We start from the raw sequence: 57671 nt of genomic DNA, 5'->3' as shown, positions 1-57671 counted from the left end.
AACCGTCATAAAAGCAATCAAAATCATCGAACCATCTTTTTTGAAAAAAAATTCGCAAACCCAAAACAAAATAGACCCCTTAACAACAAAAAGCAAACGTTCTTTAGTGTCGCACAGCATGAAAAATATCGGTGGTTTAAACATTCTTGGTGCTAGTCATGACTTCCACCAGAAACTGCACTACGGCAAAAGGCATGCGTTGGTGATTGGCGTTAACAAGTACAATAAATACTATCCCGAACTAGATGGGCCGAATTACGATGCCGGCGAAGTGACCTCTGTTTTGACTAGTCGCTACGGGTTTGAAAATGTGGTGTATCTGTGTGATACAATACCTGAAAATGTCTACAGAAAAAGTGAGCTAAAAGAGACGCCACATAAATTTGCGGCCTATGAAAAATTTTATACCACAAAACATGGAAATGAAACGATCGTTGTTGTCCCATATATCACCAAAAAAGTCATCGAAAAACATTTAAAACGGACTTTTGCGGCGGTCTCCTCTAACGATGCTATTTTCTTGTTCTACGCAGGACATGGAGTCCCGGGGCACATTGTGGCAACGCCGCAAAACAAAAACGACAACGGTCATGTGTCCCTCACTAAAATTGCACATGATCTTTCGCAAAAAAATGCCAAGCATACTCTAATGGTACTCGACTGTTGTTTTGGTGGATCTATCCTGCAAGACAAGTACAAACCCCAACTCGAAGGTTACCATAACGCATCTTTCCAATTCGCTACCGGTGAAAATATAGATCGCGTTTTTTCACGTAGATCTTTTCAGGTAATTAGTGCGGGGACAGGAAACGAAGTCGTTGCGGATAAACTGAATACTTCGACAAAGTATGCGCAAATAACAGATACAAGTGGTCACTCGCCTTTTTCCGCTGTATTTTTGCAAGCCCTGAAAGGATTGGTCGGACGAGAAGATGGCATAATACTAACGTCGGATTTAGGCTACTACATGATGACCAATCTCACCAATGACAAACGTTTAAATGCCAAGCAAACGCCTCGCTACGGAAGTCTTGGAGGTGATGGCGATTTTATGTTTTTTCCCGCTTACAAGGTTTTAAATCCAAAACTTTTGGCCCCACTCTACCTCAGCGATAAAGTTTACGCTGACTTTCGTAGCTCGGGATGTGAGGCATTGGGAAAATTTATCGATACTTTTTCGGAACAAGACCAAATTTCCCTGACAAAAAGTGCGCTACATCACATTGCAAAACTTTTAGAAGATGATGAATCCATTCCGCGCAAAACGGCTTTGAAATTTATCCAAGAAAAAGCGCGGAAGCATATGCAAAAAATAAAGGAATTCGACGACGTTGTTCCCGCATTAACAAGGTATTTTTCTTACCAGAAAAAACAACAAAAAATAATAAATTTGGAGAGCTTCTTCTCTCTCCGTAACCAGGAGCGCAATGAAGATGATTTACATAAAGTAATTGATTGTCTTGGAACATTGCATTTGTACGCAGATGAGAAAACTGTTGATATTCTTCATGAATATCATAAAAAATTGAAATTAAAATGGGAGAAATCTGTACAAGGTAGGGCTAAACCACAAATTGTGCTTAATAAGTTACACAAGTTAAAGAAACTTCAAAACAGAATCGGTGGAACTCTCAAAAATCAAGCACGGACATATCATCAAACAATTCAAGAATATCGATGGTTGACAACTTTGGGAATACAAGAACTGAAGTTTCATGAAAATCGAATGAATTTATTTTTATCAAACACGAATAATCCCCAACGTATTAAAGCATTCCACTTATTAAAAGATGAGTTGCAAGATAGTCACTTCAAAAAATACTTCACGCTGAGAGATCAATGGATACGCAAAGAAGTTTTGGAATACCTAAAAGAAAAGAAAAAAGATATTGAAATTCTTTTCGAAGTTTTGAAGAACGGTGACTACGATACAAAAAAACAAATAGCCAACGATTTGGAAAAAATAGGCGCGAGAGCTTTTTCCGCTATTGTCGAAAAGTTGAAATCGAACAAAGAAGAATCAAAAGAACTATTATTTGCTTTTCTCCATTGGGAAAAGCATTTGTTATTTGAATTTATAAACCAGTTGGACAGACAAGATCAAGATTTCTTTATTCCTATTTTTGCCAAAGAAAATTTTGATGATCTTTATGAGACTATGACCAAAGTAAAAAGCCAAACGATACGATCTCATGCCGTTTCTATGATAAAAAGACTTGATGCAGTAGAACCCTTTATTGCAAAATTCTACCTTTCTGTAAATGAAAGAGATGAGTTTGAAAAAACAGGAGCCATAAAAATTATTAGCGGGAAAGAAAGAAAATATTCGACTGCGTTACTCCTTTCTCAGCTGCTCAAATCAGAAAACAAGCATGCGAGAGCTTGCGCAGCAGATGCGTTGAGTAAAATAGAAAAACCAGCGATATCACATATTGCTTTCTTACTGAAAAATAACAACTCAAAAGTAAGAGAATCTGCTGCTTACACACTAGGTCGCATAGGAGAAAATGCTCATACCTCTGTGCCGGCTCTCATTCCGCTACTGAAAGATCGCGATTCAGATGTCAGACGCTCTACCGTCGTCGCGCTAGGTCGTATAGGCAAAAAAGCCTATTCCGCTGTGCCAGCTCTTATTCCCCTACTCAAAGATCGAGATTCAGACACTAGACGTGCCGTCATCACTACATTAGCTAGCATAGGCGAAAATGCCTATGCCTCTGTACCAGACCTGGTTCTCTTATTAAAGGATCAAAGTGTTGCTGATAAAAGCTTAGTTGCGGAAACATTATGCAAGATAGGGAAGAAAGCAATGCCAACGGTCATTCCTCTATTGAAAAATCGAAATACTAGACGTTATGTTGTACGTGAATTACACTACGCAAAGAAAGAAGCCCATGTTATCGTACCGTCTCTCCTCCCCTTACTCAGAGACCGAGAGATCAGAAATGATGTTGTAAGTACGCTAGGTAAGATGGGGGAGAAAGCTCACTCTGCGGTCCCAGCTCTCATTCCCCTACTAAACGGCAAGACACGCGGTGTCAAGAGGGCATTATCACTGATAGGAAAAAAAGCGGTACCATATCTCGTTCCCCTACTCAATGATAAAAACCCTGAGGTTCGAAAGTCTATCATAAAAATTTTACAGTGGATAGGAAGAAAAAGCTCTACGGCGCTTATACCATTACTCAAAAATTCGAGTAGCAAGGTCAAAAGACACGCGTTGGACAAACTCATGAAACATGATGACATTGACTCTTCGATAATACCGATTCTAATTTCTATGTTAAAAGACAAAGATTTGGGTTGGGGGCCCTATAGGGCTTTATGTAAAATAGGAAAAAAAGCGATACCATATCTCGTTCCTCTACTGAAAAGTCAAGATGAATCTATGATAGAACATGCCCGTTGGATAATATCGATAGCAATAAACAAAAAAGCTCCTGGCGAATTATCATTGACTGTTTTGCTTCATTTACTTAGAGACAATAATATATTTCTAAAAGATCAGAAAAAGATTTTACAAAAAATAGGGGAAAAAGACGTATCAACCCTCATCAACCTGCTGAAAGAACAAAACTTAGCGACCAGGCGTTCTATCATAATAGAAGCACTAGGTCACCTAGGAGAAAAAGCTGATGCCGCTGTGCCTGCTATAACCATATTGCTCAATGACTCAGATGAAATTATTAGATATTCCGCGATTCGTGCACTTGGAGAAATAGGTGAAAAAGCGTTTTCGGCGATTCCACTTTTAGTTGCACGACTACAAAATTCCCACTCACAGGAGAAGGAAATTATTGCGAAAGCATTGGGCCAAATAGGAGGAAGAGCGATTGACGCTGTAATTCCCATGCTGAAAAGTCAAAATGGCGAGATGGTGCATTGTGCTCTAAAAACATTAGAAGAGGCAAGAGAAAAAGCTCATAAAACGGTACCAAGTCTCATTCATCTATTAAAGAGTCCAAATGCATCAACCCGATTTTTGACTGTAAGAGCATTAGGCCGTGTAGGAAAGAAGTCTGATACGGCAGCGTCTGCTCTCATTTCTCTGCTAGAGGACCCTAATTCAAAGATGAGAAACGCCACTGTCATTGCTTTGGGTAATATAGGTGAAAAAGCTCATCCTGCGGTACCGTTCCTCCTTACTATATTGAAAAAGTCAGACAAAAATTTGAAAGAATCGATAGTCAAAACATTATGTAAAATAGGGCAAAAAGCTCACTCCGCTGTACCAGTTGCCGTTCTCATTCCTTTACTAAAACACGAAGAAACATACATAAGAGAAAATGTAGAAAAAATCTTGAGGAAAAGAGGAGAGAGAATAGTTCCCACCTTAATTCACGTACTCGAAGATAAAGACACAAGTATGAAAATACCTGTAATGGCATTATTATCAAAAATAGGAGAGAAAGCTCATGTCGCGGTTCCTCTACTCACTAAATTACTTGAAGATCAAAATCCAGATATACGTTATTTAGCAAGCGAAGCATTGGGTAAAATAGGAGAGAAAGCGCACCCTGCAATCCCGGTCTTTATTTCAATACTTAAAGATTCAGAGTCACCAGATTTAGAAAACAGAAAAGCGGCAGCAAAAGCATTGGGACAAACAGGAGAAAAATCAATACCATTTCTTCTCCCTCTCTTACAAGGCGAAAATGATGATGTAAGGTATTTCGCAATCCATGCTTTAGACAACATGGGGAAAAAAGGTGTTTCTCCTCTTCTTTCACTACTAAAAAATTCCCAGCTATATTATGATTACGCAAACGTAGAACGAGTCATTCTGTTATTGGGAAAAATAGGCCAAGAAATAGTCCCCGCACTCATTCCATTACTCAAACATCAAAACTCCGATGTAAGAAAGTCTGCAACAGAAATATTGTCACAAATAGGCAAAAAAGCCCACATGGCGGTACCACATCTCGTTGCTTTACTCAAAGACCAAAACTCCGATGTGAGAGAGAATGTTGTCGAAATATTGAGCAAAACAACAGAGATTCATTTCGCGAGTTTTATCATTCCATTTCTCAAAGACCCAATCCCAGATGTAAGAGTTTTAGCAGCATCTGCATTGGGGGAAATCGGTGAAAAAGCTCATTTGGCGGTACCAGCTCTTATTTCTATGATCAAAGATCCCGTGATCTATGACGGTAGTGAAGAAGATGACAGATTTTTTGCCGCCGAGGCTTTGGCAAAAATAGGTAAAAAAGCCGTACCAGCTCTTATTCCTTTGATCCAAGATTTAGATCGGGAGATTAGAGAGTCTGCTGTTTCTGCCCTAGGAGAAATGAGAGAAAAAGCAGAAAAAGCCGTCCTTCCTCTTATTTCTATGCTCGAAAATCCAAACCCCAAAATAAAATGCTCTGCGATTGAGGCTTTGGGAGCAATAGGAGAAAAAACTCATTTGGTGGTACCAACTCTTGTTTCTATGCTCAAAGACCAAGATACAGATGTGGTCTGCTCTGCAGCATCTGCCTTGGGGGAAATCGGTGAACAAGCAGAACAAGCGGTTCTTCCTCTTATTTCGAAACTTCAAGATCAAGATGTAAAACGTTCTGCGATTTCTGCTTTAGGGACAATTGGCAAAAAAGTTCATTTAGTGGTCCCCATTCTTATTTCCATGCTCAAATACGAAGACTCGTATAACAAAAGCCACATATTTGGAGCGCTTAGGGAGATGGCAGAAAAAGAAGAGAGCGTAATGGAAAAACTCGCTATACTACTAAAAGACCAAGATGAAGGCGTAAGAAGTGAAGCGAAAAATGCATTAATAAAGATCGGAGAGAAAGTCATACCCACTATTCGAAAATTTATTCAGAATGAGAAAGAAAAAACATCAATAAAATTAGGACGTTCGGTTTTGAATAAATGTTTATTGAAAGCGTATTTCAAAGAAGATCAAAGTACTTTTTCTCAAATAGACCTGGAGCTTTTGTCACGATCACAAGATACAGATATTCTTAATACAGTCGCGATCATTTATGCTTGGCTAGGAGATGCAAAAAAAGCGCGTAAATATACCATCAAAACCGAAGAAACAACCGCCAAAAGAGTCAAAAAATTATTGGAAGGAAAAACTCCTCGACAAGTAGAACAAGAAATAAAAACTTCCGAACAAGAAAAAGAACACTGGTAATGTACACTTTCACATAGGTTGTCATCAGTTAATCATTCACGAGTTGGAGAAAAAGTAGTTCCTAAGGTAAAGTAGTTCCTCTGAAGGAACTACTTTACTTTACAAACGCTCCAAGTAACTCAGGATACCAGGGACACTTGGCCTTTCTTCAGGAAATTGGTGTAGCATTGATGCAACGAGTTCTTGGAACTCATGTGGGATGCTGTCATAACAAATAGGTGGGTCGTTACAAAACAATCTTTTCAAGAAGCTATGCTTTGTCTCTTCTTCTATAGGTAATTTTTTGGCTAATAGTTTGTACAACACAACGCCTAATGAGTATATATCTGATTTTTTAGAAACGTTTTTGTTTTCAAATTGCTCCGGCGCCATGTAATATAGCGTTCCTATTGATGCATCTTCCGCCGTCAAATTTGTTTCGCCATCTGCAACTAGCGATTTTCCTATGCCCAAGTCTATTATTTTTATGTTAAGTCTCGCAGCGTTTTTTTGGATCATTATGTTCTCAGGCTTCAAATCTCGATGAATAATATTACTTTGGTGTACAGTGTACAAAGCTAGACATATTTTTTGAAATATAGGTTTTATTTCGCTTTTTTCTAGAAAGTCATAGTAATACGATAAAGAGAACCCAGATACATATTCCATAATGATGTAAAATATGTCATGATGAGCGCCACTGTCATAAACTCTTGGTATATACTCGGTATTCAGCTTCTTTAAAATCTTTGCTTCTCGTTTGATTCTCTTATATGCAATTTTATCCGTTAAAATTCTCGGATGAATTATTTTTATAGCGACAGGTGTATTGTTTTGTCTTATTCGGCCTTTAAAAACCTGTCCCATTCCCCCTTCCCCGATGAGATGATCTATTAAATAATTATTTTGTAAATGTTCCCTTAGCGTACCTACAGCTTTATTTTTTGAGGTATTCAAGTTTACAGTGAGAAATTTATTGTCCAGAGACTCAACAGCGTGTTCGTACTTTTCTTGTTTGATATTGTGAAAAGGAACATACATAATAATTTTTTTGTTATCAATCACATCAATGTTATCAAAATGTTCGATTTTTTTCTCTTTTAGTACATCACCAACATCATAGTTAAATTTTACGATTTCTTCGTCTGAATTAAACAGTAGATCTAACACGATATAGCTGCTATACAAATTAAAGTTATATGTTAAAAGTATCTGTCTATTTTTTTCTTCAAAATGGCTCGGTAAAATATGAGCAAAATAGAATAATAGATTGCGAAAGCTTTCAAAATATTTTTCTAAAAATCTTACAGTGAAAAGTCTTTCAAAAAAGTAAATGATGTTTTGTATATTTTCAGAAGTGTTCTGCATCTGAAAAGAAAATGTATTCTTTTTCAAAATATTCCTATATTGAAGTCGCGAAAAATAACCTTCTTTTATGACTAGACCCTCGAATTTTTGATCGTGCAATACACTCAAGTTTTGTTTGTACAAAAAACGTCGTTGCGCTATAAAAATTTCGTCATTGTCGTTTAGCTTTTTCATCTCGTCGCGATTCAACACATCTAAGTTTACGCAGATCGTTTTTCCTTTATTGACAATGTAATCTCCATCTTCGCGCGAACTAATGACAAGATGTTTTCGCGAAACATTGTCGTTGGGGATGACAAACTCGTTATCTGATCTTCGTCCTATACTAATGGCTGGACTTACCGCGTGGATTAAATTTAGGTTAGAATGTGGTTCTATAATATACCCCATTTATGATACTCCCAAAGCATTCTTCAGCATAATAACAATTACTTTATCCAGATCTTTACTTGGAATTAATGAAATATAGTGTAAAAAGTGCTTATTCGATGGAAATTTTGAACCTGACAACTGTTCGTATAATTTTTGAAAAACACTGATAAATTTTATTACCTCATCTTGCTTCAGTTGCATCGAAGAGGCGTTCAATTGCTCTTGTTCTCTTTTATCTAGAGAAATTTCAACAGTGAAGTTTGTGAGTTTTTCCATAGAAGTGGTCAAACTTAACTCTATAAAACTAGCAAAATACTTTTGTCTTGAATAAAAAAAATGCAAAAGCTTACGATACAAACGGTAATATTTTACGATTATCTGACTTTCGGTATTTGTGACAACGGCTTTAGAGGAGATAGATTGTCGCAACTTCGGACTTGGGAAAATTTTGTTTTGCGAATCTAAGGATATTTTTATTGGTACCAGTCCCCAAAAAATCTTTAAGTGATCTAAACGCCCTTCCAAGTGAAATTTGGCTTTTCTATCTTTTCTTTGCTGTGCATCTTGAGGGTTTTCTTCTTGGTGTTTCTTTTTTTTATTTTTCTTGCCTTTGGGAGGAGAATCCTCGGGAAAGTCTTCATGATTCAAATATATCGCCGATTGAATAATGTTCGCTAAATCCTCTGACGCGGTGGCGTTTATCTCACGGATATTTGTCGGTAAAGATTTATCGACCAGTATTCTCTGCGCTAAATCAATTGTATTGTAGCATTTCGGATAAACATCTTTATAAGGAGGAATTCCGCAAAGTAGTGTATACATTGTCGCCCCGAGGGCATACAAATCTGTCATTTGGCGATGTTGTGATTCTATGAGATATAAATAAAATGGATCTTGGTAGTAGGGGGTTCCCAAACTTCTCCCCGCCATAGTAAAGTCTTGCCCCTCTTCACTTTTTGCAAGACCAAAGTCGATCAATTTCACTTTAAACTGCTGTGTAATCATGATATTTTCGGGTTTTATATCTCGATGGATAATATTTTTCTGGTGTAAGTGGATGAGAGCTTTCAGTATTTCTATTCCGATATAAACAACATCTTCCTGAGCAAAAATTTGCGTTTTTTTCAACAAATCCCCCAGAGAGAATCCTTCCACTAATTCCATAACATACCAAGGGTTTTTGCGCCCCCCAAAGTCTATGCCATAGTCGTAGACGTTGACGATGTTATGCACTTGTTGCTGTGTAAGGCGATAAAGCGTTTCTATTTCTCGCTTAAATCGCCCTATGGCTATTTGACTGTTGGTTTGTTTTAGCACTTTGAGAGCATATTGCGTGCCTAGTCGTTCATCTTGACAAAGACAAATTTCAGAGTTATCGGTATGAGAAATCTGCTTTAATATTTTATACCTTCTGTTGGTAATTTCGGATGCAATTATCATTCACTAACTCCAAAGTACTAAATTAAAAGGTAAGCACACCGTTGTTGTCTTTTGTTTGATATCTGTTCTTGCCATGTCCAGTTGTAAATCTTGAGGCGTTCCATAGCCAATAGGAGGAAATTTACACGTTGGGTATTTTTTAACTATGGGATAATTTGCTGTGGATAATGAAATAGGCTCAAAACTTCCAAAATGTTTCATACAAAGCTGGTTATTACTGATATGTATATAGGTTGCTATGACCAATACCTGTTTTTCTACGTCTCTATTGATTTCCGAAACGGTCTCCTCTAAGGATTTTAATACCTCCGAAAAATTTTGCGTCGGATCATAGTGACTCATCAATTTTTCCTGCACATACCCAATGTTGCAAAAAGGGATTACCTTGAAAACAAAAAAGGAGAATCCGTTGTCTAAATTCCAAAATAAAAACTCATTTTTTTGTCGATAGAAACGAATATGGCAGTTACCTAAACAGTAATAAAAATCAGGCATATTGCCTAGCCTAGTGTAAGAGTTGGCGCTGGTTGGTTGGACAAATAGAAATTGTTCATCTCCAACAACTAACATATCATTATTGAGAAGAGGAGTACCTTTTTTTGCAGTATCGTTGTTTAAAGATATATCTTTCCCGTTGACATAGAAATTATTTTTTTGTTGAACTACCTCAAACTTTTCGTTGAAGTTGCTCGCTCCAAAAACCTGCAAATTACTCATCGATATGATATAAGCTTCGTCGGTTTTGTTATAGTCTATTTCCGTTCGGTCTTGATGGTTTATTTTTGTTGGCGCACTGGGATTAATTTGGGTATCGTGAATATTTTCCAGAAGTGTCCTGCTATTTTCAGAAACATCGATAATATTTTTATTATCATCTATGACGGTATGATCGATCATATTTTTACTATTGTCTGCAATGGTCTCATCCATAACACTTGTATTACGATCGGCAATGGTTTGGTCCAGAATACTTTTGTTATCCTCTGCAATGGTCTGGTCCATAAAATTATTATTCGAAAGGTTGTTCAGCAGTGTTTGCTCAGCAATTGCATCAGTAATCCCTACCTCGGGTGTTGCTTTTTCACTGTTCAAAGGATCTATTTTTGTACGAAAAAAATTATCGTCCAAAAGATTCGCGGCTAAATCGCTTTCGTTGATAATGTTCTCCGCATCATTCACATCTGCATTTTCTGTGGGAATAGCCTCATAATTCGAAAATTTATTTAAGATGTCGACACGGTTAATTCTTGAATTTTCCTTGTCAGGATTGATTGTCTTATCGATGTCATCGATTTTAAACACTAGTTTATATTTGATAACCCCTTTGTATTTGATAATGATGGTATCCCCTCTTTTCAAAAACGCGTTGTGAAATTGGGGTACGAGAACTTTGTTTATGTAAGTAATCTTGTTATGTCCATTTACCAATAATTCGTATTTGGAGTTTTCTGGTTCATCAGGATATATAACAACGGTAATATGTTCATTCGATATAACTGGATCATCCAATATTATATCGCTGTCAATTTTTCGACCAATGACAAATTTTTTTTGACTATCTCTAACCCAGTACTCTTCTTTGTTGAGGTCTTCAAAGTAAGCGTTCATTCTGATCACCCTATAACATAATAGATTCAGCAAATTTTTTTGAAAAAACTTCTAGTCTTCCTCATTCTAACGTTTTTGGTAGTTGGTATATAGAGTCTAAAATTTTATACAAATAGCAATACCTGTCATTCCCATGAAAATGGGAATCCAGCTCCGAAAAGTAAATTTACTTTACTGGATCCCTTGTCAAGCAAGGGATGACACCCTAAAGTAGTTTTCTAGTTCCAGAACAAAAAAGTACAACATTTAGCTGTTTTAGACGATCACCACCAAAACGTTAGAGTCAGTAGTCTTTATACAATAAATATTTTAAATATTTTGATTATTTACGATAATTTTACAAAAAATGATCGCTCAAAAAAACGATTTTTTGAAATGAAATTCGCGTAGGGGATATTTACTCTCTGATATAACCAAAGCAAGGACCACTACCTTTAACTTAATAATATAAGATAAATCTTTGCGGATACGCAAGCATTTATTCCTTTTATACTTATATCATTGAATCAATAGTAGTATTCCATTGTTATTGCTTTTGCTTTGTATACTCTTTTTATCTTACCTAGAAGGAACCTATTGTTGACGAATACTAAAGAATACAACATGTCTTTGGTTTCTTTTAGTTTACACTTGTTGTTTCGCGTTAAGAACGACTCCAACGTTGCAGCACTTCCTGTGCGAGTGTAGCATCTTCCTGGGTTTTTGTCAGTACGTTCAGCGTCTTCGCCATTTTGTCGACACACTACTTCATTTCCTTTAGGCTTGCAGTTTCCCTTGCGCGAGAAAGGGGATGTGTTCGATTTCGTTTTTAATGGCTGTTTACCAATAAACCGTTTACCTGAAAAGTATTTTCTATTATCATCATTCTTACGATATCAAGTAGGAGATTTGTTTTTTGGTTAACTTTGGTTTTAGTAAGGCAATAGCGATGAAAAAAGTAACTGTGGTACTGTTGATGATTTTATTTATGTTTTCTGTAGCAGAAGACCATGCACAGAGAAAAAATATTCAGGTACTGATAAAACAACTCAATAGTAAGAAAACTCAGCTGCAAGCAATTGAAAAACTAAAAGAGATGGGCGTAGAAGCAAACGTAGCACTAGCAGCGCTTAAGAGATTAGCAAACCAAGCGTTTGAGGAAGAAAATGATGAACTGTTTCTAATTGCAATGAAGGCGGTAAGAACAATTGATACTGCTTTTCTAAAAAAAGATTCGCAACCCAAAAAACAAAGCAAAAGAAAACAAACTACGCAAAAAGCTCCTATAAGGGAAAAAACACAAATCAAACAACGAACAAGATCTGTAAAATATACAAAAAATCTTGGCGGAATAAACATTCTCGGCTCTAGTCCAGATTTTGCTTCCAAGCGAAAGTACGAAAATTGCCACGCGATTGTCATCGGCATAAATAGTTACGATCATTTTACAAATCTACAAGGTCCCAATTTTGATGCAGCCGAAATTGCCAGAGTACTTGATGAGAGATACCAATTTCAAAATATCCTGTTATTAGTAGACAAGGAACCTCTTACTCGAAAAGGTAACATCGACACAAAAGTAGGAAAAGTTAGCAAAAAGTTAATCGAAGACAGTATCAATGAACTTGTCAGAGCTAAAAAGATACAGCCAAAAGATGCACTTTTTTTCTACTATGCGGGCCATGGAGTACCGGGTTACCTAGTAACATCTGACAGCAAAAAGGATCCAACTACAGGCAAACCAATTGAAAAAACGATGGTTTCTCTAAAAAAAGTCGCAAAAAATCTGGAGTCTTTAAACGCTAGGCACACTTTGATGGTTTTGGATTGTTGTTTTAGTGGCTCATTGTTAGAAAAAGAATACCGTCCTGATTTTTCACACTTAACAAACAAAGCCTTTGTTGATCCAGGAGGAAACAACTTAACCAGAGTATTCAATCGCCGAGCTTTTCAGATAATTACTGCAGGAGCAGGAGATGAAGCTGTTGCGGATAAATTGGATGAAATTTCGACCATTTATGCAAAGCAGTTCAAAGATAGTCATGGCCACTCTCCCTTTACCGCAGTACTTTTGCAAGCAATGCAAGGGTTAACCGGGCGCGATGATGGTATTATTTTGGCATCACAATTGGGTTTTTATATGACAGATACTTTGGTGAATGACGATAGAATAAAAGCTTCTCAGGCACCTCGTTATGAGTCTCTTGGTGGAAATGGCGACTTTATGTTTTTTCCTAGCCACAAAGTACTCAATCCTAAAATGGTAGCGCCGTTATACTTGAATGGCGTTGAGTTTGTAGCGTTTCGTCGTTCTGGATGTGAGGCACTACAAAATTTTATTGATGAACAGTCGCACCAAGATCAGGTTTCGCTCGTCAAGAGTTCCCTACTTCATGTTTCCAAACTACTAAACGACGAACAAAGAATTCCGCGCATGGCAGCTTTAGAATTTGTCAGAAATATGGCACAAAAACATGCTCATAACGTTAGTGAATTTTCTAGTTTAGTACCTGTTCTGCTAAAGTTATTAGAATCAAGAAATAGACTATTTGCCTCTAAGGAAGACCATTACAGAGTAATTGAATGTCTTGGAGAATTACACCTGTACGCGGATCAAAAGTTTGTGAGTGTTCTTAAACGTTATAGTAATGCTCAGGAAAAAAAGTGGGGAAAATACAAAAAAGATAAGAAACTGCCATCTGTTGTCAGACAAAAAGAAGATGAACTTTTAAAAATCCTGAGCACGAAAAGCAAGAATATGCAAGAGGATGCTAACATTTACTGGCAAGCTATCCAGAAATATCGGTGGCTAAATTCAACGGGTAAAGAAAAACTAAATATGTATGCAAATAGCAAAAATGTTTTTCTTTCTCTTGCCGAAGATGTTCCTCAAAGGCTCGAAGCTTTTACACTTTTGAAAGATGAGTTTACAGATCAAGAGTTTATCGATTACTTTGAAATAAATGACGAAAATGACCACGTAAGAAAAGAAGTTCTATCATTTCTTGGAAAACAAAATAGGGATTTATCTATACTTTTTAGATTGCTCAAAAAGAGCAAGGAAAGTACAAAAAAACAAATAGTAAAAGACTTAGAGATGATTGGAGAAAGAGCTTTTTTAGCTATTGTTGCGGAGTTGAAAAGCGATAAAAGTGAAAGCCAAATATCGAAAAAATTGTTGTTTGCTTTTTTAGACTGGGAAAAAAGTTCTCTATTTTCACTTGTAAATAAACTAGATGAAAAAGATCAAAGTTTTTTTATTCCAATATTAGCACAGGAAAATTTTGAGAATCTTTATGATGTTTTGACAAACATCAATGAGAGTAACGATACAAGAGAAAAAGCCGGTGATATTATAACAAGATTAGAAAAAATAGAGCCATTTCTTGCCAAGTTTTTTCTTTCTATAGATCAGAGAGACGAATTGGATAAAGAAGAAGCCATTGATATTTTAAAATATAGAGAAAGAAAATATTCAACTTTTGACGTACTCTCTTATTTACTAAAAAATCAAAACAAATATGTGAGAAAAGCGATAATAGAAGGCTTAAGTGATGCGGGCGAAAAAGCTATGCCACTCCTCATGTCTTTATTTGCAGATCCTGATTGGCATGTTAGAAAAGCAGCAGCATATTCACTTCAAAAAATCCACTCTGCGGTGCCATCACTCATTCAGCTACTTGAACACCCGGATTCAAATATGGCACAATCTGCAACAGTTGCCCTAGGATATATGGGAGAACATGCACATGATGCGGTACCATCTCTTATTTCTTTACTCAAAAAACAGGATCTTGATTTAATAAAGTATGCGGCGTGGGCGCTAGAAAACATCAGTGGACAACCAATACAAAGAGGGTTTTATTTTGGTTTAGGTTTAGCAACTAAATTAGATGAACGAAGATTACATTTATTAGAAGAGAATAATAAAGAGATTGTAGAATTTCTTATTCCACTACTTAAAAATCAAAATGTTGATGTTCGAAAGGCAACGCTACATTCTTTAAGTAAAATAAGAAGCCACTTGGCAGTCCCCTTTCTCGTACCATTGCTTAGAGATCAAAATCAAGTTATCAGAAAAGCTACAAGAAAAGTATTAGAAAAAAATACTGCAGCATTTTTTTCTTTTTTACTTACCAAACAAAGCTTTAAAGCTAGAAAATTTGCTATCGAAATATTAAAGAAAGACAACTCTTATAAAAAGTTTAGCTTCAAAGAAAAAAGTACAATTCTCTCTACACTAGAGGAAAAAACGCTAGTCTTTTCTAAGCCGATATTTATAAAGTATCTAGGTATGGTAAGACGAGACCCAAAAATGACAGAAATGGTAATATGGGCATTAAGTAAAATGAAAACGCCGTCTCTTATTCCGTTACTAAAAAGTTCAAATAGTGAGATGAGGATGTCTGTCGCACGAGCATTGGGAAAAAAAGGAGAAGAAGCTCACTCTGCCGTATCATTTCTTATTAGATCACTCAATAATAAAGACTTTCGCATGAAAATAGCTGTCACATGGGCATTAGCTAACATTAAGCTACCTGCTCTAACACCACTTTTAAAAGATGATGACAAATATGTCAGGCGAGCTGCCATATGGGCACTAAGAAACACAAATGCAAAAGATTGTTTAACAGTGCCGCATCTCATTCCTTTATTAAAAGATAAAAACGCTAGAAAATCGGCTGCAGAAGCGTTGGGAAGAATAGGAGAAAAAGCTCGTCCAGCTGTACCACATCTCATTCATCTTTTAAAAGATCAAGATTTTTTTGTAAGAATAACAGTTGCCAAAACTTTAGAAAAGATAACGAAAACATCTTATTCAATAGTACCAGACTTTATTTCTCTTCTTGAAGATAAAAATATTAGAAAATCGGCTGTAGAAGTGCTAGGAAAAATAGGAGAAAAAGCTCATCCAGCTGTACCACATCTCATTCCTTTGCTAAGAGATAATGACTATGATATTGTAGGAACTACTGTAGAAGCTTTGGGACAAATAGGAGAAAAAGCTCATCCAGCCGTACCACATCTCATTCCTTTACTAAGAGATAAAAATGTTAGAAAATCGGCTGTAGAAGTGCTAGGAAAAATAGGAGAAAAAGCTCATCCAGCTGTACCACATCTCATTCCTTTGCTAAGAGATAAAAATGTTAGAAAATCGGCTACAGAAGCGCTAGGGAAAATAGGAGAAAAAGCTCATTCAGCAGTACCATTTCTTATTCCTCTTCTTAAAAGTAAAAATTCACATGTGAGAATAACAGCGGCCAAAACTTTAGGAAAGATAGCCGAAACAACGAACTCGACTATATCATTTTTTATTCCTCTACTTGAAAAACGAGATGATATTGGTTCTATTAGTGGAACAACTAATGATATAATAAATTTTGTTGTTGGAATATTAAAAGAAAAAATAAATGCTACCGAGATAGCATTACTTACCTCTTTACTCCAAAGTCCAGATTTAAGAACAAGGATGTTCGCAATCTGTATTTGTGGCGAACTAGAAGAAAAAGGGAATTTTGCAGTAGAGTTTCTTATTCCTCTTTTGAAAGGTAATAATCATGAGATGGCAGGAACTGCAGCATGGTCATTAGGAAAAATCGGAGCCTTTTCAAACCTTGTACCTCTTCTAAAAGATCAAAATAATTGGGTTAGGGCATATACCGTATATGCGTTAGAAAAAATAAAGGGAAGAACACATGCTGTGGTACCGGTTCTTATCCCACTATTACAAGATCCGGATAGAGAAGTAAGACTGCAGGTACAAGAAGCATTAGGAAACATGCGAGAAAAAGCATTACCACCTATTAGAAATTTTATTCGAAAAAATAAAGATGAAGTATCAATGAAGCTAGGAATTCATGCTTTAAATGTATGTTTATGGAATGCATATCTCTACGAAAATAAAAATGCCATAACCAATGCAGATATAGATATCTTATCAAAATCAACAGACAAGGTTATTCTCGATACAGTAGCAGCCATTTATGCATGGCAAAGAAATATCAAAAAAGCAAATGAATATGCCGCGATGGCAACAGAAAAAGCTTCCAAAAGAGTAAAGCTACTTCTAGAGGGGAAATCTCCCAAACAAGTAGAGGACGAGATTAAATAAATTGCATTTGGATAAATACATTTAGGTAGTAAGGATACCTAATGGGTATCCTTACAAAGCTGTTCTATTTTGTTAGAACTTTAGATGGTGTATTTTTCTTTACGTTGTATATCTTGACTATTTTTCCTGGTTTGGCGTGCAAGATAGCATTGAAAAGATCTTGAACATCTATTTTATGATGAAATCGAATAAGGGCGTATTCTTCGCTAATGATGTTTTCTCTCTTTGCTTCCTTTTCTTTGTCATAGTAATGGTGAGAGTAGCCATTACATTCTAGACATAATAAAAGCTCTGGAACAAAAAAATCAACCCGATAACGATATTGCCCAATAGGGTAGTTAAATCTCAAATCAAAGCCTTTGAAAACTTGAATAAGAACTTCTCGCCATTGAATCTCATCTTTTGCATACATTTTGCTATAGTTTGCCAAGTCTCCAAACATTTCTTTTTTCAGTTTAATACCAACGGCTGTATCCATACCAAAAATTATTTTAATAACATCCTCTAAATGATATCCATATAAACGTCGCGCTTTACAACCAATTGACTGTATTGTTTTTGAATCTAGCTTAATAGGCTTAATTTCATAACTATGCTTGTATAAAAAACTATTAAGAGTACTTTGAGGGGTGTTTAAAAAAATAAGTATATCTTTTTTTGTGGCAATATTTTCACTAACAGAACAGTGAAAACCTGAGTTTTTAATCAATTGGGCTGCTTCCATATAGTATGTTTGAGCTGTTTTTTGGGAACTTGATGAAAGACCACATGCTTCTCGAACGGTGATATCAAGAGCTGTTTTAAGTAAAGCTCCCATTAACAAAACGCATCTTTTCCCAATATGTTTCTGATTCTGCCGTAGTTTATCATTGGCAAAAGCAAATGCATAAGCTTTGATTAAAGCCTCGATGGTATTTATTGTATACACATCAATATATCGACCTCTATAATGACTTTTTGCTTCCACTTTTACTTTTTTAGTCCCCATGTTTATTTCATTAGAAATAAAAGGCCTGAGGCCTTTTGGTAGGCTTTTAGTCCCCATGTTCTTTAAAGCTTTGTGATCAATATTTAACAGGTCAGCCGTTCCTCTTGTACTCATCACCGCTGATTTATCATTGAGGATATAAGCATCACAAAAAAGTCCTGGAACTAGTTGAACTTGGCCATGATAGATAGCTTTTGGTTCTAACATTGTGTACCTCCTCTGTGAGGTAACCTCTGAGATGAATGAGGCAGGTCAATCAGAGTTTTTGACTTTTCAAACAAGGGAGCGACCCTCACTCTAGCCTCATATGATCAATTATAGCTTTAGAGGTATCTCAATCAATATGTTTTCCAAAATCTAATAGTAAAATTGGAAAAGCGCAGTGGAGAAAGAAATTTAAAGTTGTTGTATGAAATGGATAGGACGCGAGTTTTCCCTAAAGCTTTTTTTCAAATTGTAAACTGTTCTCACCAGGATTCCACATAGCATATGTAACTGTAATAGTACACACTTGCTATTTTGCGTTAAGACCTACTCCAACGTTGTAGCACTTCCAGTGCAAGTACAGCATCTTCCTGTGTTTTTGTCAGTACGTTCAGCGTCTTCGCCATTTTGTCAACGCACTGCTTTAGGTCTTTTTCTTCGTGAAGTTTATACCCGCGTAGCATTGTCAACCATCCCAATAACTCCGCGGTCGCGGGTTTTTTATTGAGTCCGCTTTCGCGCAAGCGTGAAAAGAAATCGATGGCTTGTGCCACGGAGGTTTCGCGTTCGCTAAACTCTGGTATGCGCTTTTGCACAATTTCTTGTAGTTTTTCTCTGCTAGGAAAAGGGACATCGTAGTACACACAACGTCTTAGAAATGGATCGGGGAGTGGTTTTTCGTTGTTGCTGGTGAAAATGATAATCGGCTTCATTTCCTTGGAGGCTTGCAGTTTGCCTTGCGCGAGAAAGGGAATGCGAAAATACATGTGCTCGATTTCGTTGAGGATGTCGTTGGGAAAGTCGCGCGGTGCTTTATCGATTTCGTCGATGAGAACGATGGAGCGTTGTTGTCCGGGGTGGGAAAAATCATCGGGGACAAATGCGTTGGGAACATCTTGTGGCTTCATGGCGTGTAAGATCGCCAATCCCAAAGCGTGGTAGTTAACGTAATTGGCGGCTTTGGTTTTTTCGCCGTGTATTTGCGCTTCGTGAAAGCGTCCTAGGGTGTCGTAGGTGTAAAAAATATCATTGGCGCTACTGGTGGATTTGGTTTCAAATTTTAAGGGATTTTGCCAGCCGAGTTGCCAGGCTAGGTAATAGGCGAATTGCGTTTTTCCGGTGCCAGCTTCTCCGGTGAGAAGTAGCGGTTGGTTGAGAAACATCGCCGCCTCTGCGGCATTGAATAGACCATCGTCGGGGACATACCCTTGGGGATCTTCGCGAACTTCTACGTGGGTAAGTTGTACAGGTTTTTGCGCATTGCCTAGTTTGTCGCGATAGGGAAATTCAATTAGGGATGTCACTTTTTGTCTCCTTGTTGTATGTGTTTTAGCTGAAAGAAAAATTCACCTTCGTTTTTGTTGTCATACCCGGTGTACTTCAAGCGCCCAAAGCGTGGTTTTTGTGTGACGTTTCTTCCAACATCTTTTTTGAGATCTAGGAACATTTGCGATGTATCGTAGTGCAGACGTTCGTTTTTACGCAAACGCTGTAGTAAAAAATAGGCAAAGGGAGAATGACCGCTTTTGTCGTAGTCATCTCCGACTTTTTCTACTCCTCCGGATGTCAGGATCTGGCAGCTTTTTTGTTGGCTATGGTACACGACATATTGGTCAATGGCTGCCATGCCTTTTTCGCGGGCAATGCCTTTTCCTCCCGAGCGTTCACTGTCAACCAGTTTGCCGCTATAGCAACAATCGGACATTACCAGTACATGTTTGCACTTGCGCGCAACGTTGGCGATGCTGTCGCGTATGTCGGAATCCGAAATATAGGTTCCATAAGGGGCCTTAGCTTTGGCTTCTTGTTGCACCCAGTACGAGCGATCGTTGTTTTTGTCATAGGCGCCGTGACCAGCGTAAAAGATCAGAACCGAGTCGTTTTTGTTGCTGTTTTTGGCCAATTCGTCGAGAGCGGTAACGATCTTGTCGTCGGTGACTTCTTCATGAATGAGTTCCACATCTTCTGCGTCGAAGCAATATTTTTCACACAGCACTTTGCGTAGTTCTTTGGCGTCGTTGTGCGGTGTTTTTAACGGTGTCCACGAAGAATAATCGTTAATGGCAATAAGTAAAGCGCGAAACTTACCAGGAATGCTACGATAAATCTCGAAAAAATCTTCACGGCGTTGTACGGCGCGAAAAGCTTGCTTACTGCCATCGTTAAATTCACAAACGATAAACCACTCTTTTCCCATTTTGCGATGTTTCACCACGCGTCTAATGTGTTTAAAACCGTGATTGCGGAACACTTCGCGCCATTGTTGTGCGTTGAGTTTTTGTGGATCGAGTATTTTTGTTTTTATTAAAGCGCCATATTCTCCGCGATAGGTCACGGAGTCTGTCGGTTGTGCGCTCGCTCTATGCGGGAAAAACATCCACGTTGCGCCTACCACAACAAAAACCAGCAACAGTGCAGTGAGCAACAGCAAAACCGGTTTTGAGTCGCTTTTGTCTTTGCCGGTGGTGATCACCGCTTCGACTTTTTCTGCAAAATCCTTTATGGTGATGCGCTGATTTTTTTTGCAAAACCAGTCTTTTTCGATCTTTTCGCGTAGCAACTTGCGTTGCTCTTCACGCGGAAAGCGCTTTTGGGTCATGGGGAGTTCTAGCCATGCTAGTGCCATCTCTTGGTTGATGGATTTCAAAGATGGTAAAACGCGCAACACCCCTGTGTAGCGCACTTTTTTCTCCAAATGGCGAATAGGACGACATTGGTAGTAGGCCTCGTGTGGCGGCATTTTTTTTCCAAGGTATAGTAGTTTCTTCAGCCAGACGATAAAACGCGGTAGTGGTCGTGCGGGAAAGTAGAAAAAAACGCATAACACACCGTGTTGCAATTGTGGCCACTGTTTTTCATTGAGTTCTTTGATCCAGCTTTTCAATAGTTTTAAGCGCTTTTTCGAGGTATCTTCGGTAATTGGTAAGCGTAAAATCAGTATCTTGTCGCGTTCTGGGTATATTTCGGCGATGTCATCGGTGAGATCCTCTGGAGAAATGGAGTCTTCTCCCGGCCATTGAAAAATGGCTTCGCGGGTGGTGATCTGTAGATTTTGCGTGTGACTGTTTAGGATTCTAGGCAGCCACGTTTTTTTTACCGCCTCGATGTATTCGACGCATTTTTCATCCACAGGGCCGTGTACAAAAAAGAACAATGGTCGCGAATAGTCTTCGGCGTTTGGCGAATATTTTTTGAATACTTTTTTGACATCACGATTTTGGTCACTACGGTTGCACAGGTAGGCGACTTTATGGCTGTCGTTGTTGTGTTGTGTAGAATGCGATGTGCGCAGCAATTCGTTTTGTCCAAGTTGTGCGGCTTGCATGACGCTTTGCTGCACAGGAAAATTACGCAACTTGTGCAGTGATTTTTGTGCGAAAGGGAAGTCTTTACAAAAATGGCCTAACCACAAATCGAGTTTTTGTTGGCGATGCAGGTCGTTGACGAGTTGCTGCCAATTTAACTCTCTTTTTTTCCACGTCGCAAGGTTCATTTTGTGGATGACTTCCATTGCTCTCATGGGCGGGCACGCTACGGAAAAATGCCCGGCGATTTCCTGGATTTCTTGATGGGTTAGTGTATTCATTTTTGTGTCTTTTTATCTGAAGAAAGGTTGAATTATTATTTTATTAGACTTTGCGAAATGTGTCAATGTTTTTCATTTTGTAGGGCGTTTTTGCGGTTACTATGCAAGGAAAAGATGGAACCTCTAAGACACAGAGAATGGTAGTTAGTAACTGCAGTGCTCTATAGGTAATCCCTATAGGAATTTCTCCCTATGTTGTGTAAGTAAACTACCACTGGCCTCTGAATATCCTTAGAAAAGTAACCGTATCGCTACACAATAAGCCCATAGACAGATTACATCTGTATATCATTTTACAGTAGTCTATTTTCACGTGACGCAAAGGTAAAGAGAAAATGGATGGAAGTCAAGTGTTACTTGACTTTCGTGCCTGAAATGCACAAGCGCAAACCCAAATAACTACGGTGACTGCCGGGCCTGCTTCCGTAGCGCCTAGCCGACCGACAATACCCAATCCAGTTATACCAACTGCCGCCACGAAACACCCGTAACGACCGCTCTATAGAACCTTTGGGATCTCTCTGTTCAGTAGTACCATAATCATTATACCAATCACTACACCACTCCCATACATTCCCATGAAAATCATAACATCCCCAGCTATTCATATTCGCCAAACTTTTTACCGCTGTGGTTTTCTTTCTAAACTCTCTTCCTCTATAGTTTATCTTATCTGAGTCTACGCTATCTCCTAAATTATACGTACGCGTCGTTCCTGCACGACAGGCATATTCCCACTCCGCTTCCGTCAATAGCCTCATCCCCACCTTATCACAAAACTGCTGACATTCTTCCCACGATACCTGCTCTACCGGCCCCTCCACACCCACGTCCTTAAACCTAGATGGATTATCTTTTATAACCGTCTGCCATTGCCCTTGAGTTACTTCTGTTTCTCCCACCCAGTACACCTTGCTAATCCACACTTTATGTCTAACCTCATCCTTTTCGCCTTTAATGGATCCCATCCAAAACTTCCCTGGCGGTATCATCCTAAACTTAAACTTTTGACCACGACGCTTTAAAACTTTCATCAACTCTAACCCCTTTTCCTTCGCATACCAATCTTGATAACTTCGCGCTAGCTCCACTTGCTTCTCATGTGACAACTTTGCCCACTCGTCAACGGTAAAGTCAATATACTCTTGTTGTGTGTTCCAACACAACTCCCACAATTTACTGTCCCAATTTTGTGGTATTTGCTGCGCCTCCGCCGTCAATGATACGTCTTTTACCTCACGCTTTTGCGCAAGTAAAAGTACGTTGATCTTGTGGTTACCTGTCTTTCTCATACACAATGTCAGGTTTATCTTATATGTATCTAGTTCTGAGATCGCATCAATATGGTAACTTCGTATACTTTGCTGTTGTGTTCCGGAGGGGTTACTATTTATAAATACAACGCCCTCTGGTAACGTGCATTGTAATATAAGATCGCGTAGTGTCCTTGTTTCATTGTTGCGTAAAACAATTTCATATTGTGTATTCTCATGGATGCGTACTTGCTCAGAACCTCTAATTTGCAAATTTACTTGCAAGTTTTCCCAATCTACAGGCCAGAGAATTTTTGCATCTTCCAGACGTTTTTGTAAGAGATATGTATCTAATTTTTGTGTATAGATTTGTTGATCTACAATGTAAGCAAGTTGCGGCAATATTTTAAGATCTCCGTAGTCTTCAACTGAGATTATAGCTCCCATTATCAGTTTATCGACCTGTGGGATTTGTTGTGTGGTAAGTAAATGGTCTCTCCATACATTGAGCAATTGATCGTGGTCAACGCTGGCGATGTAATTGTCAAAAGTCGAAATTGCATAGATATTGGCCTGATGAGCACGGTGCACTTGCGTCTTGTCATTAACGATATCGTACACAAACAATTGGTGTTGGTCGCTGTACACAAGTTTTTCTCTAACAAAATCAATACAACTAGCATGCGAAGCAGTAAGAACTTTTTTGCGCTGACCATTTGCTATACTGTATATTAAGATGTTGTGTCCTTCTTGTATTGCTAGCCATTGTGCTGAATCGCTGATTGCAATATTACTAATCGAAGTTACATCGTTTTCCACAAATACCTCTATTGTACGTTTTGTCACAAGTGAGTATAAAATAACGCGCTTTGCTATGGTCATTGCCACAGCATTGTCAGCAAAACATAGATTTTGACTACTCTCTGCAATTTTTTGTGTGGTGTCAGTGAGTATGTTTAGAAGGTAGGTTCCGTTTTGGTCACTATACGCGAGATGGTGCTTTTTGGCATAGGCAAGGCTTTGAATTTCGGTTGTTGTTTTTTGTACAGTACGGTTATTATACACCACAAATAAACCATTTTGTGTTGCGTAGGCATATCCCTGTGTCTGATGGTGGTAGTCGATATGGAGAAAAGGCTCTGGTATGGTGTGCTTTCGTTGCGCTGTATAGTCACCACATGTCCATAGTACTTTGCGTTTGGCATCGTAGCAACAACCGTTTACGGTAGATTCTGCGGTGGCGATTTGTAAAACCCATGTTTGTCCGAAATCCATTGAAAAATATATCTGTCCCTCTCCAACACACCATAGGTGATCATCATGTGCTGTCAACTGGTAAAAATTGTTTTCGCTACCACTAAAGGGTAAGTTCCACGTTTGTCCGTTGTCATGCGAATACGCGATTTGCCCTTCGGCCCCTGCCACACATATTTTTTGTCCTTGTTTTACAATGCTATGCCAATCTTTTGAACCAACATATACCTGTTGCCAGGTAATCCCACCGTCCATGGAATAGCACAACAATCCACCACTTCCCACACACCATATATCGAGATCATCTACATGAAAGTCGTACATGTCTTCAGTGACAGGTAAAGTAGCACTTTCCCATTTTTTGGCATGGTTTTCTCTATAGAGAAGTGTTCCGTTGTCCCCTAACACCCACAATTTATTTTGTTCTCCGCAAATAGCGCGAAAATGCGCAAAGGGGATATTGTCTTGTCGTTGCCAGTTTGCACCGTCTCCGCGGTAAATTGCCCCGCCATCTCCGACACACCATGTGATTTTACCATCGCTGTAAATATCGTTGATGCATTCACGAGTGTACATTTGATGATAATCCCAATTTTTACCGTCGTTAGAAGACAAAATGATACGATTCCCTACTGCCCATATAGTGTCGTTGTGTAGTGTGATGGCACGGAGGTTGCGTTGCGCATGTATGCCGCTTACGCGCCACGAAGCTAGTGTTTTATCAGCATTGTCATCTTGTATAGTTATGTTGTTGTCGTTATCTATGCGTGCACGAAAACCGTACTCGTTACTGTAAAATACGTTGCTAGGGGTTGTTTTTTCCGCAAGCTCTATGTATATGATATCTCGTGAGTTATTGATAATGGGAACATATCGCCGTAAAGTTAGCAAGTATCCACAAAGGCAACTCAAAATTGTTAACAAAGTGTACCGCCACCATTTGCTACGCGAACATTTTACTTTGTGGTAGGTGATATGAGGCTCTTTTTTGTCACAGGTGTTGACGGCTTTTTCGATAAAATCGACACGCAATTGATGCTGCGAACCATCAACGGGCGCGATATGATGCTGCGACCGCGGAATAGCATCTGGGAAGTGGTGTTCTAGGAGCCAGCGATTAATAACTATGCGTTGGTCTTGAGTAACGCCGCGCTTTATCCAAACTTGCATGTACTGAGGCAAAGAAGTGTTTTTCTCCCACGACCACATATCTTGTTGCTGTATACTTTTGTTGATGGCAAGAGCAATTCTATTTTGTTTCATTTGTTTATTCCATTTGCTATTTACGTTAAAGTTGAGCTTGTCATTTTTTAGAACCACTTTGTGGTAGAATAGCTATCCATTTTTGGCACCTCTGTATTTTGTGTGTAAAAGTCACTTTCTATTTATCTTTTAAACCCGAAATGCATAGGCGCAAACCCAAAATGTTGTAACGGCTACGTGGTGGCAGCCTGTAACGTTTCGCCGATCGACAGTCACTGGCTGTGTCGTTCCAGCCGCCGCTACGAAGCACTCGTAACGAACCTTCTATAGCCCCCTTGGGGTCTTTTTGTTCAACAACATCATAGTCGCCATACCAGTCACCACACCACTCGCACACATTGCCATGAAAATCATAACACCCCCAACTATTCATGTTGGCTAAACTTTTTGCCGTTGTAGTTTTTCGTCGATCCTCTCCTCCTTGACAGTTTATCTTCTCCGAAGATACACTATCGCCCAAGTTATACGCTCGCGTTGTTCCAGCACGACAAGCATACTCCCACTCTGCCTCCGTCAATAACCTCATCTCCGCTTTTTTGCAGAACTCTTGGCAATCGTACCAGGACACCTTCTCCACTGGCCCCTGTAAGCCCACATCTTTGAAGTCAGATGGATTCACCCTCATAACAGCCTGCCACTGTTCTTGGGTTACCTCCGTCTCTCCTACCCAATACACCTCACTAATCCAAACCTTATGCCGTGCTTTACTATCCTTTTTATCCTCAGTAGAGCCCCTCCAAAACTTTCCCGGTGGAATCATCTTTAACACAAACTTCACACCACTGCGTTCCAAGACCTTCGTCAATTTCAACCCCTTTTCCTGCGCATACCACTTCTGATAAATTTGCGCTACCTCTACTTGTCTTTGATGTGGTAGCTGGACCCATTCATCAATCGTAAAATCCCAATACCCTTTATCACCATTCCAACACTTTTGCCACAACGCTAAATCTGTCTTCCAATATTTATTAAGTACATTGGCTAAAGGTAAATTAACATCTTTTCGTTTTGTCAAATTTAAACTACGCCAGTATATTCCACCAAAAGCAAACAGCAAGGTACAAAGTACAAATGTTATCCATTTTTGGTATTTGTGTTGATTTTGCAAATTACGTGGTAGCGTGTTATATAGCATTGTGTAAAACTCTTGCTGTTTTTTATTCACCAAAGTATGAAAAATCTGTGTTATGTTATCGGTGTGTGATAAAAATAAATTTCCCAGGGCCCCTTTTGTTAATAAGCCGTTCATCACGGCGGCGTATTGCGACGGAGATAATTGCTTTACCAACAATATACGTAACCATTGCGGCATAGTTCCGTACCGCATCCATGGTAACAAGCTCAAGGAGTTGAGTCTTTCTTCACTAAAAACTGAATGGCTACCATGTTGTAGTGTTTGTCCAAGATACATCGTGGTTTGCCAATTGATTTTTGGGGAAACAGCGCATGCTTGTAACCAGTAGTAACCAACATCTCCAAGATACCTGCGTAGTTGTTGTTGCAGTTGTTTGCAAATTTTACGTGTTGGAGTATCTTCGTTCAACCACTGTTGTGGGTCTTGTTGTAAAATCGGAGGTAATTTAGGCGAATAGTCGACGAGGTCGACAGAGCGAAACTTTTTGCCGGCGATCATTTCACAAAAGGTGTCCACCCCTTTTTGGTTTCCGGGAAGAACCGTTATGTCGAGGTCCATGAGTAGCCACTCCTTGTATCCCCAGTTCACTATTTGCTGCGGAGTAAACAACGTCGACACACTCCAGTACTGTAGAGTATTTGCCCACGTATGCGTTTGTCCGGTGTATTCATCGATCAAGCCGTCACCGTCACTATAGATCAGCAAACGATGTTGTGGGTATTGGTACAACAATTGCCGCAAAGAGAGATTTTCGTCGCGGTAAGGATCATAACAAGTGCGCGGGTCGGATTCAAAGAACACTTTTTTTACTTGAATTCCTTGCGCTATTAGTAGTGATAGCATCTCTTCTGCCCAACGCGCATGGTGATCTTCGCTTTGTGTGCGATCAATGAGAGCGAGATAGTGCGGAGCTTGTTTACGTGTTTCGTATATGGGGGTAAATAGCCCGGCGTTATTTGCCGTCGTCACCGCCGTTTTCTCGTAGTCAATCTTGTGGGAAAAAATATAGCGACTTTGCTGTAAGTTTTGAATTCCTGGCATCTGAATAGGCGTAGCGTATAATTTACGACGGTTTTTGATCTCCAAATGTTCTTCGCTGTCATGCTTTTGTACCATTAAAAGAGGATAGCTATAACGGCGTTTTTTCCACAATACAACGTAACCAATGATAAAAACAAAAGTAATTAGAATAATCCACCACAGCAACGGAAAGGGAGGATACTTCATCACCGCATAGTCACTACTGGAAAGATTGGACAAGAAGGTAAAAATGGCAAATTGTCGCGGAGAAAGTGAAATCGTTCCGGTGTTCACACGATTTTGATCGAGAGCCACCTCAATATTTTTGCTGAGGTAATTCGGATGTGTAATATTGAGCGTCGTGCTACGTGTACGACTTTGTAATTTAAGTGTAAATTTACCTTGGCGATCACTTTGTACACGCGTCTGGGCACATTCGATCCATGCCCTAGGAACAACTGTGTTTTTTTCGTCGACAATTTGACCGCTAATGACATATACCGGTATCGAAATAAGACGTACGTTAACCTTTGTTTGTCCAACAGTAATTTGTTGTGTCCACAAGAGATGATTTGCTGAGCGAACCTGCATTGTACGCTCTGCCGTAGGGATATACTCTATAACAGCGTTACCGTTGGTGTCACTGCGCACATTTTGTCCAGCAAATTCAATTTCGCAGTTAGGTACTCCACGATTTTGCTCATCACGCACTGCAATGGCAATTTTTTGCTTCGGTACTTTTCGTAGTTGCGACACCAATACCACACCATCTTGCACTACTATTTCCTGCGCTAGCGTTTGGTATTCTGTATGAGAAATGCGTGCGGTAATCTCTTGTTGAGGTGTGTAAAATTCGATACGATACTTTCCACTCGCATTGGTCATAGTACGATGTCCAGTATCGATTGTCACCTGCGCGCTAGAAATAGGCTGATATTTTTGGTTGCGTACAACGCCTGACAGTACGAAGCTATTCATTGCTATGCGTCCGAGGTTGTTTATGTTTTCTTCAGGCTCAAATTCTTTGACTATGGGTTGATAGTTATCATGAGAGAATTGCAATTCCACTTTGGAAACGTCGGTGGCGAGTGGCAATGAAAATGCCCCACTAGCATCACTTAGCACACTATTGTCGGCAAAGGTAACTTTGACATGCGTAATAGGACGCCCGTATTTGTTAACGACCACGCCGCGAATTTCTTTTGTAGGTACAATATGTGTATCGGAAAAGTAATTTACGACAAAAACAATCACGCTTATCGCCAATAAAAATGACACAAACAAAGGAGCAAAACGCATCTTTTGCAAAGGCGAAGGTTCTTCCTCAGTTGCGGAAACAACTGGTTTGGCTTTCTCTTTTTCAGTGACCCTTTCTTGTGGAGCAAGCGGACGATAGAACTGCGCGAAGTGCGCGGGAAACTCTTGCAATTGAGTAGGGGATACGCACATCACCGGTGCAATGTAACGCACAAGTTCTTGCATTTCCATCGACTCGCGCCCTGCAGATACAAAACCAATCATCAGATTTTGCACCGAATAGAGTTGATCAATGGTGGTGTTGTAATTGAGAGACTTGAGATAATAAGAGAAATCCCCAAGGTGTTTTTGCAACAGAGTTAGTTGGACTTTCACGTTTTTTCCTTTTTTGCAGCGCTTTATTTATAATTTTTGGGAATAAAACCATCAATAGAACCTAGCTTGCTACCATCATTATTCTTGATAAACTGTCGTGCCTTAAATGTAATTACACTCGCTCCCATCTCTAAGTGCTTACGATTTTTCATATTCAGCCTTTTTAATAAGGAAACAAGTTCTTGAATCTCTGCGACTTTACCTAACTGGGTGTTTGCAGCACGTAGTTTTGTATACGCGTTGTTGACTTTTTGCTGCATTGTATTGTAATATTTGCCCGGTTTTGTGACTTTTAAAAGACCGCGAAGAGCGTATTCTAAATCGAGCATTAAACCTATGATAAATGTAACGCGAAGTTTCTCTTGTGTTGTTTTTTGTGAGACTTTGTGATGTATCGAACCTTGTGACCAGCTAACCAGCTCAAATTTACTGTCGGATTTATGCCCGCCAACATTGATTAATTCTTCATCTATTATCGTATGGCATTTGTAGCATTGCTCCGCAATGGAGTAGATGTCTTCGATATTTTTCATTCCAAGTTTTTCACTGGCTTGGCGCCGTTTGGCTTTGTCTTTTGTTTTATCGGCGTGAAGCAACAACCAATCTTTTCCTTCTCCATGACAAGATTCGCAGGACACTCCGGAAATATTCACGACACTGTTACCGTCGTGTCGTTGTGTAAAGTGGCAATCAGAACAACGTTTACTTTTGCGTGGCTTTTCTTCGATACCTAAGTTTTGCAATATTTGCTTTGCGTGTACATTTTCATCTAGTTCATCGTAAGTCTTATGGTGACGTGTGTTTTCCCAAACTTTCTTTTGCTGTTTGTGACATTCGCTACATTTTTCAGCACCCACAGTCTTTTTGTCATTTCTTGGTATATTTTTGATGGCAGAAATCTTTTTAATTTGTTGTATCTCTTGCGATGACAATGAACCATTTTTTGGTTTGTGCTGCGACGTTTTGTTTTCGGAGGGTTTTGTCTTCTCTGATTTTACAGTTTTTGTACTGGTATTTTTTTTGTTGTTTTCCCCATGTATATTTTTTTTTCGCGGAGCATTGTGCGTAATCACATTGTTTTTATTTTTTACTGTATCATCCACTTGATTCATCACTAAATTAGCAGAGCCATAAAGTTTCTTTTTAAACGGTGTCGCATGGTAGTTGTGACAAGATGTGCAATTTTCTCCGACTATGTTGTGATTATGGCATTTACTGCATAAATCTTTGGTGATAAATTTAAACTCATTCATAAATTTTTTGGGATCGTCATTTTCATAAAAAGCTCTGTCATAGACATCTTTGTAAAAGTATTTGTTGAAGGTGTGACACGAATAACAGTCCTTTTGTACTAAGATGTGAGGTTGATGTGAAAAACGTGTAAATTTAGGTGCGTATTTTGGTGAACTAGGCTTCCAATTGATTTTCAACACTGAATTTCGCTGTTCCGCTTTCTCTACGCTATGGCATTTCAAACAACGATCTAGTGTGCGCATGATATAATGGGTGTTGCCGTTGGCTTCATCTTCGGTGCTGATCTTGTCGGTGTTATAAGTTTTTGCCATCAAATCTAACCATGCCTTCATCATCGGGTCGCGGTGTTTATGTGGACGATATTTTAAAGTGTAAGAATAGAAATACCAACCAGTAGGAGCTTCTTTTTCTTCAAACTCGAAAGCATTGAATCGTTCATTTTTTCTCGGGTTAATCGGTGGAATAATACGAGATCGAATCACTTCCAACATATTCGAAACATCGGGAAATAGATTTTTCAATTTTTGATTGTCCATAGGGACTTTAAGAACCTTTTGTAAACGTTCACTTAAAGCCGAACTATCTTCTTTCGCAATTTCATCACAAAGACGTTTTATCATAATGACATATGCATTCATTGCCTTGATCTCATTTCGATCCTCGTCACCTGGAGATTCAGCGATGGTATCATAGAAGTATACTTCTAAGTATTCATTTATGTCTTCGTCTTCAAGCTCTTTGTCTTTGGACAACAATAGACGCATAAATTCTGTAGATTCTCCGGAGAGTTCTTCATATACAGACGGCCATTTTTTGAATTGGGGACGTATTTTAAGCTGTCGGGAGTATGCATAAAAGTCTTCCATTAGAAAACCGGGAAAACGCAGAACATCGATGTCTTCGTCAAATTTAAAAATGTCCTCATTGTGACACTGCTTGCATGTTTCCTCAAAACTCCTAATCCCCATAAACTGTCTATGACCGCTATGGCATGCATCGCATTTGTTGGGTATATTTTGTACCCCCTCCTCTTTTTTGTCTACAAAATATTTATTAAAATGCGTTTTATGATCAAACATAATATTTGTACGTCGTTTGTAAGGATAGCGCACAAAATCGGGGTGATTCGTAGAAAAACCATTAAACTTTTGTGTGTGGCATGTTTGACATTTTTTATTGCTCAATTTTGTCAGATCAAAATTACGCCCTTGATGCTCCTTGTGACAAGCAGAACATGCTAGTTGTGGGAGGTGATTTGTTTTTTTTAAAATACTTGCTTGCTCTAATGTTTTTGCAAAAGATCCGTCCGTATTGTTTTTGGGTATAGAAAATTGACGGTTGTGTTGTTGCCAATCTTCATTTGACAATCCATGAACATTTAATTCTGCTGAGTTATTGTAGGCTTGTTGATGGCAAATCGTACATTGCAAAGCATCTTCACGCGAATTTTTCGTCTGTGAGTGGCAATAATGGCAATTTTGTTTACCTACGTCGATCGCGGCATGCACGGATGTTAATTTTCCCAACCGCGAAAAATGAATCGCCATAGTGGCAAAGATCGTAACAGAAACAATAATGGCGATGTAGGACGGTTTTATCTTTGCTATTGTTGTTGCGATATAAGAAAAGACCCGTTTGATGAAGTGAGCTATAGATAAAACGCTACGTAGTATCAAACTGCGTTTATAATATCCTGCTTCCAAAAAATCCTTGGTAGAAAGACTTGAAACGCTTTGTTTTACAGCGTCATATTCAACTATTTCATCTTCGTTGTCATCGTCATAGGTTTTTACAGAAGACTCAAAACTGTCTCTGGGCTTTTGATCAATGGATGTAGCACGCTCAGTTTTTTTTGTAATTTTTTCTTCGTTATCGTGGGCAATATTTTTTTGTTTATTTAGGTTCGTAAAATTTTGATCGCCCTGCACTTTTGGTGTAACGTCATTTGGTGCAACGTCATTTTTTTCATCATTATCAATTAATTTTTCGAAACGAAGTCCTCTATAAGTCTTTTGTACACTTCCGTTTTTCATCTGGTCATCGGAGAGTATCTTACACCATAAATCTTTGGTTTCTTCTGCGTCCATTTGCTATAGTTCCTACAATTCTATTTATAACTTTTTGGTACGAGGTGGTCTATCTTGGACAAATCATAGTTCTTATGACGATTTGAGAATTTTTTTGCCTGTAAGGTAATTAAATTTGCACATTGTTCTATATTTTTGAAATTTTGTAACTCCATTTTTCGCAAATGGTATAACAGTAGTTTTAATTCTAGAGTATGAGGGATTAATTTATAGACATCTTTGAGTTTTTCATAGGTTGAGATCACTTTACCACGCATATGCGCGGCATACCTACCTGGAGTCGTGGCTTTAGCAAGACCACGTAGGGCATATTCCAAATCTAGCATGGCCCCAACGACAAACATTGTTTGTAGTTCATGCGCAGACCTGAAACTGTTTTTTTCGTTACGGCCAGAAATGAAATTATGACGCACAGTTCCTTGCGACCAACGTACTAGCTCGAAAGAATTATCTATACTGTGTTTACCCACGTTGACAAGTTTTTCGTCAGGAACACTGTGACATTCATAACAAGTTTGTGCGATTAAATAAATGTTTGTAGGGTTACCCATACCTAGTTTTATCGATTGTTTACGGCGTACATCTTTTGGTACATTTTTATCATTGTGAACATTTACCCAATCTTTTCCTGGTCCATGGCATGATTCACATGATACACCGGAAACAACTTTCGGCTTGCCACGTACTTCATCACGAGTGTAGTGGCATCGATGACATAAGTCATTGCGTTTTAGACTACCTCTTAACCCCAAACGCTTAATTATATGTTTACTACTTGGACGTTTGTGCAATTCATTATACGTTTGATAGTGTGCTGTTTTCTTCCATACCTCAATTGCTCGTTTATGGCAATCTGCACATTTCCATGATGCTACAATTTTTTTGTAGTCAGGAAGTCGACTTTTTTGTCGCGCAATTAAAATTAATTTTTCTTGGTCGTTTTTTGTGAGTTCATAACGGAACTTTACATTTTCTTTGGGGATGACCGGCTTCGCTTTCGACAATTGCTGTGATTCTTTCAACTCTGTTGATACATCCTGCGAATCCTGTGATTTGCTTGGTAATTTGGGTAATGTATTCCCTACTGATTGTTGCGGTTTTTGTAAAAACGAGTTTTCATTTCCAACAGCTAATTGGTAACCTGCGTAGAGCAAAGTTACCAGTATAACAAGAATTTTGAATAAAGCGATTGCTGCGACAATAGAAGAGAATACTTTACCGGTAATTAATAAAATTTGTTTGATCGTAAAATGTAAAGATAACAAAGCAAAAATAGAAGCTAAAAACAAAAAAGTTCCTATTACATATCGATCTTGATCTTGGGTATTAGCACTTGTTTCTTTTACAAAAAAAAGACAAAAAATAACTCCATACACCAAAAAAGCAAATTTAAAACGACTCCAGATATAGGCGATACTTGTTTTCTCATAGTCTTTTTCTTCGATATGCTGTTCGATATTTTTAATATCAATCGCATTTTGTGTGGTGGTAAATTTTTTTATTTCTGGAAGTTGTGATTTTGCAATTGCAATATCTTGATTAGACAAAGCAAATTTTAAATACGACAAACGCGCTAGATACTCCCCTTCGCGAGCTCGCGTATTACCTGTCCACAATTTTAAGGACTCTTGGAAAGAGGCAATCGTACTAGATAAATCATTGTAGATACGTTCATATCCATCTACTTTTTTGCGACTTTTCTGCAATTGTTTAATTTTGTCAAGACTTATTGCTAGAGACTTGCGCGCTCTTGTGCTTATCTCAATACTTTGTTTATGCTTTATAAAGTCTTCTATTTCCTTTTTTAATTCCTGAACAGTCTGATAACGTTTCTCTTTATTTTTTTGCAATGCGCGAACACAAATTTTCCGAATCTCTTCCGGTATATTTTCATCAAATTTTAGCTGCAATTCGTCGGTCAGTTTTGCCAAAATTTGTAGGATGTTTTCGCCAGTGTTTGGGGCCTTTCGCGTTAAGATTTCATACAAAATACCACCTAACAAATACACATCGGTCCATGGCCCAATATCACGGCCCTGACCACGAGCTAACTCAATGGGCATATAACTTGGGGTTCCCATTGGATGTCTGATATGCGATCTGTGAAATGCCTTGGGAGAATCAACTCTACTGTCATCGATATCCACCGCAATACCCCAATCCATCACTAAAACCTCACCAAATTCACCGATCATGACATTTGAAGGTTTTAAATCGCAATGAACAATTTTTTTGTTGTGCGCAAAATCTATTGCATTCGTCACACTAAACAAGATATTGAAGTGATCTTGTAGATCATAACGCGCAGCAAGTTCGCGCTCCTTTGCTGTTTTTGGATGAAGTAAAGTGCTCCATGGGACACCACCAACAAGCTTCATCGCCAACATCACCTGCCTGGAGGATTGCTTTAATTCATACACAGGAACAATATTTGGGTGATCGAGAAAAGCAGTAACGAGAGACTCAAAAACAAAACTTTTCTTTTTGTTTTTGTCGTGATCCATTATTTTTTTTATCGCGACCTCACGCTGTAAACTGTATTGCTTACCACGAAAAACAATTCCCATTCCACCACGCGCAATTTCGTCTAGAATTTCGTAGTCCTCGCTGTCATGACTCATTGGTTCAGTTTTTTTTACGTCAACGATTTGGTCATTCTTTTTTTCACCAGAAAGTATTTGCTCATTTTGTTGGGGAAGCACTGTTTTTTCATGTGAAAATGTTTTGTTTGCTTCTTCGTTTGCCAGTGTTTTTTTATGTGAAAATGTCGCATCTTTTTCTTCTTGCATTATTCATTTCCCAAAACGCAGATGAGTTATACATCCAAGCTCACACGAATGGCAGCATCCACTTGTTTCATTTTTTGACTGCTTAAACTACCAAGGCATTTTTTCAAACGTTGTTTTTTATCAGCTGTTCGAATTTGGTCAAGCATAGCTTTAGGAGTCCTTTTTCCCATATACAAAACTACCGCGGACTGTTATCCCTTACTTGATGAGGGATCCAGGCGTTTTGAAGTTAATTTCATATTGTCGATTCCTGCGTTCGCAGGAATGACACCTTGTGGTAGTTCCGGCCCAATAAAACTGGGGTTTACCTCAGCAAACGGTTATTCTGAACTTGATTCAGAATCCACTTATTTTTGTAGACTCCTGATCGAGTCAGGAGTGACACTCACACTTATATTCGTAGACTCCTGATCGAGTCAGGAGTGACACTCAGAGTAAAAAATTGTCATTTTCAAATCGGATGACCCACTAGTATTTGGTGGTGTGGATCAGAAAGTTCTCGCGGTTTTTCTGATCCACAACATCTAGCGTGCTGACATCTATCCCAAAATTTTACAATGAACGCCAGTAAACCAACAATTCATCTTTTTGATACACAAAATAATACAGACGCTTATTTTCCTGATCGCGTAAAATCCATTTATTTCCCTTCGGTTCCCGTTCTAAACGCAAGTTTTTCCCCAGAGCGATTGGGTGTGGCGTTTCTGTTTTGGTGTCTTTTTCAAGCTCTGCCACTCTTTCGAGCTTTTCGCGAAATGCGCCACGCAATTCATCACTGATTTGTTGTTTGAGTATGTCTGCGTAGTATTTTTTGTCGAGTTTAAAATAACAGCGATCCCATTGAATGGTAAAGGCATTCCATTTCATCTCACTTTGGATACGTACACTACTGCGTACACTTGTTTCTTTTTCTTGGCGTTTTTGCCCGAAGATGGATTTGTAGAGTAGTTTGCCAAACACCGTACGTTCCGTGGCCGATTCTTCAGTGGCGCGATCGGAGGCTAGGCGGTAGTATTCGACCTCTTTGAGATTTTTTTGCGGTGTTGTGGTGGCAATCACCTTAATCATCTCGCGCCCGAACGAATTCAGCGCGTTGATACTCAACGGAATGATAAATTTTTTCGATTTTGCGGGTACGTCGTAGTCTTCGATTAGGTGTTCCGGCGGAAAAATTAACTTAGCTTCTAAGTCATCGGTTAGGTATATAAGTATCGGAAACAGTGGGTATTCGCTATTGTTGGTGAACTCAATACCAAATTTTTGTCCGTGCTCAAACTGGTTGGAGTAGTGGAACATTTGTTGTTCGGTTTTTATTCTCCAGTGCTGATGGCTTTTTTTTCCTAAACGTAAGACTTGGTCTTCACCGAGAAATACTAGAGAGATCACATCTTGCTCAACTTCGTATTGTTCTTCATTTTCCTCTACTTTTGGCGTATTTTTGCGAAAGCGTTTTATTTTGCATGGCTTACTCTTCGCGATGTTCCAAAAATGTACTTCATCGTCTTTGTCCGCAGAAACAAGAATAATGCCGTTGGTAGAACCCTGTTGTGTATGGCAAGCAATATGATTGACGTCGATGCTATGTCCGCGTAGTACGGCTGGTTTTTTGTCGGCAAATTTGTTGTCCATGGGTGATGAAAGGTTGTATAGTTTGATGTCTTTGCCCACACCTAGAATCAATTTGTCGTTGTTGAAAATAATCTTTTGCGATTCTGGCAAGAAAATATCAAACTCTTTGTTGTTGGCCACGTCCCATAGTCTGGTTTGATTTTCGTAAGAAATGGCAATCATATGATGATGGCTATTATAATCAAATGCCAGAATATCATCTTCGAGACTATATAATTGTTGCGGTTTATCGTCACTTTGCCAATTCCACAGTACGGCGTTATCAAATGAGGAAATGATGAGGTGATTGTCTTTGGAAAAATGCAGAAACGCGGCGCGGTATTCGATTTGTTTTAATGTTTGTTGTGGATTGTCTATGCGGCGGATAGACACCTGTTTGTTTGTCGCGCATGCAAAGTACTCTCCGCTAGGATCAAAGACCAGTTTTTTTATTTTTTCCGACCATTTATGGGTGTATTTCTTCTGTGCTAAATCCCAAAAACCTAAGTTTTCTTTGGCGATCACCGCCAAGATATTTTTTGTTGGTGCGTGAACGACTTTGCGTGTTTGTGGAAGAGGTGTAAATGTATTTTTCAAATCTTCGATTTGTAAATTTGTTGCCGCCTCACTGTCCCACAGTACTTTGTCTCCCTGCCATTGCCACCAACCGTAGCTGTCTTCGATAATGGGAATCAAGCGTACACTGGCATCGACGTAGTGTTTTGGTGGCGTTAGGGCGTTGAGATTGCGAATCTTGTGAAAGCGCATCAAGATATATTCCGCTTCTTCCGCGGCCTTGGGGTTTTCCACGAGAGAAACTTGGGGTAAGCGCATGCGATTTACTGCGGAAATTTGGTCACCGTGTGCCCATAGCACGTAGAGTTGTTGGGTTTTTTCTTCATAACGCACAATCACGTCGGCAATGGTAAAGTCTTCGACAACGGTAATGACTTTTTCTTTTTGTAATTGTTGTAGTTTTTTTTGTATATCTTCGGGGAGTTGTGTGATGTTAAGTGATTGGCTCTCTTTTCCGAGATTTTGTACCGTATCCAAGACAACATTGAGTTTTAAATTATTGTAATTGTGAGCAATTTCAATGGCATGCCAGCTATTTAGATCCACGGATCTAAGATCTTTCAGATACTTCTCCGCATAGGGCACAAGGTCTTCTAATTTCAAAAGATCTTTCGCCTCTTCATCGGTAATACATCGTGCCTGGCACTCAAACGCCGATGCCTTTTGAACAATAACCACCGCGTGTTTCGCTGGCGCGTTGGGATCGCGTTCTTTGCGTTTGTACGATAGTTTTAACTCATCCAATCGTTGTACAACTTTTGTCGAAGGAGCAATACAAAAAATAGACCCCGGAGTTACACCAAGAATTGTTCCACGATTGAGCTCTAGTGACTTTTTATCCGCGGAAATTCTTTTGATTTGCGAAATCTTTGCGTAGTAACTTGTTTCCTGCGAAAACAATTTGAGATGATGTTCGCCTTCGAGGTAAGGTAGTGGTGCGTTGGGCATGTCGCGATAATACGAGTTGAGGCGTTGAAAGACCGAACGATACGTAGGTAAAAGGTCTATTTCCTGTATTTTGATTTGTTTTCCCACCGCACGTTGCTTTTGCAAATCCAACTTTTTCTCTTCGTACTTCTGCATTTCTTCTTCAATGGCTCTGACCAAATGAAAGGTAAACAACCCATATTTGGTGATGTTTTCTTCTTCCTTTTCCAACGTTGTCCCTGAAGTACCTTTGAAATTGTATTCACGTGTCACTTCATTTGCTTGGCAAGCGGCAATAAAAACCACGCCACTTGGTGCTTTTTCTACGCCCATGACTTTCGCAGGTTTTACGTCGTAGTGCAAACCTTTCTCTACCTGCTTACCACCAATACGCACTCCTGTTCCTGAGTGACAACAGTCAAAAATAACCGTGCTATGAACACCTTTTTCTGTCAACTTTTCTAGAACAGCGTTTAGTTGGTCGTCGCTGATGACATTTTGCAACTTATTGTTGTTTTCTACAGTGTCATGCATCACCAACACTTCATCCTTGCCATCGGCCTCATCTTGATTGTGATCGGTGATTTGCGAGCCGTGTCCGCTAAAGAACAATACAAAGTGTTCTCCTGAATTCATCTGTTCTGGTAACTTATTGAGTTTGTCCAAGACTATTTTTGCTTTTGCTTCTTTGTTTAGAATGGAGTCTACGGAAAAAGAAAACTTTTCCAGAAGTTGCTGCATAAGAGCAATATCGTTTTCGCAACCTTCTAAATTTTGGTTGGTAAGTCCTGGGTATTCGTTGATTCCGATTAAAATGGCTCGTCCTTTTATTTGCTTTTCTTGTGCAAACAGCAAAGAAATAAAGCAAAGACACAGAAAAATAACTCGCTTCATCACAAATCCTTTTTTAGATACTATTTTTTGTTTTACTGAAAAATTTTATATAGCTATTATATTTGTATACAAATGTACGTCTAGTATTTTTTCGTTTTGTGTTCGTCTTTCTTTGTATGTGAAAAGAAAAACAACTTTTAGGTGATATCATGAGAGCTTTAATCATTTTTTGTTGCGGTATGACTTGTATTTTTGCCAGTACAACTCCCAAATTTGCGTTAGTGGTCGGGATCAATGAATATAAAAATAAGGAAATCCCTGCGCTACAAGGTTGCATCAACGATGCTTTCGCCATGCAGAGTCTATTGCGCGAACAATTTCAATTTGAGGAGGTTGCGTTGTTACAAAATGCCACCAGTCAGGAGATCAAAGATCAGCTACAGTATTTCCTCCGCAAAACTCAAGAGGCCGGTGGAAGCAAATTCGTTCTTTTTTTTAGTGGACATGGCGCCACAGTTGCTGATGAGAATTTCGACGAGGCGGATGGTCTTGACGAAGTACTGATCACTCACGATACTGTTTTTGAAACATACAAAGGCGCATTTTTTGTTACGCAAAATTATATTAGTGATGATTATTTAGATAAACAGTTACAAGACTTCTCTCGTGCAGGAGCGCATACAACTGTCATTTTCGACTGTTGCCATTCGGGAACAGGAATCCGCGACTTAGAGAACAATAACAAACAACTCAATTTACATGTTGTTCGCGGAAAACGCGGCGAAGATAATCCTCCGCCACCGGGAAGTGTATTTATATCTGCTTGTCTCCCTTCTCAAATCACCACCGAGGAAAAACTTCCCGATGGTAGCACCGGAGGCTTACTCACATACCATTTTATTCATGCTGTCAAAAAACTCGCGCGTAAAAAATCGGATATGACCTATCATGATGTATTCCTGCAACTACGAAAAATGTATTCGCGTAAACAAATTCCCGCTGTGCCTACCATAGAAGGAAACGTTAGCAAAAAGCTCTTTGACAGTCGCTGCCAGGCAAAGCGCACCGCAAAAGTATTGCGTGTACTGGAAGACAATCGCGTCGAGCTTAATCGTGGTGCCTATGACCAAGTGACAAAAGGATCTTTATACGCTCTCACCACAGGCTCAAAACATCCCTTGGTGGTTGTCGACAAGGTGGATGCCATTAGCTGCCAGGCGCATCTAATCGATGAGAGCGAATGGCCAATGTATCGCGATTTGATTCCAGCAAAAAAACGCACACGTGGCAAACGTATTTCGCGCAAGTACCTCAACGGCGATGCCGTAGAGCTATTACATAATGGTGAGGGACTACAACTGCGCGTAAGTTTGAAAAATGAAAAAGGAAAACATGTTGGATTGGCGCAACTGCAAAAAAACTTTCCCACCATGTATCATGGATTGAACGAATATATACAACAAAATGTTATTCGTATTGTAAAAGAACGCACACAAACGATCATTCGCTTTTGTGAAAAACATATTGAAGTTGTGTGGGTGGAAGGAAAATTTGAAAAAAACACTCGTGCCATCTACTTGGGGCATGAAGACAAAGAGAATTTACAGAAGACCTTGAGACGCTTCAACAAAATACGTAATCTCCTCAACTTTAACGTCGACAATTTCGCATTCAATTTAAGTTGCCAAGTAACCAGCCAAAACAAAACAGTATGGAGCTCTAAAGAGATCATATGCACACCACAATGGCGGCAAAAAATTTCCTCCATAAAACACATGCGTGTAAATCCGAAAAAACGTCAACTGGCATTTGTCGATGGCGGGCAAGTCTACCTTTATGATGTATACAAAAAACAACAGCAAAAACTTCGCATATCGGACAAGATTTTACGTATTTGCTTTTCGAAGGATGGTAGGCTGTTTTGCATGGCGAAAAAGAAAATATGGATTATGGATCGCACATTGCAAAAACTAGCGACAAGTATCGCTGCCCAAAAAGAAGTTTTTACAGCGATTGCAGTAAAAAATGACATGTTGTTTGTTACCACTTCTGAGGGGAAGGTGCAAATATGGCGATGGAATCCAACTCTGCGTAAAGAACAGAATATTACAATCGGGGAATACATTGACGATGTTATGCCCTGTGACACCGCTGATAATTTTGCGGTGAGCAGCGATGAAAGTCTTTATGTGTATCGCAATGGCAAAAAAATGACCACACTTCCAGGGGGGCGCTTTTTCACCTGGTGCAATGGTAACTTGTTTTATTGTCACAAAGGATATCTACAAAAATGGAGTGATGGCACCCCGCAAAATATATTGCCGTTGCGCAATCCCAAATATTTAAACACCATAGGTAAAAATTATGTGGTCTTTGCCAATGAAGAATATATAAAAGTATTTGACTGCAGCACACAAAAAGTCGTCTGGAAAATAGAAGGTGAATATAAACGCTATACCACTCACCCCAAGTATCCATATATTTTTGCGTACGGTGAGGATGATTATTTATACATGTGGAACTTACTTCGCCACAACGGAAAGTCACAGTTACGATTTACACCAAATCAAAACTACGATGTCGAAATTGCCAATGCTAGTGAACATACAATGTACATTTATTCAATTTTTATGAACAGTGATTATAGCATTCACGTGCGTAAAGAAGATGATATTCTCGCGCAGTCTTCTCGGTCGTTAGCGTATACAATTGCCTTACCCAAAACAGAGTTGTTTCGCATGGACAAAAATAAAGAGCTGGACCAAAACTATGTGCAGCAGATATGTAAACAAATTGCACAGTACTACCCTCTTTCGACAAACAAACGAATGGAACAACAAGGTGAGATTTGGAGAATCCACGATTCAAAAAATCAGCGAGAGTTTACAGTGGAAAATGTCAAAGAACATATCGTGGTTTCGGTATCGCAATATGGTCAGGAGTGGCTAAAAATATTCGCAACCACAGACTCAAGAGACATGTTTCCGCAAAGCATCGAAGAAGCACATCTACCACCACAAAAATATAAAGACCTCGAAGACAAAAATCCTATGTTGCACAGCATTTTGCCGTTGTTATTTGGTAATAAACGTGAAAAAGGGAATGTGCGTAGCGTGGATGATAGCGCTCATTCACAAAATTGTGCGATTGACATATCATGGGAAATTGTACCATTGGAAACGGTGAAGTAAAGATCATGGTACCCGGAGAAAATCTGTACTCAAACAGATTTTCTCCCTACGCTCGTTTGTTTTGCCAATGCAACACTTTACTCTTCCGATGATTCATCAGGGATTACCTCAAAAGAAAAATCAAAAGTACCCCATTGAGGTTGTTGTTCTAAACTTCTTAGTCGAACTTTTTGTGATTTCAGTCCCTGTGCATTTAAAGAACTATCAAACAATTTGAAATCTGTACTACCTGACAACGCGACGAGCTTAACATGTTCCATTCCAAATTTTTTTATAGAAACTTTCATTTCCTGATTAGATACATGTAAAATGCCGTAACGCTTGGTATTCTCAGTGTCCATATATGTAAAATGCCAAGTCTCATAATCTTGTTTTTGGAAGCTCAGCGATGATTGTTCACTTACGGGATAGTATACTTGTAGTTTTTTACGAATGTTAGCGACAGTCTTTTCATCGATTTTTGCGAGTGTAGAAAAATCTCCTTCGGTAGAAAATAGCTCTTCTCCTTCCACATTACACGTTATGTCAATTTTTGTTTGCTTATGAGCGGCGATATCTTGCGCTTTTTTGGACTGAATACTATAGTCCGTGCCAATAAAAATGGCATATACATCTAAATTTTCTGAGCTGTTGTTTGTTATGCGAATAGAAAATTGATCGCTTTCGTAAAACTGCGGAATCGCATGTTGTTTTTCTAAGTCTTTTTTTTCTTCCTCTTGTATATTTGATGTAATTGTCAACGCGCGAAAATAAATGCGCCCGTCATGTGCAATCACAATTTTGGGATTTTTTCCTGTGACGACTTGCACGCTTACATTGCCTAAGTCTTTTTCTACGGCATCTCGTCGCAACGTCTCTGTTTGGGGCTCTTGTTTCTGATGGTCTAAGTTATACACTCGTATCTGCGAATTTTGAATTGCAATGGCGTAGTTTTTGTGGAAAGAGCTCACAAAAAGTTCCTCTTCGTCGTCTCCTTTGCGAATTCTCTTAAAATGCTTATGGCCTTGCTTTACTATATTTTCCGCGAGAGGTATGCGATGAATTTTGTCTTGTGTATCATAGTATAAATGAGTTTCACTAAAAAAAATTCTCGAGTTAGCTTTCGATTTAAATTTCTCGGTATCTCCAATATTTTTTTTGTGATGAAGATCCCAAAACGAAATCTTAGATTTTCTTTTTACTTCGTTGTTTTTTTTAACACGAATCGTTGTTTTGATAAAGGCCAGCATGTTTTTTGCGTCGTGAATCGCTACGGATGTAATGACTGATTTACTTGGTATTTCCGTAACAAATTTATACGCATCTTTTGTCTTTTCCCATACGCTAATAACATAAGCAGGTGATTTTTTGTGTACAATGGCGAGAAAACGATCTGTAACCGCGAGTCCATTTTTCTGAGCGCCGCGAATACGAGTATTCTGTATTACTTTTTTGCTATTAACATCTACCACATAAAGGCTTTTGTCTGTTAAATATACGACGATAGATGTATCGGGAATTGATTTTAGTGCCAGTACTTTTCTGCGTTTTGTTGGAAACCTTACAAAGTGGTTTTGGGTATTTTGCGCGAAAACAGATTTATGAGTGGCGTAAACAACATGGGTAGGGATGACTTGTAAGTGTTGAATATGCGAACCAATACGCCAATTGCCAGAATGTAGTTGCGGGAGATACTGACGTGGTTTTTTAGGGGTTGTCAATTCCACGTCTATTAAATTTTCATCTGAAGAAGGTATTTTTAACAAATTGCGAATTTTACCAAATCTTTGCAGGATTTCTTTTAAAATTTCTGCAGGGTTTTTTGCTAGAGTTTCTGCACTTTCTGTTGAGGTTTTTGCATCTTTTTTACTAAATGCTGGAAAGCGTATACGATTGGCATAGTCTGTATAATAACCTTCATTCCAATACACTTGGGCGACGTTTTTGTTTAGTTGTAAAATCACCTGTGACAATGCGCGTTTGTCGACTATTTTCACAATGCCTTTTTTCTGGTACTCGACAATCGCATCGTACAACGCTTTATAATCTTGTGCTTTTCCCAATTCCTCTAGGGGAAAGTGTAGTGATTTTGTTTGTTCGCGCTCAAAAAAAGTTTTGGATGTGCGATCATTTTTTTTGGGCTTTAGAGGTTGTTGTGTAATGTATAGATTGAGATGCCAATTGCGCGGATGTACGATCTCTTGCGCAGAGAGCAAATTTTGGTTGTTGTGCAATTCTTTATTACTCGGCCATGTAATCTCCTCTTTGGGAATTGCATCGATATATTTTTGCAAAAGATCTTGGTAAATACTCAGTCTTTTGTCGTTTACTTCGAGAATTTCTCCTGTACATGTTAACGGTTGTACTTGTGAGATATAACACAAAGATTTATTTTCCAAAGCGAAGATAGACCCTGGTGTTACTCCTGAAAACGAACCGCGGTCAAGTGTCACTTTACGCATGCTGCCCATTTCCTGAGTTTGAATCACCTTAGCTTTGCCAACACCACTACAAGTACTTTCAAATAGGTTTCGTGTCATATCGCCTTCTATTGTGGGGATAGACTTTACAACACGGCTAGATCGATATTTGGTACGTATGTGGTTAAACACCTGTTTATAAGTGATCTCCTTATGTTTTTTTCCTAAGGCACTTATCGCTTGTAGTAGGTTATAAGTAAGAAGGCCTGCTTTTTCTCCATTATCAAACTCGTGCTCGGTCGTGACTTGCTGCGATTGGCACGCCGAAATAAAAATACTCCCTGCGGGAGCTGGACGATCTTCTCCTCGTTCTATTGCTGCTTCTACGGCAACGCGCAATTGTTTGGATTGTTCTTCCAAATCACGTGTGGCTGTTCCCGAGTGGCAGCAATCAAAAATTACCGTAACGCGCGCTTTTGCTGCAATGAGTTTGTTTAATATCTCGTGTATGTAATCATCGACAATATAGTTATGTGACGTATTGTCCTCGTCGAGAATGCGGTAATTTCCTGAGGCATTAGGGCCTAATTTGGTGTTTGCGGTGACGAGAATTTCATCTTTCCCATCACTTTCATCGCCATTTTTGTCTGTCACTTGTGCCCCGTGTCCACTAAAGTATATGACGACAACCCCACCGTCATTTTCTTTCACTCTTTGCAGTATGCCCATATTACCGATTTTACTTTCTATGCTTTCAATATAGGCTTTTTCATCTTCATCAGGAGTACTTTCTATGTATTTTTTTAGTTGAGAATCTTCACTGTCAAGAGCCATTTTTATACCAAGTGCTCGTGCCTCACCGTCTAGTAAGGTAATAATGTTTTCCCTTACACCATCATGAGCATTTTGGGAAAAACCAAAGTTGTTTGTCAGCAAATTTTTAACTGCACGAATATCGTTAACACAGCCTTTCAAATCGCGTATTCTGTTATCATTGTATTGATTGATTCCTATGAGAAGCGCGTATTTGTTTTCCTGTGACATCAAACAAGTTATCAGTAGAAGAGCAAGCAACAAAGATTTCACAAAACTACCTTTCTATGAACGAGAATAAAATCTTGATCTATACACAAAGTTATTGTATAAATTTTAACATTGTATCTTTTAAGAAAATTAAATCAAAGAAAGTTTTTCAATGAATGGTATGCGATTTAAATATAAAATATCACTAATCTTTCTCGTCTTGGCATCCTACCTAGGGGCCCAAGAAGGAAGTACTTTGCAACGTATAAAAGCGCTAGAAAACAATCAGCGTAAAATTTTTGATAATTTGCAAAAGTTAACCGACTTGATTGTCAAACTCAATACAATTGAGACGAAAATTCAAATTTTCCAACAGCAGTTAGACGCGGAAGAATTGAGTGTCGCTGCGGAGAAAGAAATTCAGCAAAGTATCCAGGCTTTGATGATGCAAAAACTCAAACTGCTAGAGCAACTGGATTCCTCTTCTATTTCTAAGACCTCTGATAATACCAAAGCAATTTATGGTAGGGACGATCGCCATACTGTTGAAGAAGAACCTGACATGCGGGTCCGTAAAGTCGCAGAGAGCGTTTGTGCCATTACTTATACAATGAATGCCGGAAAAACGAATAATAATGTCGGTACGGGTTTTCTTGTGGCAAAAGACCTCATTTTGACATGCCACCATTGTATAAAATTTTACAATCACAAAGACAAAAATGGTAAGCCATACGGTATCGGGATATATTCCGTTGAATTTTACGACGAGTTTCATCGCAACGTAAAAGAAATCGAAGTTTACCCCTGTGAGGAAATAATAAGCTTTAGTTTTCCCAAACTAGATTATGCGTTAATTCGTATAGGAGAGGGCGGAAGTCGATTCTCCAAAGAAAAACACTTGCCGCGAATGACACCGTTGACACTGAGTGATACAGAACCTAAAAAAGGTGACAATTTAGTGGTTGTTGGTCATCCCCAAGGATTGCAAAAACAAGTTTCTAACAACGCTCGAGTCACAACAGACAACAAGCCCAAGAAGGGCCGTAATCCTTCTTTTGGAGCTAATTGTGACACATTTAAAGGTAACTCTGGATCACCCGTTTTTTACTACACGGGAAAGAACAAAGAGCTCGAAGTATTTGGTTTACTCTGGGGCGGCATGCCTGACAAAAAAAATGGAGTAGATGCATTTTATGATTATAATTCTGAGAGCGCTCATGAAAATTTTATTCCGATGAAAGCGATTTTGGATCACATACAAAGCAAAAGTAGTGATCATTATTCGCATTTACATCTTAAAAGCAAAGCGATAGCTCGTGAAAGAAAAGAAATCATTAAAGTGCTAGATGAAGCACTGCAAGACAAAATTGTTGCGCGTGAAGATTTCACAAAAGAACATTTAAAAGAAATTATCTCCTTATCGGAAGAGTTAGATAATGCAACTGGTGACGAGCGAATAAATATAGAAGAGGTTCTGAAATTAAAGTTGCAAAAATACCATATCAAAAAAGTGCGCATGGCTCAAATCGTAAAGCGCTATCTTCCTGTACCTCCGGAGAAGTTCATTCAAGAAGATCTTTCTGGAGAAGACGTCAAGAAAATAAAAACGTTATTACAGCAAGAAACATCCACAGAAGATGAAATAAAGAAGATAGTAAAGCAACGTTATATTGGCAACGCAAAACTACGAGAAAAGTTAAAACAGTACTCAATGACTGCTAAAGATGAATTGATGGAGTTATTAATACTATTGAAAAGTGTTCCGCGTGGGAACACTAGTAGACGCTATGCTATTAGTCAAAATTTACGGGAATTAATTACTAGAGCAGATTTTGAACTAAATTTAAGGAAAACCGTAAAAAAAATATGTAGTACTATCGAAAGTGAAAAAGAGGCTTCTGAAACTGGCAATGCTAGAAGTCTTGCCAAAATTGATGTTAACCTTGACGAAGAATTGCAAGCACCATTGGGCGAAGCAATGGATTTATTGAACGGAAAATAAAATGGTAACCCGAATCATCTCTGTAATTTTACTTGTATTACTATTTACTAGTTGCGCAGAAGTTTCCGTGCGTAAAGTACCAACCCCAACACAATATACGTTGTGGACAGACGAAATGCAAAAAGAAGCGGATAACATGCAAGGATTTCGTTTTTATTTACCACGCCCCTTTATCAATGTGTTTGAATCATTTCCGGTACGTACAGACATTTACATTGCAACAGGTAAACTTGTCGCTGAAACAGGAAACCCAAATAAAAAGTATGTATTAATTAATACAATCACCGATAAAAGCGGACTCAGTCAGTATATCAACGGTGATTTGAGCATGGGGCAAGATTTTTTAAATGAATTAAGGCAGCCCGCTCCTATTGATACAATTCAACAAGATTCCAAAAAGGATCCAAAAAAGGAAAATACAGCGAATGCAGATCCAGCAAATGCAGATTCAGCGAACGCGAATGCAGATCCAGCAAATGCAGATTCAGCGAACGCAAATGCAGATCCAGCGAATGCAGATTCAGCAAAAACCGATGACAAGAGTACAGGTCTTCCTTTCCCCGGCTACGATAGAACGGAACTACCCAAATTACCCTCCAGTTTAAATCCTGAAGAGTCTAAAAGCTACTCCCCTTATGAACCAGAATCACCAAAGCAAGAACAACCTACAACGGGTATTAATCGACAAAGTGTCAGCAATAACAATGCTGCGTTTGCGTATCAACCTTTGCGCGGTAACTTTGATATTGTCTACCTTCCTGACTTTGAAGAACAGTACGCGATATCAAGTCAGTCTGGTTTGGGAAATGCGCAGTTTGCGGTTAATTTCGGCCAAGGATGGAGTTTGCAAAGTTTTAATTCTCTAAGTGATAACAGTGAATTAAACAAAAGAGTTTTTGACTTGATCGATACCTCCATCAGTGCTGCGAAAAGTGCTGTAACGGGTCTTCCTCCTGGAACAGAAAAAGCAATTTCTGGAATACCACAACTAAATACCGACGAAAAAAGTCTTGGTGGGTTGTTTGCAAAGACAGAAGGTACACCTGTGACTTTGAAATTTGTGGTGGTACATTATGCTGCAAAAGGTTTGTATCCAGTTTTAAAACCACGAGAATTACAAAAACGTATCCATCTTAAAGATAAGGTCGACACAAGTTGGTTACTTACACGACTAACAGACACGTCAAAAACCTACGCGTACAGTGAATATAAACAAGAAGATCTGAAAAACGCAATAAAATCTGTGGATTCTGAAAATTTTACGGTTCCACGTTATCCATATCAATATATCAGCTTCAACACTTTTCGCTACATGGCCGTTGAGGTAGTTGAATCAAGTAGTTCAGAGGGTAACGATCCATTCAAGAACCTGTACGACTCAACAGGGACAAAGTTCAATTTAAATAGTCAAGCTCGATTGGGCGAAATTACTCATATAATTAGAGCTCTTACGAGAAACGAAATACAACTAAAACGACAGCAAAATTTTATTGAATATCAAAAAAACGTTTTGAATCAAACACTGCAAAACAATCGCAGTAATGGATCGGGAAACTTTGGAGTGCAAAGTTCGGGTAGTAACTCTCAAGGTTCTGATCTTACGCCTGATATTGATAATGCTATTGATGGTATAAGTGGAGGTAAAAGTGGCGGCCCTGGCATTTCAAGTGAAAAACCTAGTAGCATGACAGACGACTTAAAGAAATTACAACAAGGCGAGAAAACCGAATAGCAAATAAAACGAAAAGGAAGGAAGAAAGAAAGTGAAAAAATTCATTTTGGTTTTAGCGGTTTGTGCTTGTGGAATTCTGCAAGCACAAAACAAATATGCTCTACTAGTAGGGATAGACGATTACAAGCACGAAAAAATTAGCGACCTCAGCGGATGCAAAAATGACGTGCGTATTATCGAAAATCTACTACAAAAAAATTTCGAATTTCTACCAGACAATATCACCATGCTCGTCGACCAAGAAGCGGAAGCGCAAAATATAAAACAACAATTACAAAAATTGGTAGAAAATGCTGAAGAAAATAATGGAGCCACCATCGTAATCTACTTTAGCGGACACGGATCACAAGTGACAGATACGAATGGTGATGAAAGCGATGGTAAGGATGAAATACTAGTAACACACTCCACACAACTCGTACAAAACGACGAAGGTAAATACTACGTGGAAAGTGACGACAAAATAAAGGATAATTATGTCGCCGACGATTACTTACAAGAAATTTTACAAAAACTGGAAACTCATGAAGCGCATGTTACGGTTATTTTTGATTGTTGCCATTCGGGAACAGCGACGAGAGATTTAGAAAAAGAATCAAAACAGTTGCGCCTTGCCGTCGCGGCAGCAAAAGAAAGAGGGCAGGACCGTCCAGCTCCTCCGGGAACGGTATTTATCTCGGCATGTCGTCCAGAGCAAGTCACCACAGAACACGAATTTGAAAATGGCGAACAAGGTGGACTTTTAACCTATCACATCGTTGAAGCCATTGAGCACCTTGGCAAACGCGGTGATGGGGAAATCACCTACCAAAATTTATTTAATCATATCCACAAAAAATATCAAAGCAAACGCGTCGGTTCCACTCCGATGATTGAAGGCAATATGGGCAAAGTGCTTTTTGCTAGCAAATGCAAAGCGATTAACAAAGGTTATGTCGTTAAGACGGAAAAAGTACGCAGAAGTAGACAAAGACGCATCACCATCAATCGCGGCTCCTTCGCTGGGGTGACGAAGGGGTCTATATTTGCTATTAGCAATGATACGCTGTGTTTTATTGATAAAGTAAATCCTCTTACTAGTGAAGGTTACCAACTAAACTCTACGGATGAGGAGCTACAAGCTTATAAAGATTATCTACAGGAATATATAACAAAAATGCCATCCAAAGCTGTTTGGCCAAGTAATGAAAAACTAGAAAACGATCGCACGCTACTAACAGCGGAAGAAATAGTGCACGCGCGTAGTGAGTTAAATTTAAAATTATATGTCACCAATGTCTCTCCGGCAGATGAAGATTTTTTTGCCAAAGAATCAAAGTTGAGTTTGTCGCGCAAACAACTGAAAAACTTGTCGCAAGATCTCTATAGCGCCGTGAATGAATATGTGGAAAAAGACATTGTAAAAGTAACCAACAAACGTACTCGTTCACACGCTATTTTGTATATAAATGGCGATTCGGCTGAATTATATTGGAACGAAGGGTACTACACAGACTTCACAGGAAGAATAAGATTTCCTTCGACAGGAGAGGCAAGTAAAAAGAAGCTTCAAGAAGTGTTACGTCGTTTTAACAAAATTCGCAATTTACTGCAGATTCCTTCTAGCACAGAAGATTTGGTCGATACGGAACTTCGTTCGCCAAAAGGAAAGCGTTTTTGGAGTTCCAAAGAAGTTGTGACAAACGATAAACAAATCACCAACACATGGCCATTGCAGGACGAAGTGTATTCTCTGTGTGCAAACAATGACAAAGTGGTATATGCATATCCACGCAGTCTTATTGTGCAAAACATCAACGATCATACACCACACAGTACTTCTTCTGCCAAGAAAATACGGGCCATTTCGGCTAACCAGTCACAACTTGTATACACCACCAACAAAAACGCCTATATTTTAAATTACAATGATCAAAAAATAGTTCACCAAATAAAATTGGAGTCACGGGCGGCAAAAAAAGCTTTGGCTTTTAGCAAAAACTATCTCGCGGTGGGACACAATGACGCTACCATAAGCGTCTACAAAAAAAATAACGATGCATATGAACTCATACATAGCATAGAAACAGAAGAAGAAAACGCCACACAAATCGCAATTAGTGCAAATGAAAAAACACTTGCATTTGTCGAAGAAGAAGGCGAATCGATCTATGTGTGGGATATGCAAAATAAGAAATCTCTAGACACAATTGATTGCGACGATGAAGTTTTGCGCATACACTTTTCCGGAGAGTCTTTACACTACGCTACCAAAAAAACAATACACCGCTACACCAAGGAAAAGTCGACAAAACTATTCCAAGTGAAGAATAGAAAGTACATTCGTCAAATCGCTTTTCATGAAAATTACATTGCAACCCTTCACGATCGCAATTTAAACGTTTACGAAATAAGTACGCAAAAATGGAGTAAAAGCTATCCTGGATCTTTCTCCTCTGACAATTTAGTCGCAATTACCGGTGTAAAAAACAAAGAACAAATTGCCGTTACCACAGAGGAAAATATTCATTTTTATCCTATTCGCCAACAAACTAGAGCAATCAAAGAAGATAATGTGCCCTCGTTTACCGATGGTTCCACATTTTCGATTGAGCTGCAAAATAACACCCAAAGTAAAGTGCATCTCTATATGATCTTTATCAACAGTGACTTCAGCATTGAATCACAACCTCTAGATACCATCAGTGCGAACGGTAAGCGTCCTTTTACCATAGAGATACCTGTTCCCCAAGAAAGTTTGTTCCATATTGCCTATAGTGATGCCCTAGTACAGCAACTGAACGACAAAAAATTACCGGAAGAAATACAAAAGCGCTTAAGTGGCTACTACACCATAGAAGAAATACAAGAGGTTACTTCCGTTTACGACGAAGAATGGTCGGTCATTTATAAAGACAATAACAACATCATACGCCACGCCGTAATTCTAGACGAAGAAACCGAAAAAGGACGAAAACTTCATGTTAAGATAAAGCGTTTTGGTAAAGAATGGATCAAAATATTTGCACTGTCCACCCATTCTAATTTTTTTTCCAGTGACTGGGATGAGGGAAGTTTAACCTCTATAGAGGTCAAGAAGAAAGCCTTAGAAGAAGACGCGCTAGGAGATTACTTGACACCCATGGTTTTCGGTGGAGAAGCTCGTAAGAATCATAATAAATACAAAGCGACCATCGCACGTAAAGCTACTACATGGAGTACAGTAAACATTCCCATTAAATTGGTCCCTGAGAAGTAATATCCACTTTCTTTTACACGAAAAACCACAGAGTCAGGTAACAAATCGCATCGGACTCTGTGGTTTTTTTAATAGTTAATTTTCTTTGTTTCTCTCTTGTAGCTTAATTTTCAAAAGAACAAAATTGGATAAGGATAGTATTTTTAAGGACGTGATATGCGTTTTTCTCCAGAGTTATTTATTCCAAGGGGAACGATTCTTGGTAGATCAAAACAAGCTTTTCAGATTTTATTTAAACATTTTCCCGTATTTTTTATTGTTCCATTTGCCACTATTTTTGTTTTTAGTTGCGTTGATCATTGTATTAGTTGGTATCTCGTTGGTGGATCAAAGTCAGCGTATGCAGCGGTAACATCGTGGGCAGACCAGGAATATTTCCACAAAACAGAGAATATTACAACTTCGATGGCTGTAACAACAAAACTTTTTCTATACATTTATAATTTTTTGTTATATGGCTTTGTAGCATATTTTTTTACAGTTTGCTATGTATCTCTCGTATACAAGAAGTCAGAAACGGAAATAATTCCTGTAACAATGAAAGAATGTCTTCCATTTGCACAACAAAAAGTTTCGAAGTATATAGGAATGTATTTATACTTAGCATATAAAATACTATTATTCCCTACTTTGCTATTGCTGCTACGCTTTGCTTTGTTGTTCTTACCCATTCCTCGCATTCTAACGCAACCGTTAGATTTTGTTTTTATCCTAGGTTGTTTTTACTTGATCGTGAAAGGTATAGAACGATATCCACTATCAGTGTACATCGCGATTGCTAAAGATGAAAAATATAAAGAAGCAGCAAAAAAATCGCGAAAATTTATGGCATCTAAACTAAGAGAAACAATATATATAAAAGCCTTTCTTTTTTTTCTTATTTCAGAAATACCATTTCTCGTTTTTTGTTATCGAAATTTGGATATTTTTCTTGCTCTATTAAAACGTGGAAGGTTATCCCATTTTATGTCATTCCTTTCATCGTTAGATTGGGCACTACTGTTATTTTCTATTGTTTCCTTTTTTGTGATAATAACACTTACTATTTTTTCCTTTATCAAAGCCTCAAATGAAGAACGTGAAAAAACATTAAGTCCGATTCCCATAGAATCCCTTCTAACAATGTCTATTTTAGCTACTGTTGGCATCGTTTTTCCCATCATACGACAGCATATCAATACAATCTTACAACCGCAAAACTTAGAAGAAAAATACTATATGTATAGTCCTTTTGGAAGTGCAACTTTATTGGAAACATTTGCTATTTCTTGTGCTATGGGTGCATTTATTGGATTGAGCATAATTTGTAACTACCTGACGTTGCAAAGATTTTCTAAAAATCCTCACTTAGTACGCAAAGAAGCGGCAGAAGGTTTTTTAACTTGGGGAAAATCATTGGTTGCTGCTGTTTTAGTAATGGCAATTGTTGCGGGTTTGGATTTTTTATCAACAATGGCGAAAGAAACTGCTGAAAATCCCGAGTTTATTAGTCAAAAAGCGGACATGAAAAAGAAAGAAAGATTAAAAGAGCTAGAAATCTCCAAAACAGCTCGCGAATTTTTTAATAATGGAAACTATGCGAAAGCAGAGCCATTACTCAGAGAAATAGTAGATTCTTACAGAAAAAAACAAGATATGTCTCTGGAAGATGCCATTGTTTTTTCTGGTCATATAAATTTAATAGGAGAAATATTAGAACACAAAGGAGACTATGAGAAAGCCACAGAGTTCTTCAGCGAAGCATTAGAAATCCGTAAAACACGGTGTGGTGCAAATCACTCTTCGGTAGCTGCTAGCCTAAATCATTTGGGAATTATCAAATACAAGCTAAAAAAATACGAAGCGTCTGCAGATTTATTACGTCAAGCTATCAAAATTAATGAAAAAAACTTAGGAACAGATCACACCAATGTGGTAGAAGGTTTTAGCTTTTTGGCAGATGCCTTAAGCAAAAGTAAAAAGTACGACGAGGCGGAAAAACTTTTGTATCAAGCTTTTCAAATTCGTAGCAAGTTTTTTCAAATGAGGTCAATGCCAGAAAAACAAAACAGCAGCAAATCGCAAAAGTTTGAGATGGTTTTTGAAATTATGAAATCTTTTGCCAGTGTTGGAGGGATCGATGTTCCCGAGTATGAAACACGCGATACTGAGAAAATCAAACTGAAAAAAGGAGGAGAATATCCTAAAAGTCCAGCAAAGTTAGCCAATAGTATGATGCAATTGGCCATTTTCCTGAGAGATCATCGTAAGCAGTATCACAAGGCAGAAGAATTAATGAAAAAAGCCATTGAAATTTATGAAAATACCATAGGTGGTTCTCACTATCTCACAGGAAAAGCGATGAAAGAAATGGCAATAACGATGCTGGCTATGGACAAAAAAGAAGCATACCAGGTATTGAAAAAAAGTTCTACAATTAGCAACAAAAATCTAACGTTGATTTTTCCATCGTTAACAGAACGCCAACAAGAAAGATATTTAGAGACTCAAGTACGCGATGACATAGATACATATCTTTCTGCCTTTAAAGATATTTTCATATACAAAGAAGTGCTCAACTACCGTGGTATTGTAGCACGCACTCTACGCGATAGAACTCTTGCAATTAGAAAACCCGAAATCGCAAAGTTATATTTAAAACTTAGTGAAGCAAGGCGCTTATACGCCAATGTATATCTCAATCCAGATGGCAATGAGGAACAACGAAAGAAATTGTTTGATGATAAAGAGCAGTTGGAAAGACAGATGAATCGCCAGTTGTACCGCCAAACAAGTACGCAAAATCTACAAAATTTACGCAAAGTTGTAAGAGCGGACAATAGTGTTGTTGTAGATTTTGTGGTGTACAACAAAACAACGAACTGGCAAAAGCGAAAAGCCACACCTGCTCTAGCTGCATTCGTCTTAGAGGGGGATAAAATAAACCGTATAGAGTTTAAATCACTCAAACGCATTCTTCGCGGCATCGAAGCCTTTCGCCAACAGCTAACAACTGGTCGTCAAATAATCATTTCGAAAAAAACCGCAGACGAATACCTCTATCGTTATTTGTGGAAACCTCTTGAGAAGTATATCAATAAAAAAAAGGTATATATTGTTCCAGATGGAGATATTTCGTTAGTACCATTTGCTGCTTTAAGCACACAAAAAAATCGATACTTAATAGAGCAGTTAGACATAAGTTATCTTTCCTCAGCATACGATTTACTCGAAAATAAAGACAATAATAAATTCGAAAACGAAGGCTTACTCTGTATTGGTAATGTAGCATATGATCTTGCTCCCAAAGCAGATTCTACATCACAGGTAAACATGTTTTCTCGACGAGCAAAAAGTCAGGCCACCTGGAATGAATTACCTGGAGCAGCAAAAGAAACGCAGAAAATAGTAAAAACGTTTAAGGACTACTTCTCGCAACAGGTTGTGTATCTTAAAAGAGAACATGCTTCTGAAGCCAATTTTTTTACTTATAGCCCTAAAAAACGCTTTATCCACTTAGCTACTCACGGTTTTTTTAACTCTCCTACATTAAAAACAGATGGAATTGGCAATACCCGCAAGGGGACGCAAATCTGGGTAAATTTTGGTAAAAAAACAAAAATAGAGTCTTTACCCGCGGGGGTTAATCCTTTGCTGTACTCAGGCATTGTAATGGCTGGAGCTAATATTAAAGGTAAAAAAAGCGATGGTATCATTACTGCAGAAGAGTTGGCGGGATTTGATTTACGTGGGACCGAATTGTTGGTACTTTCTGCTTGTGAAACAGGACTTGGGGTGAGAATGAGAGGACAAGGGATTTCAGGTTTGCGTTTGGCAGCACAGATTGCTGGTGTCCGCGCAATGTTAGTTAGTTTATGGCCTGTTGATGATCTGGGTACTCAAAAGTTTATGCAATACTTTTATCAAAAGTTGTGGCAAGAAAAAAAGAGTCGCTCACAGGCACTACAAGAAACGTGTCAAAAATGGATTGAGCAGTTTAAAAATGCTGAAGATATAAATCAACAAAAAATCTATACTTCTAGAGTATGGGCTGCCTTTATTTTGTCAGGAGAAAAATAGATGAGTGGACGCAATATGAAAAAAGGAACTACACTTTTTGATGTTATATTTTTGTTGGTGTTCATTGCGATCCTTGCAATTAGTCTTATGATACCTCTAAAATCTGTAAAAAACAAAGCTCTTGCTATAAAATGTGAAGCAAATTTAGCTCAGATAGGTAAAGGATTCCAAGTGTATCTAGGTTACATTGGAAGACATGTAAGATATCCACAAGCCAATGGCGAGGAATTTGTAGTAGCCTTGTACAAAGAAAGGATATTAGTCGAACCACAAGTTTATCTTTGTCCGGGAACGCAAGACTCCAATAATCATGGAGAAGATTTGGCACAAGTACAAGGCGAAGGTGATAGTGATGGTCCTTGTAGTTACGCCGGGCGTAAAAATAAAAATCAGTCCCAATATCCAGGAATATTTCGTTTGACAGAAGATACACAAACGACTCCAATAGTTGCTGACGATTGGAACGATGGTTTTCGAGAAAATCACGAATTTGGAGAAGTTGTTAATTTCCTGTTTTTGGATGGGCATGTCGATCACGCAAGAACATCAAAAATCGATCTCTCCTACTTTTATGATCCTCTTTCAAACTAGATAGGAGTTTTTATGTATAAAATTGCGATATT

The 57671-nt window shown here is 38.6% G+C and carries 23 protein-coding genes (2 of these 23 running past the window's edge); 9 read left to right on the top strand and 14 right to left on the bottom strand.

Going from position 1 to position 57671, the window contains the following annotated elements; translation table 11 throughout:
• On the top strand, positions 1-6136 hold the 3' portion of the coding sequence (locus UABAM_RS22910) for a HEAT repeat domain-containing protein (protein ID WP_173013511.1). Its footprint begins 230 nt before the window's first position; only the last 6136 of its 6366 coding nucleotides appear in the window; its start codon lies off the left edge, out of view; it ends in the stop codon at positions 6134-6136.
• 99 nt (positions 6137-6235) lie between these two features.
• On the opposite strand, the gene UABAM_RS22905 is transcribed toward UABAM_RS22910, so the two are convergent.
• The 4 genes from UABAM_RS22905 to UABAM_RS22890 all read right to left on the bottom strand — a co-directional run bounded on the left by UABAM_RS22905 (position 6236) and on the right by UABAM_RS22890 (position 11646).
• On the bottom strand, positions 6236-7873 hold the full coding sequence (locus UABAM_RS22905) for a protein kinase domain-containing protein (RefSeq protein ID WP_151970323.1): 1638 nt from the start codon (positions 7871-7873) through the stop codon (positions 6236-6238).
• On the bottom strand, positions 7874-9295 hold the full coding sequence (locus UABAM_RS22900; RefSeq protein WP_151970322.1) for a serine/threonine protein kinase: 1422 nt from the start codon (positions 9293-9295) through the stop codon (positions 7874-7876).
• Positions 9296-9298: 3 nt separating this feature from the next.
• Positions 9299-10903, bottom strand: coding sequence for an FHA domain-containing protein (locus tag UABAM_RS22895; protein ID WP_151970321.1), 1605 nt, complete (start codon positions 10901-10903; stop codon positions 9299-9301).
• A gap of 506 nt (positions 10904-11409) precedes the next feature.
• Entirely contained in the window at positions 11410-11646 is a 237-nt protein-coding gene (locus tag UABAM_RS22890; protein ID WP_151970320.1) for a hypothetical protein, read from the bottom strand.
• Positions 11647-11831: 185 nt separating this feature from the next.
• Here UABAM_RS22890 and UABAM_RS22885 point away from each other — a divergent pair, with 185 nt between their 5' ends.
• On the top strand, positions 11832-16994 hold the full coding sequence (locus UABAM_RS22885; RefSeq protein ID WP_151970319.1) for a HEAT repeat domain-containing protein: 5163 nt from the start codon (positions 11832-11834) through the stop codon (positions 16992-16994).
• Positions 16995-17058: 64 nt separating this feature from the next.
• Here UABAM_RS22885 and UABAM_RS22880 read toward each other — a convergent pair whose 3' ends face one another.
• The 9 genes from UABAM_RS22880 to UABAM_RS22840 all read right to left on the bottom strand — a co-directional run bounded on the left by UABAM_RS22880 (position 17059) and on the right by UABAM_RS22840 (position 39464).
• Positions 17059-18189 carry a DUF559 domain-containing protein gene (locus tag UABAM_RS22880; RefSeq protein WP_151970318.1) on the bottom strand — a complete coding sequence of 377 codons (1131 nt, stop codon included), beginning with the start codon at positions 18187-18189 and terminating at the stop codon, positions 17059-17061.
• A 317-nt stretch (positions 18190-18506) separates the two neighbouring features.
• On the bottom strand, positions 18507-19490 hold the full coding sequence (locus tag UABAM_RS22875; protein ID WP_151970317.1) for an AAA family ATPase: 984 nt from the start codon (positions 19488-19490) through the stop codon (positions 18507-18509).
• A complete protein-coding gene (locus UABAM_RS22870) occupies positions 19487-21772 on the bottom strand; it encodes a caspase family protein (RefSeq protein WP_151970316.1) in 2286 nt (761 codons plus the stop codon). The genes UABAM_RS22875 and UABAM_RS22870 overlap by 4 nt, the downstream gene beginning before the upstream one ends.
• Positions 21773-22125: 353 nt before the next feature.
• Positions 22126-25542 carry an SUMF1/EgtB/PvdO family nonheme iron enzyme gene (locus UABAM_RS22865; RefSeq protein WP_151970315.1) on the bottom strand — a complete coding sequence of 1139 codons (3417 nt, stop codon included), beginning with the start codon at positions 25540-25542 and terminating at the stop codon, positions 22126-22128.
• Between the two features lie 118 nt (positions 25543-25660).
• Entirely contained in the window at positions 25661-29329 is a 3669-nt protein-coding gene (locus UABAM_RS22860; RefSeq protein ID WP_151970314.1) for an SUMF1/EgtB/PvdO family nonheme iron enzyme, read from the bottom strand.
• Positions 29330-29352: 23 nt separating this feature from the next.
• Positions 29353-32670, bottom strand: a complete 3318-nt coding sequence (locus tag UABAM_RS22855) for a multiheme c-type cytochrome (RefSeq protein WP_151970313.1) — start codon at positions 32668-32670, stop codon at positions 29353-29355.
• 20 nt (positions 32671-32690) lie between these two features.
• Entirely contained in the window at positions 32691-35459 is a 2769-nt protein-coding gene (locus UABAM_RS22850; protein WP_151970312.1) for a protein kinase domain-containing protein, read from the bottom strand.
• A gap of 26 nt (positions 35460-35485) precedes the next feature.
• On the bottom strand, positions 35486-35605 hold the full coding sequence (locus UABAM_RS22845; RefSeq protein ID WP_173013510.1) for a type II toxin-antitoxin system PemK/MazF family toxin: 120 nt from the start codon (positions 35603-35605) through the stop codon (positions 35486-35488).
• Between the two features lie 406 nt (positions 35606-36011).
• A complete protein-coding gene (locus UABAM_RS22840; RefSeq protein WP_151970310.1) occupies positions 36012-39464 on the bottom strand; it encodes a caspase family protein in 3453 nt (1150 codons plus the stop codon).
• A 149-nt stretch (positions 39465-39613) separates the two neighbouring features.
• On the opposite strand from UABAM_RS22840, the gene UABAM_RS22835 reads away from it, so the two are divergent.
• Positions 39614-42595, top strand: a complete 2982-nt coding sequence (locus UABAM_RS22835; RefSeq protein WP_151970309.1) for a caspase family protein — start codon at positions 39614-39616, stop codon at positions 42593-42595.
• A 77-nt stretch (positions 42596-42672) separates the two neighbouring features.
• Here the strand turns inward: UABAM_RS22835 and UABAM_RS22830 are convergent, their stop codons facing one another.
• Complete coding sequence (locus tag UABAM_RS22830; protein WP_151970308.1) at positions 42673-46080, bottom strand: caspase family protein; 3408 nt, start codon at positions 46078-46080, stop codon at positions 42673-42675.
• A gap of 193 nt (positions 46081-46273) precedes the next feature.
• On the opposite strand from UABAM_RS22830, the gene UABAM_RS22825 reads away from it, so the two are divergent.
• The 6 genes from UABAM_RS22825 to UABAM_RS22800 all read left to right on the top strand — a co-directional run.
• Complete coding sequence (locus UABAM_RS22825; protein ID WP_173013509.1) at positions 46274-48019, top strand: trypsin-like serine peptidase; 1746 nt, start codon at positions 46274-46276, stop codon at positions 48017-48019.
• Position 48020: 1 nt separating this feature from the next.
• The gene (locus UABAM_RS22820) at positions 48021-49751 is read left to right on the top strand and encodes a hypothetical protein (protein ID WP_151970306.1); all 1731 of its coding nucleotides are present in this window, start codon (positions 48021-48023) and stop codon (positions 49749-49751) included.
• Between the two features lie 31 nt (positions 49752-49782).
• Positions 49783-52989: a caspase family protein gene (locus tag UABAM_RS22815; protein WP_151970305.1), complete on the top strand. Its 3207-nt coding sequence runs from the start codon at positions 49783-49785 to the stop codon at positions 52987-52989.
• Positions 52990-53145: 156 nt separating this feature from the next.
• Positions 53146-57048, top strand: coding sequence for a CHAT domain-containing protein (locus UABAM_RS22810; protein WP_151970304.1), 3903 nt, complete (start codon positions 53146-53148; stop codon positions 57046-57048).
• Complete coding sequence (locus tag UABAM_RS22805) at positions 57049-57639, top strand: type II secretion system protein (protein ID WP_151970303.1); 591 nt, start codon at positions 57049-57051, stop codon at positions 57637-57639. It begins immediately after the preceding gene.
• A gap of 12 nt (positions 57640-57651) precedes the next feature.
• Positions 57652-57671, top strand: partial view of a caspase family protein gene (locus UABAM_RS22800; RefSeq protein ID WP_151970302.1) — the beginning only. The gene runs 2098 nt beyond the window's last position; the window shows 20 of its 2118 coding nt (coding positions 1-20); the start codon lies at positions 57652-57654; its stop codon lies off the right edge, out of view.

The sequence above is a fragment of the Candidatus Uabimicrobium amorphum genome (assembly GCF_009002475.1).
In the GTDB taxonomy this organism is placed as follows: domain Bacteria; phylum Planctomycetota; class Uabimicrobiia; order Uabimicrobiales; family Uabimicrobiaceae; genus Uabimicrobium; species Uabimicrobium amorphum.
Note: the sequence above shows the minus strand (reverse complement) of the source record. Positions and strands in the feature narration are given on the sequence as shown.

Excerpts from the sequence above, each read along its gene's own strand:
- UABAM_RS22835 (WP_151970309.1), top strand. The coding sequence starts at position 39,614 with ATGAGAGCTTTAATCATTTTTTGTTGCGGTATGACTTGTATTTTTGCC.
- UABAM_RS22840 (WP_151970310.1), bottom strand. The coding sequence starts at position 39,464 with ATGAAGCGAGTTATTTTTCTGTGTCTTTGCTTTATTTCTTTGCTGTTT.
- UABAM_RS22885 (WP_151970319.1), top strand. The coding sequence starts at position 11,832 with ATGAAAAAAGTAACTGTGGTACTGTTGATGATTTTATTTATGTTTTCT.
- UABAM_RS22820 (WP_151970306.1), top strand. The coding sequence starts at position 48,021 with ATGGTAACCCGAATCATCTCTGTAATTTTACTTGTATTACTATTTACT.
- UABAM_RS22900 (WP_151970322.1), bottom strand. The coding sequence starts at position 9,295 with ATGATAATTGCATCCGAAATTACCAACAGAAGGTATAAAATATTAAAG.
- UABAM_RS22855 (WP_151970313.1), bottom strand. The coding sequence starts at position 32,670 with ATGGACGCAGAAGAAACCAAAGATTTATGGTGTAAGATACTCTCCGAT.
- UABAM_RS22865 (WP_151970315.1), bottom strand. The coding sequence starts at position 25,542 with ATGAAACAAAATAGAATTGCTCTTGCCATCAACAAAAGTATACAGCAA.
- UABAM_RS22895 (WP_151970321.1), bottom strand. The coding sequence starts at position 10,903 with ATGAACGCTTACTTTGAAGACCTCAACAAAGAAGAGTACTGGGTTAGA.
- UABAM_RS22905 (WP_151970323.1), bottom strand. The coding sequence starts at position 7,873 with ATGGGGTATATTATAGAACCACATTCTAACCTAAATTTAATCCACGCG.
- UABAM_RS22880 (WP_151970318.1), bottom strand. The coding sequence starts at position 18,189 with ATGTTAGAACCAAAAGCTATCTATCATGGCCAAGTTCAACTAGTTCCA.
- UABAM_RS22850 (WP_151970312.1), bottom strand. The coding sequence starts at position 35,459 with ATGCAAGAAGAAAAAGATGCGACATTTTCACATAAAAAAACACTGGCA.
- UABAM_RS22870 (WP_151970316.1), bottom strand. The coding sequence starts at position 21,772 with ATGAATACACTAACCCATCAAGAAATCCAGGAAATCGCCGGGCATTTT.
- UABAM_RS22805 (WP_151970303.1), top strand. The coding sequence starts at position 57,049 with ATGAGTGGACGCAATATGAAAAAAGGAACTACACTTTTTGATGTTATA.
- UABAM_RS22810 (WP_151970304.1), top strand. The coding sequence starts at position 53,146 with ATGCGTTTTTCTCCAGAGTTATTTATTCCAAGGGGAACGATTCTTGGT.
- UABAM_RS22845 (WP_173013510.1), bottom strand. The coding sequence starts at position 35,605 with ATGCTTGACCAAATTCGAACAGCTGATAAAAAACAACGTTTGAAAAAA.